The sequence below is a fragment of the Bradyrhizobium sp. UFLA05-153 genome, from assembly GCF_054185185.1.
In genome coordinates, this window is record NZ_JBBIAM010000001.1 from 227,206 (window position 1) to 284,876 (window position 57,671).

Here is a 57,671-nt window from a genome sequence, read left to right on the forward strand (position 1 = left end):
GTGCCGTGCGACTTGCTCGACATCGAGGTCCTGCGCGAGGCGATCGCACGGGTCCATGGTACGCTTGGCGATGCCGCGGTGCTGGTCAACAACGCCGCCAACGACCAGCGCCAGGTGCTGTCAGAGGTGACGCCGGTAGAATTCGACTGGACGATTGGCGTCAACTTCAAGCACGTCTTCTTCGCCGCGCAAGCGGTTGTGCCGCAGATGCAGTCACGCGGTGGCGGTTCCATCATCAACATGTCGTCGGTGGCCTGGATGCGCGGCGGGCCGGCGCTGCCGGTTTACGCCGCGGCCAAAGCGGCGATCGTCGGCTTCACCAACTCGCTCGCGCGGCTGGTCGGCCCCGACCGTATCCGCGTCAATGCGATTGCGCCCGGCATGGTGATCACGGAGCGTCAGCGGCGGCTCTGGTATCCGAACGAGCAGGCGATCGCCGAGCTCCGCACGCGGCAGGCCATTCCCGACGCCGTGACGCCGGACGACGTCGCGCGGATGGCACTGTTTCTAGCGTCCGACGACAGCAAACGCATCACGCGTCAGTGCTTCCTGGTCGACGGGGGCCTCGGCTAGGCAGGCGCGCATTCAGCGCAGGAATTGCCGGAAGCGGCGAAGCGACACGAAGAACAGGATCCCGCCGATCGCCAGCAAGGCCGCGAATTGCGGCCACACGACGGTCAGCCCCGCGCCACGGAACAGGACGGCTTGCGCGAGGATGACGAAATGGGTGTTCGGCGCGGCGAGCATGATGTCCTGGATAATTTGCGGCATGCTCTCTCTTGGCGTTGTCGCGCCCGACAGCATCTGGAGCGGCATCAGCACCAGCATCAGGAGCAGACCGAATTGCGGCATGGTGCCGGCTGATGTGGCGAGGAAGATGCCCATGCTGGTGGTGGCGAAGAGGTAGAGCGCAGTGCCGAACAGGAACAGCGGGACCGAGCCCCCGATCCGGACCGCGAGCAATCCCTGTACGATGAAGATCAGCGCGACGCTGGCGGCGACGAGAACGACGAGCCCCATCGACCAGATCTTGCTCGCCATCACTTCGAACGGCGTCACCGGCATGACCAGGAGATGCTCGATGGTGCCATGCTCGCGCTCACGGATCAGCGCTGCGCCGGTCAGGATGATCGAGAGCATCGTGACCGAGGAGATGACGTTGTTGATGGCGCCGAACCAGCCTTTGTTGAGCTCCGGATTGAAGCGCGCGCGCAGCGCCAGATCGATCGGCAGCGGCGCGGCCGAACGGTAGCGGGACAGGAACTCGCTGACCTCGTCGCTGACGATGGACTGGATGTAGCCGCTGCCCGTGAAAGCCTGGGACATGCGCGTCGCATCCACGTTGAGCTGGATGGCGGGCGATCTCTGCGCCAGCAGGTCACGCTGGAAGTTGGGAGGGATGTTGAGCGCAAAGGTGTCGAGCCCGGCGTCCATGCGGGACATCATCTCCGACTGCGGGATCAGCCGCGGGACCGTGAAATAGGGCGGGCTGAACGCAGTGATGATGCGCGTGGCGGCCGGCGACCTGTCCTCGTCGACGATGGCCAGCGCCGCCTGGTTCAGCGTCTCGGGCTGCGCCCTGGAAGACGTATAGATCGAGACCGTGAAGGCATAAACGATCAGCCCCAGCATCATCGGATCGCGCAACAGGCCGCGCAATTCCTTGACGCCAAGCTGGATGATGTTGCCTGCGCGCATGACTAGTTCGCCTGTTTCTTCAGGAACAGCACGCCGAGCCCGAGCAGCACGGGGATGGTGATCAGCAGCGCGACGAACGGTCCGGTCAGGTCGCCGAAATCCAGCCCCTTCGAGAAGGTGCCGCGCGTGATGGTGACGAAATGGGCCGTCGGATAGATCCGCCCGATGATCGCGCCCGCGCCCTGGAGCGAGGAAACCGGATCGACCAGGCCCGAATATTGCGTGGCCGGAATCATGGTGAGCAGCGCGGTCGCGAAGATCGCCGCAATCTGGCTCGTCATGAAGGAGGAGATCACGAGCCCCATCGCCGTCGTGATGACGACGTAGAGGAGGGCGGCCGCCATGAAGGCCACGAAGCTGCCCCTGAAGGGAACGCCGAATGCAAACACGGCGAAAGCCGTCAGCAGGAAGAAGTTCAGCATGGCGAGAGCGACATAGGGCAGCTGCTTGCCGAGCAGGAACTCGATCCGGGTGACCGGCGTGACGTAGAAGTTGATGATCGAGCCGAGCTCCTTCTCGCGCACGACGCTCAGCGTCGCCAGGATCGCCGGGATGATCAGCAGCAGGATCGGGATCACGGCGGGCGCCATCGCGACGATGCTTCTGATATCGGGGTTGTAGAGGAATCGAACCTCGAGCTGGTAGTCGCCGGTGGTCGCGGCATTGCCCAGGAGCTGCCGGGCCCGCTGCGTCAGCCATGTCGCGTGCATTGCCTGCACGTAGCTGCGTACGGTCTCTGCGCGCGATGGCATCGCGCCGTCGACCCAGGCGCCGATCTGGACCTCGCTGCCGCGCGCAACGTCGCGACCGAAGCCGGGTGGGATTTCGATGGCCAGGCTCAACTCGCCGCTGCGCATGCGGCGGTCGAGGTCGTCATAGTCGGTGATCGGCGCGAGCTCGGTGAAATAGCGGGACCCCGCGATCTGAAGGACGTAGTCGCGGCTGATGGTGGTGTCGTCGCGGTCCATGACGGCGAAGGAGAGATTCTCGACGTCCATATTGATGCCGTAGCCCATCACGAACATCAGGATCAGGCTGCCGAGGATCGCCAGCGTGGCGCGGATCGGATCGCGCCTGAGCTCGAGCGCCTCCCGCTGCGTGTAGGCAAACATGCGTCGGGGATCGAAGAAGCTTAGGGCGTTGTGCATGGCGCCGTGCGCCTTGGCGGCGGCAGGCTCGGGCGTGACATGCGGCGTGGCGCGCGCCTCACGCGCGTCTGTTGCGGCGATCGCGTCCTTCAGATAGGCGACGAAGGCTTCCTCCAGGTTGCCGCCGCCGCGACGCTCCGCGATCCCCGCCGGCGTGTCGCTGATCATCACCTTGCCGGCATGCATCAGCGAGATGCAGTCGCAGCGCTCCGCCTCGTTCATGAAATGGGTGGACACGAAGATCGTGACATTGTCGCGCCGTGACAGGTCGGACAGGATCTGCCAGAAGCCATCGCGAGCGACCGGGTCGACGCCGGAGGTCGGCTCGTCCAGGATCAGGATGTCGGGCGCGTGGATCATGGCGACCGCAAGCGACAGGCGCTGGCGCACACCGAGCGGCAGCGCGTCGGGCAGTGCGTCGATGACATCGGTGAGGTCGAAGTCTTCGACCATCTGGCGGACCCGTCCGTCGATCGTGTCAGGCGCGAGGCGGAACAGGCGCGCGTGCAGCTCCAGGTTCTGGCGGATTGTCAGCTCGGAGTAGAGCGAAAAGGCCTGCGACATGTAGCCGACGCGCCGCCGAACATCCATGTCGTTGGGATCGACTTCGTGCCCGAACAGCCTGGCTTCGCCTTCGCTGGCGGGCAGCAGCCCGGTCAGCACCTTCATCGTCGTGGTCTTGCCGCAGCCGTTCGAGCCGAGGAAGCCAAAGATCTCGCCGCGAGCGATGCGGAAGCTCACATGATCGACCGCCGTGAAGTCGCCGAACCGGACTGTCAGTTGCTCGGCCTCGATCGCGATGTCGTCGTCATGCCCGCTCGCGCGTGGCGGGATCACCACCTCCTTGTAACCCCGTCGCTGCTCCTGAGGCAACAGGGCAATGAAGGCGGCATCGAGATTGTCGGCGCCGGTCTGTCGCAGCAGCTCCGCCGGGGTGCCGGTCGCCAGCACCCGCCCGTCATTCATTGCAACGAGCCAGTCGAAGCGCGCGGCTTCCTCCATATAGGCGGTCGCGACGATGACGCTCATGCCGGGACGATCCTTTCGGATCGTCTCGATCAGCTCCCAGAACTGCCGGCGCGAGAGCGGATCGACGCCGGTGGTCGGCTCGTCGAGGATCAGGAGATCGGGATCGTGAATCAGCGCGCAGCAGAGGCCGAGCTTCTGCTTCATGCCGCCCGACAGCTTACCTGCGGGCCGGTCTATGAACGGGGCGAGGCCAGTGTCCTTGAGGAGTTGCTGTATGCGTTCCTCGCGCTCATGCCGGTCGTGTCCGAACAGACGGCCGAAGAAATCGACATTCTCGAACACGGAGAGGGTCGGGTAGAGGTTCTTGCCCAGGCCCTGCGGCATGTAGGCGATCTGCGGGCAGGTCCGCCGCCGGTGCGCAGCGTCCGCGATGTCGCCGCCGAGCACGTGGACGCGGCCTTCCTGGATCGCGCGAGCCCCGGCGATGAGCGAAAGCAGGCTGGATTTGCCGACACCGTCAGGTCCGATCAATCCAACCATGCGGCCTGCGGGAATGTCGAGCGTGATGCCGTCCAGTGCGCGAGTCCTGTCATAGGACAGCCCGACCGCTTCCAGGCGTATGACCGGCGCCGAAGAAGCTGACTGATCGCCGTTCGACGCGACGTTCATTTGACCAGATGTTCCGTCAGTTGGGCCGGCCACTCGGCGTTCTGGTCGAGCCGGACGAAGGCGCGGCCGGGCAGGCCTGTCTTGACCTGCTCGATGTTTCTTCGCAGCAGGTCCGGCGAGATATGCGCACGGACGCGGAACATCAGCTTCTGGCGCTCCTCCTCGGTCTCGACGGTCTTCGGCGTGAACTGAGCAACGCTGGCGACGAACGTCGCCTTGGCCGGAATGACCCATTGCGGCGCGGCGTCGAGCACGAGGCGGACCTCCGAGCCGATCGCGACGCGGCCGGCCTGCGCCGTCGGCAGGAAGAAGGTCATGTAGACGTCGCCGAGGTCGACGAGATTGAGCACGCGTCCGCCGGCGGAAAGCACCTCGCCGGGCTGGGCGACGCGGAACTGCACGCGCCCGTCGCGCGGGGCGCGCAGCGTCGAGTCGTTGAGGTCGGCCTTTATACTCTCGATGGCTGCCTTCGCCGCCTCGACGGCAGCCTCGGCATCGACGACTTGGGCTTCGGCAGCGCTGATCGCGGCTTCTGAGCCGGCGAGTTGGGCCTCCGACGCGGCCACAGCTGCGCGCGCGCCGTTGGCGGCCGCGCGGTCGTCGTCGAGCACCTGCTGGGACACTGCGTTGGTCCTGATCAATGTTTCGGAACGCTGTAGCCTTCGATCGGCAGCATCGAACTCCGCGCTGCGCTGGCTAATCACGGCGGTCGCCGTCTTCTTCTCGGCCTCGCGCTGGGTCACGAGACTCTTGGCCGTGTCGATCCCGATCGTGGCGCGCCGCAGTTGCGCCTGGGCCTGGCGGTACTGCGCCTCAAGTTGGGCAGTATCCATTTGTGCCAGCGGCTGTCCGGCCGAGACCAGATCACCCTCTCTCACGAGGATGTCCCTGATGCGTCCCGGCGTCTTGGTTGCGATATCGATCTCGACAGCCTCGATGCGGCCGTTGCCGCTGGCAAAGCCGGGCGGAAGGCTGTCGCCCCCCAGCTTCTGCCAGGCAAGGTAGCCCCCCACGCCGAGGGCCACGACAAGGAGGGCGATCAGCCAGCGTTTTCGATTGCGCGTCATAGTCTAGGCCGTTTCATCGACAGGCGGCGTCAGGTGGGTGTTTGATCCAGATTTCGCCTTCGCCCGCTCGCGCAGGCGCTGGAACGTCACGTAGAGCATCGGCACCATGAAGATCCCGATCGAACTGGCGGCGAGCATGCCGGCGAACACGGCGGTGCCGACCGCGCGGCGGCTGAGCTCGGCGGCACCGGTTGCGATGACGAGCGGCAGGAGACCGAGGATGAACGCAACCGATGTCATCATGACCGCGCGAAACCGCATGTGCGCCCCCTGAACCGCGGCATCGGCGAGCGCCACGCCCGCCTCCCGCTGCTCCTTTGCAAATTCGACGATCAGGATGCCGTTCTTGGCGGCGAGCGCGATCAGGACCACGAGGCCGATCTGGCCATAGAGATCGAGATTGAGGCCGGCGATCTTGATACCGACATATGAGCCGAGTACGCCGACGACGACCGACAGCAGCACCGGGATCGGGATCACCGTGCTTTCGTAGAGAGCGACCAGGAACAGATAGGCAAACAATACGGCGAGCATCAGCACGATGCCGGTCTGGCCGGCGGCTTGCTGCTCCTGATAGGCCGTGCCGGTCCATTCGAAACCGTAGCCTGCCGGCAGCACGGTGTTCGAGATCTCCGCCATGGCGGCTATCGCCGTGCCGGACGAGATGCCTGGCGCCGGGCTGCCGTTCACAGTCACCGAGCGATAGTTGTTGTAGCGGGTGATCACCTGCGGTCCGGTCACGATCTTGATGCCGGCCAGCGACCGTATCGGCACCATCTGGCCGGTGTCGTTGCGCAAGTAGATCCGCCAGATGTCGGAGATATCGGCGCGATCGAACGCCTCGCCCTGCACGTTGACCTGCCAGGTGCGGCCGTACAGGTTGAAGTTGTTGACGTAGATGCCGCCGAGCGTCGCCTGCAAGGCGGTAAAGATGTCGCTGACGTTGACGCCGAGCGCCTGCGCCTTGCGACGGTCGATGTCGAGAAAGATCGAAGGATTGGTCGCGGTGAAGGTCGAGAAGACGCGCGCCAGCCGCGGATCGGCGTTGGCGGCGCTGATCAGTGCGCCGGTGACGCTGGAAATCGCCGCGGGGCTCTGTCCTTCCAGCGCCTGGAGCTGGTATTCGAACCCGCCGGAGGTCGAGAGGCCGATGATCGGCGGCATGTTGAAGGGCAGCACGTTTGCCTGCGGGATCTGTGCTCCGGCTGCGAAGGTTTGCGCGATCAATGCCTGTGCAGAATCGGCCGCCGCCTTGCGATCGGCAAAAGGCTTGAGTCGGGTCACGACCAGCGCGCTGTTCGGCTCGGATGCGCCGTCGAGCAGTGAGAAGCCGATGACGGCGAGGACGTGATCAACCGCCGGCATGTTCTTCAGGATGTCCTCGATCTTTTGTGTGACCTCGCTGGTGCGTGCGACCGATGCGCCGTCGGGGAGTTGCACCGACGTGAAGAAGGCGCCCTGGTCTTCCTCGGGGAGGAATCCCGTCGGCGTGATCAGCGACATGCCGAAGATCCCGGCGGCGAAGACGGCAGCGAATAGGAGGGAGAGTACAGCCACACGCAACAGTCGGCGCACGCCGCTGCTGTAGCGGTCACGCAGCCAGTCGATCCCGCCAAGCACGCGCCCGATGATGCCGCGCCTGGGCCCGGTGTGACGCAGGAAAAGCGCGCAGAGCGCCGGCGACAATGTCAGCGCGTTCAATGCCGAAATGATCATCGCGGCGCTGATCGTGACCGCGAACTGGCGAAACAGCGTGCCGGAAATGCCCGGAATGAACGCAATCGGCACGAAGACGGAGAGCAGCACCAGCGTGATCGCGATGATCGGCGCCGTGATCTGCGTCATGGCTTTCTTGCTGGCCTCGACGGCGGACAGCGCCGGCTCTTCCTCCATCACGCGTTCCACGTTCTCGACCACCACGATCGCGTCGTCGACGACGATGCCGATGGCGAGCACCATCGCGAGCAATGACACGGTGTTGGCCGAATAGCCGGCCACCAGCAGCACTGCGAAAGTACCGATCAGGCTTACGGGAACGGCCACGGCCGGGATCACGGTAGCGCGGAGATTGCCAAGGAAGAGGTAGACCACGATCACGACCAGAACGAAGGCCTCGGCAAGCGCCCGCAGGACTTCGGTGATCGTATCCCACACGAAGCTCGTGGAGTCGTATTGTACGAGGTAGCTGAGCCCGGTTGGGAAGCGCTTGGACAGACGTTGCATCGTGGCTGCGACCGCCTTCGCTGTCGTCACGGCATTGGCGCCCGGTGCGAGATAGATCGCGATCGGCACGGCAGAGCGTCCATCGATCCGCGCTTCGCTGTCGAGATTTTGCGCGCCCATCTCGACCCGGGCGACGTCCTTCACCAGGAGCGAGGAGCCGTCCGGATTGGCGCGCAGCACGATGTTGGCGAATTGATCGGTGGTGGCGAGCCGGCCGAGGGTCTGAACATTGAACTGGAATTGCTGGTCATCGCTGATCGGCCGCGCGCCGATGCGGCCGACCGGTGCCTGGACGCTTTGCGCACGGATCGCGGCAATGACGTCCGACGGAGTCAGATTGAGGCTGGTCAGCCGCTGCGTATCGAACCAGATCCGCATCGAGTAGTTCATTTTGGCGAACAGATTGGTCTGGCCGACCCCCGGCGTGCTGGCGAGGGCATCGAGCACGTTGATGATGGCGTAGTTGGTGATGAAAAGCGGATCCTGCTGCCCGTCGGCGCTGTAGAGCGCCAGGAATTGCAGGATCGCCGAGGACCGCTTGCGCACCGTGACGCCCTGTTGCTGGACCTCCGTCGGCAGTTGCGACAGTGCGCTCTGGACGCGATTGTTGACGTTGACCGTATTGATGTCGGGGTTGGTGCCGAGAGCGAAAGAAACGGTAAGCGTATAGGTGCCGTCATTGGCACTGGTCGATTTCATATAGAGGGCGCGGTCCACGCCGATGACCTGCGCCTCCAGTGGCTGGGCGACGCTGCCTTCGACCACCTCCGCGGATGCGCCGGGGAAGGTGGCGGAGACCGAGACCTGCGGCGGCACGATGTCCGGAAACTGCGCCACCGGGATCTGCATCACCGCGAGTGCACCGGCGATGGTGATGATGAATGCGATCACCATCGCCAGTCGCGGGCGATCGATGAAAACCGCTGACATCATCGCTTGGTGCCCACAGCTTCGCCAGAAGTGCCAGTGTCGCTTGTGGCAGCGTTCATGCTCGACAGGATCAGCGGGCTTGCCGGACCGGGCACGACGACCTGGCCGGGGCGGGCCCGCTGCAAGCCCTCGACAATGACCTTGTCGCCGGCGGTGAGCCCGCTGATCACGGCGGCGATGGTCGGCGTCGATTGTCCGAGCTTGACGCGGTGCTGCTCGGCCTTGTTGTCGCCACCGACGGTGAGGACATAATCACCCTGCTGGTCCGAGAGCACGGCGGAGCGGGGGATCGCCAGCACCTCGACGGGCTCGACGCCTTCGAGCACGACGGTGACGAATTCGCCGTCGGTCAGTTCGTGGACGGTCACGCCCGCGGCCGAAGGCGCCCGCAGGATCGGGTTGGCGATTTCGCCGCGCACGGTGACCGTGTCGGTGTTTTGCGCGATGGTGTTGTCGACGAAATTCAGCTTGCCAGCCTGGCCATACATGCGGCCGTCGGGGAGCCGCAACCTGATCACCACGGCTTCCAGGCCGCCTTTCGGACCATACCGTTCGCGCAATTCCAGCCCCTGGCGAAGCGGCACGGGGAAGGTGACGTACATCGGGTCCTGGCTGACGATGGTGGTCAGAACGCCCGAACTCGGACTGACGACGTTGCCCTCGGTGACTGACGTGCGTCCGATCTTGCCGTCGATCGCTGCGCTGATCACGGTGTAGTCGAGATTGATCCGTGATGCATCGACCTGTGACTGAGCAGCCTGTACCTGTGCTTCCAGGCTGCGCTGGTTCGCAATAGCGGCATCGTAGGTCGATTGTTGTCCGGCCGGTCCGCCGAGCAGCGTGCGTGCGCGTTCGGTGGTCAATTTGGCGTTTTCGAGCGTCGCCTGGAGCTGCGCCACCTGTGCCTGCTTTGACTCGAGGTCGGCTTCGAAGGGGCCGCGTTCGAGATGATAGAGCTGATCTCCGGACTTGATTTCCGCGCCTTCCACGAACAACCGCTTTTCCAGAAACGCGGTGACGCGTGCGACGACGTTGACGCGATTGATCGCTTCGATCCGCCCGATGAATTCGCTGGTCTCGGTGATCGGCCGCTTGGCCGCTTCCACGACACCGACCGCGGGAGGACCGGCGGGAGCAGGCTGTGTCAAGGCTGTCCCGCCGGTGATGATCGTCACGAGGCTTGCCATCAGCAGTCTGACCGAGGCTTGTGCAAGGTCCATCGTCCGCTCCTTGCCCCGGCCCTGAAATCAGTGGCGCAGGCCTCACTCATTCCCGCGGCGTGCGGTTGCTGCGAGCAGGCTCGTCGTAGCCCTTGCGACGGCTGTAGAACATCAGCGCGATAAGGCCGCAGCCCGAGACCAGTATGAAGATCGCGGCGACTGCCAGGATGATGTTGCCGTAGAGCGGCATGGGCGTTGCCTGCCACACCGCCACGCAATACCAGGTGGCCACGACGAGAAGGACAGCCAGCACGGCCGCAAGGAGCCATTGGTTCTTCGTGTGCATGGTGTCCTCCATCGTCTGGTTGAGAGCCTGAATTGTCTTCACGACAAACCTGCTGCCGATGGACCGCGTCGGTTTGCGACAGCTCCTAGCGCCACCGCCATCCGCATTGACGACGGCCGCGATGCCACCAGCAGACCCAGCGGCGCCTGCGCCGCGGCGGCGGTGGTGGCGGTCGCCCCCAGCCGGGGCCTTGTCCCCAACCGGGGCCAGTTCCAGGTCCCCAGCCGGGTCCCGGTCCCCATTGCGCTTGCGTCGCGAGATCGGATGGCATCCCCGCCTGCCCGAGATCGGGAGCGATCGGCATTGCTTCCGCGGCCTCGATCAAGCGAACGCCGATGGCGCCGATCGCTGCGGCGGCAACGGCATTCTGGGCAAAGCCGAGGAAAGCACGGCGGGTGGGAGCGTTCATCATCTTCTCCTCTTCCTGTCACACAGTCCGCCGCACGGACTGCAGCGCATAGAGCAGCCACGCCAGGCCATGCGAGATCAGGTCGACGCCCAAAAGGAATCCAAGGGCCCAGACGCTGATCTCGGGGAATCCGAGCAGGATCACGAGACCTGCGAGTGTTGCAAAGGCGCCAGAGATGAGCATCATCCATCCGTTCTGCCGCCAACGCGCGAAACTCAGCACGCAGCGAATGGCGCCCGAGGCGAACAGTATCGCGCCGAGGAAGTAGGTCAGGATGAGAGCGCCTGACACAGGCTGGCTGAGCAGCAGGAAACCGAGCCCCAGATAGAGCACGCCAAGCAGAACCTGCCACAGGAAGCCGCCCCATCCCCTGGTCCAGAAGGCGTGCATGATCTCGAACGCGCCGGCCGCGATCGCAATCACGCCGATCAGCTTGACGCTGATGAGCGTTGCGAACACGACGTCGCCGAGAGCAAAGAGACCGGCGGCGATCAGCACGATGCCCAGGAGCGCGCAGACCCAGAATGGGGGCGGAACGAAACCCTCGATCTCGGTTCGGCTGTCATAGGCTGTCATGCCATGCTCCTCATCGGCAATGGCTCGATCGACACGCCTGAATGCTAGCTTGGAACCCGCAGCGCCGACATCCGACGAAACCCTGAGCAGTGGAGCGGGAATATTCCAATTTGCATGAATGGCGGCGCTGCGATCGCGCGAGAAACGCCGGTGAATTGCTATCGCCGTCCCCTCGGCCCCAGTGTCAGATTGGTGACGCCGGCTGCGAGATTGAGTCCGATTGATCGCTCGATGGAGAGCGGCTGCAGCATCACGCTGCGCCGCGAGCCTCCGATCAGGACGTTGGCGCCGAGGCCGGGCCCCAGCGCTAAATTGCCGCTCGCGCCCACATAGTTGCCGCGCAAGGTGGCGGGGCCGATGCGCGAGTTCTTGGAGAGCACCGCCCAGGAGAGGGTGCCTGCGCTGGTCACACCGATATCAAGGCCAATGCGCCGGATCCGTCCTTCATAGATGTACTGCCGCGGCGGATTTCCCGTGTAGAACACACATCGCAGCGTCTGCGCCGATCCGAGCACCAGCCCGACGCGCGGATTGCTGAAGCACAGGAGCCGGCCGACCCTGAAGGTCTCCGCGCGCGCGGGCAGCGTGAACGTGCATAGCAGCGCCGATACGCCGATCACTGCAACGATCCGTGTCATTCGCATGTCAGTCCTCCATGTGCGTCTTGGTGTCGGCGGGCGCGGTCCTCGGCCGCCGGTCCTGGCGAAGCCAGAAGGTAAGGGCGAGGCCGATGAGGAGCACGGCGCCCAGCAGGAAGAAGAAGAAAGATTGCTTCAGCCAGGATATCGCCGGAACGGCCAAGCCCATCGCAAGGCCGAGGAAGGCAATTTGCAGCGACAGAAGACTGACGCCCGCCAGGAACGTTCCGAGCGCGAGCAACGTCAGCAAGACGAGGCCGGTTGCCGGTGTCGGAAGCAGCTGCTGCACGCCCGACACCAGGATGATGTTCATCGTGACCAGGACGGCGACCCAGTGCAGCGCCTGTGTCCAGATCAACCGCAACTTGGCTTCCTTGCCGTCGACCTCCGGCCATTTGGTGATGACACAGACCACGCCGATGGCGAGTGCCAGGAACTCCCAATAGCCGACCAGGGGCTGGCGCGAGACATTGGTGTAGGCGACGCCCGCGACGGCCAGCACCAGCGCCACGACATAAGGAAGCTGCTGCCACAGGAAATGGGCCATGCCGGAATGAGCTTCGCCGCTCTCCGCCTGTTGTGTATCCATCTCGCGCTCAGTGTCATTCATGGGTCACCCACGCGTGATTTGCCGTTGTTCAGCGCCAGTCTGGGACCATCGCCGAGATAATCCTCGACATAGAATCTGATGATCGCGACCCGGCCGATGGCGACCAGCGGCATCGCCAGCGCAATGCCCATGACGCCGAACAGCGCGCCCAACAGGACGATCGCGACCAGGGTCCAGGCCGGTGGAATTTCCACGGCCTGACGCTGGATCAGTGGGCCGATCACATAGCCTTCGATCGACTGGATGATGGTGTAGACGACGACGGCCCAGATCAGCAGCGAGCCGCCGAGCGGCATCGCGACGAGCGCGATCGGAATGGCGGCAACGATGGGCCCGAGATACGGGATGAAGTTCGACAAGCCTGCCTGGAGTCCAAGCACGAATGGACCGGGCAGCCCGATCAGGTAAAGCGCGACCCAGACGCACAGCGTCATCAGGATGATGCGGATCAGTTGTCCGACGAACCAGAGCCGCATGACGTTGCCCATCTCGTCCATCACCTCGCGCGTCCGTGTCCGATATGACGGCTTCACCAGCATGACCAGGCTTTCACGATGGCTGGTGGGATCGAACGCAAAGAGGATTCCAAGGAACAGGATCACGAGCGTAGCGGTCAGCACGCTCGAGGCGCCTCCCAGCACGAACTGGGCGTGGCTCAGGAGCCGGCCTTGATCGGAGAACAGCCATTGCGCGAAATCCCGGCCCCATTCCGGACCGAGCAGATCGACGCCGTACGACAACAGATGCTCCTGAAGGATGTCGAGCTGGGCATCCATCACCTTGAGCAATATTCGTGTCTGCTCCGGCAGCTTGCGCGCACCCCAAACGAGACCAAGTCCCGACAGGGCGGTGAGGAACAGAAGCACGAGCGTCAATCGCCAGACACGCTTGAGCGGGAGGGCTGGCGCGAGCGCCCGCGCGGCGGCGTCCAGCAAGGCCGCAAACAACACGCCCGCGAAGACGACGAGCAGGCTCGAAACGGATTGCCATGCCAGAAACAGTGCGACGCACGCAGCGAGCAGAGTGAGTCCCGTCGTGAGCAGGCTGCGCCGGCCGTCGCCTCCGGCGGGGTCGGCTTCGTCGCGCCGCGCCACCTCGCGCAGCCTGTCTTGTCCGATCCGGGTGTCGCTCATCGATCGACCAGTTCGCGGGATCTCGGCGGTCTCTTCGTTGCTCTAGGTGCGAACCCGACGGCTGCCATAGTGCGGATGCGTGCCGCCGCGATGGCGCCAGTAGCGATGCTTCGTCGGGTTCATATTGGTATTGGGTGTGGCGGTGGTGCTGGGCGCGGCTGCGCCTGGTTCTTTCGGCGCGGCCACGCCCTTGGTGTCGGACTGCGACAGGGACGGGGTCGAGGGTGCAGTCACCGCCATCAGTCCAAGGATCAGACCGGCGCAGAGGGCCCGGATGTTCATGCTCGCCTCCAATTGACAACCAAACGAATGGTTCAGATCGAGATCGCTCCGACGGTCAGCGCATAGATGCCGGCGCATGCAGCGGCCGCCAGCGCTGCGAATGTGACGGCTTCGAACGGCCGGAACGTCGTCTCCTTGCGCTCGCGCTTGGCGAGGAAGAACAGCACCGTTCCGGGTGCGTACAGGATGGTCGACAGCAGCAGAAATTTTGGCCCGCCCGCATAGATCATGCCGGCGGCATAGAGCGTCGCGACGGCCGAGCGGACCCAGTCGACTCTGCGGGCGCGCTCGCCGGCATCGTAGGTCTCGCCGAGAGAGGCGAGCTTCAGCCCATACGCGGCGACGAAGAAATATGGGATCAGGGTCATCGCGCTTGTCATCTTCAGTGCGAGCGTGAAGGCATATTCCGCAAACCAGGTAACGAGAAGAAATGCCTGGATGACACAGTTGGTGAGCCAGAGCGCGCCCGCCGGCACCTGGTGTGCGTTCACTCTGCCGAGGAACGAGGGCATGGTGCGGTTCATCGCGGCCGAATGCAGGATCTCGGCCGCCAGCAGCGACCATGACAGGTAATTTCCGAGGATCGAGATCAGGAGCCCGACGCTGATGAAGATGCTGCCCCAGCGGCCGACCATCGCTTCCATCACGCCGGCCATCGACGGCGTCGGAAGCGTCGCCAGCGCCTCGCGCGGCAGCACGCCGTAGGACAGGAGCGTGACGAGGACGAGAAGGCTCAAGACGATCAGGAAGCCCATGACGGTCGCAACTCCGATATCGGAGCGGTCCCTGGCGTAGCGGGAGTACACGCTTGCCCCCTCGATCCCGACAAAGACGAAGACGGTGAGCAGCATCGTGCCGCGGACCTGCGCGAAGACGTCCGGAAGGGATGGCTCGTCCGTTCCCCAGAAGCTTTGTGACAAGCGTTCAGCGTCCACGGTGAAGATCGCCACGATGATGAATGCCAGGATCGGGACGATCTTGGCGTAGGTTGCGATCGTATTGAGGGTGGTCGCTCCCTTGATGCCGCGCAACACCAGGACATGCACGCCCCACAGCAGCACGGACGCCGCCGCGATCGCCGTCGGCGTCGTGCCGTCGCCGAACACGGGAAAGAACTGTCCGAGCGTGGCCTTGATCAGGATGAGACAGGTGACGTCGGCGAGACAGCAGCCGATCCAGTAGCCGGCTGCTGAGGCGAAGCCGATGTAATCTCCGAATCCGGCCTTGGCATAGGCGTAGATTCCGGCGTCCAGCTCCGGCTTGCGACGTGCGAGCGCCTGGAACACCAGCGCCAGCATCAGCATACCGGTGCCCGCAATGATCCAGGCGATGATCGCCCCAAGCACCCCGGTGGCGCGGCCGAAGGATGCGGGCAATGCGAAGATGCCCGAACCCACCATCGACCCGATCACGAGCGCGGTGAGCGCGCTGCGTGACAGCGTCTGAGCGGCCTCGTTCGACGAAGGAGCCATGACAGGGAATGGCCTCCCGATCGGAAATGAGCCTGATACGACGGTCCGCGTGGATCGCAGGATGTCGGCCGGCCTCAGATCTGCGACCTTAGAGGCGGCATTCCCGCCCGCACATCAGGGATTCTCTGTAGAGGGCGATGGCCGTAAATTGGCATCGCCGGGCTCCTGGGGAGTGCCGCCTTCAGGCTCCGGCGACCTGCCTGGCCGCGGGCTGGTCGGAACGCGACAGCGAACCGGGTGCCGAGGCCCGCGCCACGAATACGAAGCTCGACCGAAAGAACTCGCCTGTCTTGGCGAGTTCGGCTGCAAGCCGCCTGGCGTGCTCCAGCGCCGCATCCTGGTCGGCGTACTCGCATCCAATCCAGTCGGGGAAGAGGCCATATCTGTCGACGATATGAAAGAAATAGCGCATGCTGCTGCATTAAGCTGGGGCGTGGACGGCTGCCAGTGACAAACCCGTAAGGCACATCCGCCAACGGGATGCCGAGCGGGCCGGCGGATTGCGCTTTCGTAAGGTGGAGGCGGGCGCCCCGGACTAGGGGAATCTTGCCTCGGTTCCTCGGGTGATCAGCCGATGTCCGGGACCTGCGCACCGGAATAGCGTGATCTCATCGCCCCGACGCGCGAGAGGAGGAAAGCGATGTCGAACTATGATCAGAACCTGGCGGGCTCAGGCCAGGCCGGCGGCAGCGCGATCGCGATTGACGCCGGACTGCGCGACTACATGTTGCGGATCTACAATCACATGGCCGCGGGCGTCGGCGTGACCGCGGTTGCGGCCTGGCTGACCTATCAGCTGGTCGATCCCTCCTGGCTGCAAAGCCCGGTGATGTGGGTCTTCATCCTGGCGCCGCTCGCGCTGGTATTCTTCCTGGGATCGCGCATCAATACGCTGTCGGTCTCGACGGCGAGGACGCTGTTTTTTGTCTATGCCGCCCTCGTCGGCATATCGCTCTCGATCCTGCTCCACATCTACACGAGCGCTTCGATCACCCGCGTGTTCTTCATCACCGCTGCGACCTTCGGCGCACTCAGCCTGTTCGGATATACGACGAGGCGCGACCTGTCCGGGGTCGGCACCTTCCTGTTCATGGGCCTGATCGGCATCATCATCGCAAGCCTGGTCAACCTCTTCCTGAGGTCGACCGGGCTCGACTGGCTGATCTCGATCGTGGGCGTCGGCGTCTTTGCAGGCCTCACCGCCTACGACACCCAACGCATCAAGGCGATGTACGACAGCGCGGACGATGAGACGTCGGCAGGCCGCAAGTCCGTGATATCGGCGCTGTCGCTCTACCTCAACTTCATCAACCTGTTCATGATGCTGCTGCGCCTCGCCGGAAGCCGCCGCTGAGCGGCGGAAGGCGGCATCAAGCCGCCGGCCGCTCTGCTGCGCTGGCGAGCGCGTCGCGCAGCATCTTTTCCTTGCTCTCGTCGAGCGAGGTCTTCAGCACGACGCCGCCGGCGTCCTTGATCTCCTTGAGCACCTTGTCCGCCGTCATGTGCTTGATCAGGACGAACAGCGCCGCGTTGCCGGTATGGAGGTTGCCGGACAGCTCCTTCATGAAGGCATCGTCGATGCCGAAATCGGACAACGCGCCGCCGAGCGCGCCGGAGGCCGCTCCGACCGCGACGCCGAGGATCGGGTTCAGGAACAAGACGCCGATCAACAGCCCCCAGAAGCTTCCCGTCATCGCTCCTACGGCGGTCGTGTTGACGAGTTGGTTGAGCTTGATGCCGCCGGTATCGGTTTTGACGGCGATCACGGCGTCGCTGATGGTGATGAGGTATTCCTTCTGCAATTTGAGGAGGCGCTGACGCACTTCCTCGGCTTTTGCCTCGGTCGGGTACACGATCGCGACGAGATCGGACATCGAAACCTCCTTGAGCTTTGTCGGCTGGGCAGGATGCTGATGGTGTGCTCCGGCGTGACGCTAGTCCGCGGGCGCTACGCGCGGCATCGGAGAAAACCCTGGGCTCAAAGGATGAATGTTCTGATGAGCCAAGGGGTACGTGCGCGCGATCGGCGGAGATCCCCGGCGAGGAGGGAAATCCTGATCCACGACTAGGTAATCACCCGATATTCCCTGCGGGTCCGAAGGCGCATCGTCGCAAGCACTGCCAAAAGCCGATTGGCTGCGCGAGGCCTCCATGACCGCGACGTCATCGATCCAGAAGCTTTCACTGTTCGCGCTGACCGCGATGGTGGTCGGGTCGATGGTCGGCTCGGGCATCTTCTCGTTGCCGCGGACCTTCGGCATCGCAACGGGCCCGTTCGGAGCCATCTTTGCCTGGTGCATCGCCGGCGGCGGCATGTACACGCTGGCCCGCGTCTTCCAGTCGCTGGCCGAACGCAAGCCCGATCTCGATGCCGGCGTCTATGCCTATGCGAAGGCAGGATTTGGTGACTATCCAGGGTTCCTCTCGGCGCTCGGCTACTGGTCCGGGAGCTGCATCGGCAACGTATCCTACTGGGTGCTGATCAAGTCGACGCTCGGCGCGTTCTTTCCCGTGTTCGGCGATGGCAATACCGTCACCGCGATCATCGTCGCCTCGATCGGCATCTGGCTGTTCCACTTCATGATCTTGCGCGGCGTACAGCAGGCGACCGCCATCAACACCATCGTCACCATCGCCAAGATCGTGCCGATCCTGGTCTTCATCGCGATCCTGATCTTCGCCTTCAAGGCGGATATGTTCCGCGCCAATTTCTGGGGCGGCGAGGGCATGCCGGACAAGAGTCTGTTCGAGCAGATTCGCGCGACCATGCTGGTCACGGTGTTCGTCTTTCTCGGCATCGAGGGCGCCAGCGTTTATTCGCGCTATGCCAGGGAGCGTGCCCATGTCGGCGCCGCAACGATCCTCGGCTTCGTGATCGTGACGAGCCTGATGGTGTTCGTCACCATGCTGCCCTATGCCGTGCTCCCGCGCGCCGAGATCGCGGACATGCGGCAGCCGTCAATGGCGACTGTGCTGGAGGCGGTCGTCGGGCACTGGGGCGCCGTCTTCGTCAGCATTGGACTTTTGGTTTCGGTGTTGGGCGCCTATCTCGCCTGGTCGCTGATCTGCGCCGAAGTGCTCTCCGCCGCCGGCCGGACCAGAGACATGCCGGCGGTGTTCGGCACGGAGAACGCGAACAAGGTGCCGGCCGCCGCGCTGTGGTTGACGAACGTGGTCGTCCAGCTCTTCGTGATCAGCACCTATTGGTCGCGAGACGCCTTCGCATTCATGCTCAATTTGACGAGCGTCATGAACCTCATTCCATTTTTCCTGGTCGCCGCCTACGGGCTCTTGCTGGTCAGGCGGGGCGAGACCTATGAGAAGCGCCCGGACCAGCGCAGGCGCGACCTGATCTTCACCGGCATCGCCGTCGTCTACACGCTGTTTCTGATCTATGCGGCGGGGATGAAATACCTGCTGCTGGCCGCCATTCTCTACGCGCCCGGTACGGTTTTGTATTTCTGGGCCCGCCTTGAGCAGAAGGCAAAGGTCTTCAAGCCGGTCGAATGGGTCATCTTCATCGTGGCCGTGATCGGCGCCGTGATCGGAGTTCATGGATTGGCCACCGGCTACATCACCATCTAGGCGAGACCATCTAGGCAAGGCAGCTCCCATGGCAAAGCAAGCTTCGGACTCCTCCACTGCTTTCGGCGTGCATTCTGAGGTCGGACAGTTGCGCAAGGTGATGGTCTGCTCGCCGGGCCGTGCCCATCAACGCCTCACGCCCTCCAATTGCGACACGTTGCTGTTCGACGACGTGCTCTGGGTCGACAACGCCAAGCGCGATCATTTCGATTTCGTGCAGAAGATGCGCGACCGCGGCATCGAAGTGGTCGAGATGCATAATCTGCTCACCGAGACCGTCGCGATCCCTGAGGCCAGGAAATGGATCCTCGACAACCAGGTCGTTCCCAACCAGGTCGGGCCAGATATCGTCGATGACCTGCGCGCCTATCTGGAAAGCCTCAAGCCGCGTGACCTGGCCGAAACCTTGATCGGCGGTGTTTCCACCTACGATTTTCCGGACGCCCATGGCGGCGAAACGCTGCGGCTCATTCGCGAGGCAGCCGGCATGACCGAGTATCTGCTGCCGCCGCTGCCCAATACGCTGTACACGCGGGATACGACCTGCTGGATCTATGGCGGCGTCACCCTCAATTCGCTCTATTGGCCGGCACGGCATGAAGAGCCGATCCTCGCCACGGCCATCTACAAGTTCCATCCGGACTTTGCGGGGAAGGTCAACGTCTGGTGGGGTGACCCGACCCAGGATCATGGCCTTGCCACCCTGGAAGGCGGCGACGTGATGCCGATCGGCAAAGGCAACGTCCTGATCGGCCTCAGCGAGCGCACCTCGCGGCAGGCGATCAGCCAGCTTGCAGCTGCCTTGTTCAAGAGGAAGGCGGCCGAGCGCGTGATCGTGGCCGCGATGCCCAAGCTCCGCGCGGCGATGCATCTCGACACCGTCTTCACCTTCGCCGATCGCGATTGCGTGCTGATCTATCCCGACATCGTCGACACCATCAGGGCGTTCTCGTACCGGCCCGCAAACAACGCCACCGGTATCGAGCTGCGCAAGGACGAGAAGCCGTTCGTGCAGGTCGTCGCGGAGGCGCTGGGCCTGAAGAAGCTGCGCGTCGTCGAGACTGGTGGCACCGCCTATATGCGCGAGCGTACGCAGTGGGACAGCGGCGCCAATCTGGTCTGCGCGTCGCCCGGGGTCGTATTCGCCTATGACCGCAACACCTATGCCAACACCTTGCTGCGCAAGGAGGGGATCGAGGTGATCACCATCGTCGGCGCAGAACTCGGCCGCGGCCGGGGTGGCGGTCATTGCATGACCTGTCCGATCACTCGGGACGCGGTGGATTACTAGGGGCGGACGGACTCGAGCGCTTGGGCGTGGTGGCGGATCGCCATCACGGAGCCCGTTGGAAGGCGTTTTAGTCTCTGTTGCAGTGATGTTGAACGTCGGTTCGCGGCGATTTGGCACGAACTGCACAATCACACGCTCCGGACTTCATCTTTCACATATTCGGGATTTCAATCGGCATAGGGTACTACTTGGTAGTGTACCTGACCCAGCGGTGTATAATCCCGCAAGCCCGAGGGCGCGGGTTCTGATCCAGAGATCATCACCTGGCGTGGCGTCGACGGGGCAGGGAGCGACCCTCGCGTTCGGGAACATTGAAGACTCGGCATTGAGCTTCGATGCCAAGGTCGCTCAAAGAGTGAGTGCGTACCGTGAAGCTACATGGCTCCCCCACCTGCGAGTCGAGTCGAACCGGCGTCAGGGAATGGCTGCCAATCGGTCCGGAAGAGCGGCTCGGCGACGTGCCTCCGAACGCCAGCCTGGTGTCCCTTCAGGAGTGCATCCAGCAGCGGATCGCATCCGATCTTCACGATTCAACCTGCCAGTATCTGATCGCAGCGAGCCTCGGCCTGATGCGCCTGCGCACCTGCCTGAACGACCCGGCCGGAGCTGCGCGGCTATGTGACGAGATCGATGCCTCGATCGACGAAGCGCTGCGGGAGATCCGAGCGTTCGCCTATCTGCTGCACCCGCAGAATCTGACGGTCGACGGTCTGAAAGCGACGATCGAACGCTATTCGCGGGGATTTGCCACGCGGACATCCCTGCACGTGACGACCAGGATTTCGTCGGATATCGATCGCTTGTCGCGTGACAAGCAGCATTCGTTGCTCCGGGTCGTCCAGGAGGCCCTGACGAACGTCTTTCGTCATGCGAAGGCGACGGAAGTTAGAATCGTCATCGCCTCGACCGGCAGCCATGTTCAACTGACGGTCAGCGACAACGGGCGAGGCTTTCCGGCTGCCCATGCCAAATCCAGTACGAAGGCTGTAATGGGCGTCGGCATTCCGGCCATGAGGGCCAGATTGCAGCAAATCGGAGGTACGCTTCATATCCAGTCCGGCTCGGCGGCGCGACATTCCGGCACCACATTGCTGGCGGTGTTGCCGCGCGATTTCGTCGAAAGCAAACGCAACAGGAAGACCGCAACAGTCGCGAGGGTCCACGCAGGCACATCGTGAAAGAAGAAAACTGATCACCGGTGGTGGCCGAAATCGTCTATCGCGCCTGGCGTCTGGGGCTGCCACCGTGTCAAAAAACCTGGAGTGCGCTGCCATGAAGCGGTTTCTTATCGCAGATGATCACGAGGCCGTACGGTCGGGCTTGCGAGCCGTGCTCGAGCAGCGGGCGGATTGGGAGGTGGTCGCTGAGGCCAATGACGGCAGCAAGGCTGTTGCCGCTGCAATCGCCAACCAGCCCCACGTCGCCATCGTCGATTTTTCCATGCCGCGCATGACGGGGGTGGAAGTCGCACGGCGGATCAGGGAATACCCGCTTCAGACCGAGGTGCTGATCTTCACGGTGCACAATTCCAGCCTGCTTGCGCAGGAGGCGTTCCAGGCAGGTGCGCGCGCCTTCCTGCTGAAGTCCGACGCCAACAAACTTCTGCTGGCGGCGGTCGAGGCGCTCCTGGCGCACAAGCCGTTCTGTACCAGGAGCTGTCAGAACGAACTGGATCGCGGGCTGAGCTCCAGCATGGACAGTAGGCAGGCGCTCACCCCGCGGGAGCAGCTCGTCGTCAAGCTAGTCGCGGAGGGCTATAGCAACAAAGGCATCAGCTCCATCCTGGACCTCAGCGTCAAGACGACGGAGGCGCACCGGGCGGCCGCGATGCGCAAGCTCGACGTGAATTCGACGGCCGGACTGGTCCGCTACGCGGTGCGGGCCGGGCTGATCGAGGTATGAGGCCTTTGGGTACAATCGCCGAGGGATTTCAGGGTTTTGTGGGATAACCCGCTGGACCGCGACCGGTATGATCGCTCGATCTTCCTGCCGGTCGCCTCCATCGATCGCCCGATGGGCCCGCGGGCCGGCATACGGGAACGACGTCGTGAAGCGCATCGTGATTGCGGATGATCATGAAGTCGTGCGCTCCGGGCTGCGGGCGATCGTCGAAACCCGCTCCAACTGGATCGTCAGCGGAGAGGCGACCAATGGCGAGCAGGCGGTCGCATTGGCGTTGGAGACGCGGCCCGATATCGTGATCGTCGACTATTCGATGCCGCTCATGAACGGGCTGGAGGTCAGCCGTCGTCTGAAGGCGCTGCATGTGCGCACGGAAGTGCTGATCCTGACGATGCACGAGAATGAGGAGCTGCTGACCGAGGCCATCCTGGCAGGAGTTCGCGGGTTCCTGTTCAAGTCGGATGCCAGGAACCACCTGATTTCCGCCATCGAGGCGCTGCTCGACGGCCGGCCTTACTTCACCAGCCTGCTGCTGGAGAAGCTGCTCCACGACTACCAGCTCAACAAGCAGAACAAGTCGGCCATGCTGCTCACGTCGCGCGAGCAGAGCGTGGTTCAGCTCATTGCCGAAGGACATACCAACAGGTCCATCAGCACGATCCTGAAGCTGAGCGTGAAGACGGTCGAGACGCATCGCGCGTCCGCAATGCGCAAGCTCGGGATGTCGTCGACGGCCGAGCTGGTGCGCTATGCCATTCGCAAGCGACTGGTGGCGCCGTGAAGGGGCATTGGCGGGCTGGCGGCTCGCCAATTCGCTCACCGATCGGCTACCGTCTCAGCGAGCAGCCAATCCCGAAAGACGACGAGGGGCGGGTGGGGCGCTCGTTCCGACGGCCACACCAGATAGTATCGTTCGGGGCTCTCCATCGGCAGGTTGAGGGCGCGCACGAGGCGACCGCTGGCCAGCTCGTCCTGGATCAGGAACGTGGGAAGAAGCGCAACGCCCACGCCGACCATCGCCGCCTGGGCAACCGTTGCAAACTGATCGAAATACATCGTCTGGGCGGACGCCCCTGGAACGCCCTGCGCAAGGAACCATTGGTCCCATGCGTTCGGTCGCGTCGAGATGCTGAGCAGCAATGCCTTCCTGATGTCTCCTGCCGAGCGAAAGTGGAATTGCTTCCTGAGCTCGGGACTGCAGGCGGGAACGACTTCCTCCGAGCGCAGGAGGACCATCTCGGCGCCCGGCCAGTCCGGTGATCCGAAATGGATCGCTGCATCCAGCGGCTCGGAACGAAAATCGAAGTAGGACAGGCGGGTTGCAAGATTGACGGTGACGCCCGGATTCTGCGCCAGGAATCTCGGAAGGCGTGGCGCCAGCCAGCGCGTGCCGAACGTCGGCAGGATCGCCAGATTGAGCGTGCCGCCTCTCGGATTGGCGCGCAGGTTGAACGAGGCGGTGCTGATCTTCCGCAGCGCGTCGCGAATCTCGCGCGCATAGGCTTCGCCGGCGGGCGTCAGCCGAATGGTCTGGCGCTCGCGGACGAACAGTTCGACACCGAGTTGCTCTTCCAGCGACTTGATCTGCCGGCTGACAGCCCCCTGGGTCAGGCTGAGCTCCTTGGCTGCCAGCGTCACGCTGCCGGTGCGCGCCGCAGCTTCAAAGGCGGCAAGCAGAGCGGTTGACGGCAGGAAGCGACGGGACGGCTGCATATTATTCCATCTTGGAATGATCTATTGAGCAATCATCGTTTGGTGGTCTTGAAAAGGCAAGAATAGTTCGGGCGCTTCATGCTAATTTTGCATGACTCTCGTGGTGGTCAGGCCCAGTTCCGAGCGGCGGCCTCACGAGAATTAGCCATTGACCAGCGTGCCACTTCAGTTCGATCAAGGGCCGGCGCGCTCAACCAGACGCAACGGCCGCGCCATCCAAATCAACGCCGACTTCGGAAAGCCTGTCATGTCCGTCAAACCCGCCCCTCAGACCCAAGCTCACACCGCCGATCTTGCCGCTGAGGTCGACAGGCTCCTCGCCGACGTCGGCGTGAGCCGTGCGAGCTACACGGAGGGCACGCTCGCCGTGCAGACGCCGATCACCGGCAAGATCGTCGGGAAGGTCAGGGAAGTCGGCGCGGCCGACGCCGCCGCGCTGATTGCGAAGGCACATGCGGCCTTCCAGGTCTGGCGGCTGGTACCGGCACCGAAGCGCGGTGAGCTGGTCCGGCTGTTCGGCGAAGAGCTTCGCGCCAACAAGCAGGCTTTGGGCCGGCTGGTGTCGATCGAGGTCGGCAAGATCGTGTCCGAGGGCCTCGGCGAGGTTCAGGAGATGATCGACATCTGCGACTTCGCCGTCGGGCTGTCCCGCCAACTCTATGGCCTGACCATCGCCACCGAGCGCGGCGAGCATCGGATGATGGAGAGCTGGCATCCGCTCGGCGTGACCGGCATCATCTCCGCCTTCAATTTCCCGGTCGCCGTCTGGGCGTGGAACGCGGCGCTGGCACTCGTTTGCGGCAACAGCATCGTGTGGAAGCCGTCCGAGAAGACCCCGCTGACGGCGCTGGCGACGCAGGCGCTGTTCGACCGCGCGCTGACGCGCTTTACGAAGGAAGGCGGAAGCGCGCCTGCAGGGCTTGCGGCGCTGCTGATTGGCGGCCGCGACCTCGGCGAGCTGCTTGTCGACCATGCGAAGGTCCCGCTGGTGTCGGCCACGGGCTCGACCGCGATGGGCCGCGCCGTGGGGCCGCGGCTCGCCAAGCGTTTCGCGCGCGCAATTCTCGAACTCGGCGGCAACAATGCAGCCATCGTCGCGCCGACGGCCGACCTCGATCTGACGCTGCGCGGCGTTGCCTTTGCCGCGATGGGAACCGCCGGCCAGCGTTGCACGACGCTTCGGCGCCTCTTCGTCCATGAGAGCGTGTATGACAGCTTCGTTCCGCGGCTGAAGCGGGCCTACGCATCCGTGTCCGTCGGCAGTCCCCTGGAAGCCGGCACGCTGGTTGGTCCGTTGATCGACGGCGCGGCCTATCGTGCGATGCAGGGTGCGCTCGAGGCCGCGAAGGCGGCGGGGGCCGCCATTCACGGCGGCGAGCCGATTGCCGTCGAGGACGCGACGGACGCGTACTACGTTCGTCCCGCGCTGGTCGAGATTGCTGCGCAGACGGGGCCTGTCGAGCAGGAGACCTTCGCGCCGATCCTCTACGTGATCAAATACAGCGATTTCGATTCCGTCCTCGAACTGCACAATGCCGTTCCGCAAGGGCTCTCCTCGTCGATCTTCACCAATGATTTGCGCGAAGCCGAGACGTTCCTGTCGGCGCGCGGCTCCGATTGCGGGATCGCCAACGTCAATATCGGTCCGTCCGGCGCGGAGATCGGCGGCGCGTTCGGCGGCGAGAAGGAGACCGGCGGCGGACGCGAGTCCGGGTCCGATGCGTGGAAGGCCTATATGCGCCGGGCCACGAACACCATCAATTATGGCCGAACGCTCCCGCTGGCCCAGGGCGTCAAGTTCGACGTGGTGTGAGGCCTGATGCAGGATGATCCGCGATCGCATGGTCTTTGGGCGCTGACGGCGCCGGCTGCGCCTGAGACCATGACGCTCGTGGGCGAGCTGGATGTCGATGTCGTCGTCATCGGCGGCGGATATACCGGCGTGTCCTCCGCGCTTCATCTCGCCGAGGGAGGCGCGCGCGTCGCCGTGCTTGAAGCTTCCGAGATCGGGTTCGGCGGATCGGGGCGCAATGTCGGTCTCGTCAATGCGGGCATGTGGGTCATGCCCGATGCTCTCACCTCGACGCTGGGTCAGGTCTTTGGCGAGCGCCTGATCGATCTTCTCGGTCACGGACCGGCGAAGGTGTTCGATCTCATCGAAAAGCAGGGCATCGATTGTGAGCCGGAGCGCGCGGGCACGCTGCATTGCGCCGTCGGGCATAAGGGCCTGGCCGAGATCGAGGCCCGTGCCGAGCAATGGCAGCGGCGCGGTGCACGGGTCGAGGTGCTCAACGCCGAAGAGACGCGCGCCAAGATCGGCGGCGGCGACTACGCCGGTGCGCTGCTGGACAAGCGCGCCGGCACCATTCAGCCGCTCGCCTATGTCCGCGGCCTGGCGCGCGTCGCGCTGGCGGCGGGCGCGAAGATCTTTACCCAAAGTCCCGTTCTCGCCGCGCACATGGACGGCTCGCGCTGGAAGATCGACACGAAATCGGGATCGGTCCGCGCGAATTGGGTGATCGTTGCCACCGATGCCTATGCGCAAGGCCCGTGGTCGCAGGTTCGGCAGGAGCAGATTCATCTGCCTTACTTCAATTTTGCGACCGAGCCCCTGTCGGACAATCTGAGGGCGTCGATCCTGCCGGAACGGCAGGGAGCCTGGGACACCAAGCAGGTGCTCTCCTCGTTCCGCTTCGACCGCGCAGGCCGACTGGTGTTTGGCAGCGTCGGTGCGCTCGAGGGAAGCGGTGCCGCGATCCACAGGGCGTGGGCCATTCGTTCGCTGCGAAAATTGTTTCCGCAGCTTGCCGACATCAGGTTCGAGGCTGGCTGGTTCGGGATGATCGGTATGACCTCGGACAATCTGCCGCGTTTTCACAAGCTCGACCGCAACGTCATCGCCTTCAGCGGCTACAACGGCCGGGGTATCGCGCCGGGCACGGTGTTTGGCGGTGTGCTGGCGTCCTACGTGCTCGGCCATGTCGCTGAAAAAGACCTTCCGCTGCCGGTCGCAGCCTGCGAGGAGCCGCGCTTCCGCCTCGCACAGGAGGCTCTCTACCGCGCCGGATCCCAGCTCGTTCATCTGACCGAAGCGCGGCTCTAAAGCGCGATGAGATTGGGATGAATCGTCATCGCGCTTTAGGTTGTTGTTTGAGCATGATCTCCGCGCAAACGCGTTCCGCGTTTGTCGCGAGGGAAAACGGCTTCACACTTTTCCGGGTCATGCTTTAAGCCGTCGAACCATGAAAGAGGATGCCTTGCTGCGCTACTACACCGCTGCTGAGGTCGAGGCCGGCCTTGACTATCTCAGACTGATCGACGCGCTGGCCGAGTCCTTCCGGCGTGGCGGCGAGGCAATGCCGGTTCGGCAGAGTTACGACGTCGGAGCTCCCGACACGCCCGGCCATCTCCTGACCATGCCGGCCTGGGAACGAGGCAAGGCGCTCGGGGTGAAGCTCGTGACGGTATTCCCTGCGAACGCGTCCCGCGGCCTCGGCGCCGTGTCATCGCTCTACACGCTGTTCGACGGCACCACCGGCCAGCCGCGTGCGATGATCGACGGCGAAGCGCTGACCAACCGGCGGACGGCGGCTGCTTCCGCGCTTGCCTCGCGCTATCTGTCGCACCCGGACAGCAAGACGTTGCTCGTCATAGGCACGGGTCGCATCGCGGCCTGTCTGCCGGCCGCGCATCGCGCCACGCGTCCAATCGAGCGCGTGCTCGTTTGGGGCCGCAATCCGCAGCGCGCGGAGGCTTTTGCAGGCGAGATCTCCCGGCAAGGGTTCGGCGCCGAGGCGGTTGTCGATCTGCCCGCGGCATTGGCCGAGGCAGATATCGTCAGTTGCGCGACGACATCGGTCGAGCCCATCGTTCTTGGTCGACACTTAGGAACGGGCACACATCTCGATCTCGTCGGTGCGTTCACGCCCAAGATGCGCGAGAGCGACGACGAGGCCGTCTGCCGCAGCCGCGTTTTTGTCGACACCTATGGTGGTGCGCTCGCGGAAGCCGGCGATCTGCTCCAGCCGATCGCCGCCGGGCGCTGGGACGCCGCCAGGATCTGTGGTGATCTGCATGAGCTGGCCAGCGGTGCGCGGCCCGGTCGTCTCGAGGAGAGTGAGATCACGCTGTTCAAGTCAGTCGGGGCGGCGTCCGAGGATCTCGCGGCCGCGTCACTCCTCGTCGGCGGATGGGATTCCGGGATTGGCGGGGCGGCGTCATAAGGTCAGCGATCGGCGGTCAATTGCTGGCGATACCGTTCGGCGTCCCAGCTCAGCAACGCGTGCTCGTTCTCGGCCGAGAGATAGTGGACCTCGGCGATAAGGGGCACACGGCAGGTCACCAGTCCGAGACAGGTCAGCATGGCTTCGGCACCATTGCTTGCATCCTTGCGAATGACACAGCCGAGGCCGGGAACGAGGAGGGCGACCGGAGGCGGCCGCCTGTCCGTATGGGCTCGCGACGTCAGGACGCGCAGATCCTCGCCATGGTCCAGCACGGGCAGGCCGGGACCGAGAAAGACGACGTGGTCCGGATACAGCGAGCCGCTGGTCGCAATGGCACGGCTGTAGCGGTCGATCGCGATGCTGTGGCAGAGCGGATCTTTTGGCGAACGATAATCGGTGCCGGCGCAGATTGAGCGGAGCGCCTCGTCATCGGCTGGTATGGCACTGCGCTGGGTGAGTGCGAGCCGCCTCTCGACCTCGTCCACCAGCGTCTCGGCCGCCGCGCAGCTGTCAGCGCCGACCACCAGCCCATGGTTGCCGAGGATCAGGATATCCACGGCATCCTCCGCCAGGATATCGCTCACGGCCTTGGCCAGCGGCAGTCCCGGATGATGATAGTCGAGCCAGCGCCAGGACAAGCCGTCGAGGCGCCTGGCAAGCTCCTCGCGCGCGTCGGACCGCACCGCCCAGGCGATCGTATTGACCGAATGAACGTGCAACACGACGGGATGTGGCATGAGCGCGTGGAGCGAGGTCTCGATCGAGGCGCGCAATGTCGAGTTGGTGCCGGGAGCAAGAGGCACCTTTTCGTCGCCTTGCATAAGCGCAGCGCGCGCTGCGCCAAGCGACACCGGCACGAAGATGTCCTTGGCTTCCGCATCCGCAAGCCAGGTGCCGGACGCCTTCACCCAGAGCACATCGCCATCCTTGATCGAGGAGTTGCCGCCGGCACCCTGCACCAGCAGGATGTTGCGGCCGACGCGCGCCGACATATGGCGGAGATCATCGAGTTGTGCAGGCTCGCGCATTGCAGGCCTCACCAGGTCAAGTGGTTCATCAGCCAGTCCGGTATCATCTCCTGCGATCCCGCCAGCATGCGGATCGCCGCCGGCAGATCGGGCGCGCCTGCGAGTGCGTCCCTGTGCACGCCCGCGCCGAGGAACAGGGTCAGCATTCCCTTGGCCCGTGCGCCGGCGACGTCGTGATCGAGGGAATCGCCGATCATCAGGACCCGCTTCGGATCGGGATGGCCGAGTTGCTCCAGTGCCGCCTCGAAGATCGGCGCGTGCGGCTTGCCGACAAATGCCACGGCACCGCCAAACCTCTCGTAGAACCGCGCCAGTGCGCCCGGCGCCGGGACCAATCCGTTCGCGCTGAACATGGTCAAATCAGGGTTGGCGCACAGCATCGGCAACCGCCGCGCTGCCGCCGCGGCGAAGCGTGCGCGCCAGTGCTCGGGCTCAGCGACGTCATCATCGAGCCCGGCCAGCAGGATGAAATCGGCCTTCTCGATCTCGGTCACGATCGAGAGGCCGAGACCGTCGATAACGGAATGATCGCCGCCGCGCGTGATGAGAAAACATGATCGGCCGAGATTGGCGAAAGGGGCGCGTGCGCGTTGAAGCAATCCCGCCCAGGTCACTTCGCCGGAGGTCAGGATGCCGTCATAGGCCGTCGGCGGCAGGCCGAGCCTTGCAAGCCGCTCTTCGTTGCTGCGTGCACGCTTGCCGGAGTTCGACAGCACCAGCACGCGCTTGCCCGCGGTCTTGAGCTTCACCACGCAGTCCCGCGCGGCCGGAAACACGGTGCCGCCTTCATGCAGCGTGCCCCATTGGTCGAGCAGCACGTGATCGAACCGGTCGGCGATCGCGCTCAAAGTATTGATTTCGATTGTGCCGACTCTCATGACGGGCTGCCCTGCAAGGCCAGCAGCGCTGCACCGTAGCTCGCTTCGGTTTGCTCGGCCGTCGTGACGGCAACACCGAGCGCGCGGCGTCTGATCTCGGTCCATGCCGGGTTCTTCGCACCGCCGCCGATGCTGACGACGCGGCGCAGTCGCGGTGCTCCGAGCGCAGCGAGGCGCTGATAGGCGAGGGCTTCGACCGATGCGATGCCTTCGAGCAGCGCCTGGAAGAAGCGATGGTCTTCCGCCGGGCGCGGCGTGATCCGTGCGGCCAAGGACGGATCGGCGATCGGAAAGCGCTCGCCTGGCTTTGGCAAGGGATAGTAGTCGAGCCCGGTCGGCTCCTCCGGTCGCAGTTGCGGCGTCAGCCGTTCCATCTCTGCCGCCGAGAAATGCGCGAGCAGCGCGCCGCCGCCGGAATTGGAGGCGCCGCCGGCGAGCCAGCGCTCGCCGAGCCGGTGCGAATAGACGCCCTGATCGGCGGCGAAGATCGGCTGCGTCGCGAGCAGCTTGACGACCAGCGTCGTCCCGAGCGAGGTCACGGCATCGCCGGGGTTATCGGCGCGCGTCGCGATGAACGCGGCGACGCCGTCGGTGGTGCCGGCCGTGATGCGGGCCGTTTTCGACAGGCCGAGCTCTGAGGCAACCCCTGGATCGATCTCGGCAAACGGCGTCCCCGGCACCAGCACGCGCGGCAAAAGTGTGTGCGGCACGCCGAGCTGATCGAGCCAGGCCGGCCAGCTGCGCGTGACGGGATCGTAGCCGAGCTTGAGGACGTTGTTCTCGTCGCTGACGCCGTGGGTTCCCGCCAGCCGGCCGGCGATCCAATCGGCCTGATGCACGGCAAAGCGCGCGCTTCTTGCGTCGCTTTGGCCCAACAAATGAAGCAGTTTCGCCAATGCGCTGCTGGCGCCGTGAGCGCCGCTTTCCTTCGGCGCAACTGATGCAATGCGCTGGGCTTCCTTTGCCGCGCGGGCGTCGTTGTACATCAGCCCCGGCGTGCAGGGACGGCCGGCCGCGTCGATCAGGAGCAGCGTGCCGGACGTGCCGTCAACGCAAACGTGCTCGACGGCCTGGAGATCGATGCCGCGTCCGAGCTTGCTGATCGCAACGACGCTCGCGTGCCACCAGAATTCGGGGTCCTGATCGATCGCGTTACCGTCCTGTCGCGGTGGGGGCAGGGTGGCGGACTCCATGCCCTGGATGTCGCCGCGCGCATCGACGGCGCAGGCGCGAACGCCGCTGGTTCCGACGTCGATGCCGAGGAACAAGCCCGTCATTGGATCTCACCTCCCTTTGGCACTCTGTCGATTGCGGCGCAGTTCACAATCGCCCCCGCGATTGCACTGCAGCACGTTTGGGGGATTGACGTCCCGGCCGGCCTCTGCAATTTTTTGCAAGGCGTGAAGAAATTTGCAAGCAGGCTTTTTCGCCGTGGTGATGCAACCCGACAGGATGGCGACGATTGACGGCGAAGCGTCGCTCGCGACCCGCGCGGCCTGGCTCTATTTCGCCGCCGGACTGACCCAGTCGGAGGTCGCCGACCGCCTCAACATCCAGAGCACCAAGGCGCACCGGCTGATCGCGCGCGCCAGCCGCGAGGGCATGATCCGCGTCTTCGTGGAAGGGCCGGTCGCCGAATGCGTTGCGCTGGAGAACACGCTGGTCGAGCGCTACGGGCTCTCCTTCTGCCGCGTCGCACCCGATCTCGGCGAGGGCGACCTGCCGCTGAAGGCGCTGGCGCTGGAGGGGGCCAGCTTCCTGCGGCAGATCCTCGAGCGCGGCGAGCACAAGATCATCGGCGTCGGCCATGGCCGCACGCTCGCCGCGATGGTGGAACAACTGCCGCAGACACCTGCACGCGGCGTGCAATTCGTATCGCTGCTTGGCGGACTGACACGGAAATTCGCCGCCAATCCGTTCGACGTCATCCATCGCCTCGCCGAGCGCACCGGCGCGGAAGCCTATCTTCTGCCTGTTCCCGTGTTCGCCAATTCCGTCGCCGACCGCGCGGTGCTGATGCAGCAATACGGCATCGCCGACGTATTCGCGCTCGCCCGCAAGGCCTCGCTGCTGTTCGTCGGCATCGGCCAGATCCACGCCGAGGGCTTCCTGGTCTCGAGCGGCATGATCAGGCCGGACGAGGTCGTGGAACTGAAGCGGGAAGGCGCCTGCGCCGACCTGCTCGGCCATTTCTTCAATGCCGATGGCGAGATGCTCGACATCGATCTGTCGGCGCGCGCCACCTCGATGGAGGCGGCGGATTTGCGGAAACACCGCATCGTCGCCATCGGCGGCGGACTGGCAAAAGTCACGGCGCTGCGCGCGGTTTTGCGCAGCGGCCTCCTGCACGGCCTCATCATCGATGAGGTGACAGCGCAGGCACTCGCTACCGACAGGCCGGAGGCAACATCCGGCAAAACCAAGAACAAGAGTCGGAAGGGTAAGTAAACGCGCACCATGGGAGGTTACAATGCACGACCGCGAGAAGAATCTGTTCGATTCCTACGCCGCCAAACGGATCAGCCGGCGTGATCTACTGGACGGAGCCGCCAAGCTCGGTATCGCCGGCGCGGCGGCCAACGCAACCTTCGCCTCCGCAATGTCGCGGGCGATGGCCGCGGACTTCAACTGGAAGGCCTATAGCGGCAAGTCCGTCAAGCTGCTGCTGAATAAGCATCCCTACGTCGATGCCATGATCGGCGACCTCGAAGCATTCAAGGCGCTGACGGGCATGAATGTCACCTACGACATCTTCCCGGAGGACGTCTATTTCGACAAGGTGACGGCGGCGCTGTCCTCGAAATCGGATCAGTACGACGCCTTCATGACCGGCGCCTACATGACCTGGACCTACGGTCCGGCCGGCTGGATCGAGGACCTCAACAGCTACATCAAGGATCCCGCCAAGACCAACCCGGCCTTCGCCTGGGACGACGTGCTGCCGGGCCTGCGCTCCTCGACCGCATGGGACGGCGTCGCCGGCTCCGAACTCGGCTCGGGCAAGGCCAAGCAGTGGTGCATCCCCTGGGGCTACGAGCTCAACAACATCACATACAACCGCAACATCTTCAGCAAGGTCGGCGTCAAGCCGCCGACGAACCTCGACGAGATGCTCGAGGTGGCCGCGAAGATCACCAAGGACGCCGGCGGGCCTTACGGCGTCGGCGTTCGCGGGTCGCGCTCCTGGGCGACCATCCATCCGGGCTTCCTCTCGGCCTATTCGAACTTCGGCCAGAGGGATTTTGTGATGGAGGGCGGCAAGCTGAAGGCCGCGATGAACACCAAGGCTTCGAAGGATTTCCACGAGAAATGGGTCAAGATGATTCAGACCTCGGGCCCGAAGAACTGGTCGACCTATACCTGGTACCAGGTCGGCACCGACCTCGGCGCTGGCGCCTCCGGCATGATCTTCGACGCCGACATTCTCGGCTACTTCATGAACGGCGGTGACAACAAGGAGAAGGGCAATCTCGGCTACGCGCCCTTCGCCGCGAACCCGGCGGCCAAGGCGCCGACGCCCAACGTCTGGATCTGGTCGCTCGCAATGTCGAGCTTCTCGAAGCAGAAGGATGCGGCCTGGGTGTTCATGCAATGGGCGGCTTCCGTCGAGCACGATCTGTTCGGCGCCCGCAAGATGGACTTCGTCAACCCGGTGCGCGCCTCGGTCTGGAAGGACTCGGAGTTCCGCGACCGCATCGCGAAATCCTATCCCGGCTATCTGGAGCAGCATGACGTATCGGCCCCGGGCGCCAAGATCTACTTCACGGCGCAGCCGCTGTTCTTCGACCTGACCACCGAATGGGCAGCCTCGCTCCAGAAGATGGTCGCCAAGGAGATCAGCGTCGACGAAGGCCTCGACAAGCTCGCTGACAGCATCAACCGTCAGCTCAAGCAGGCAGGACTTGGTTGAACTGCCTCGATTGACGCCTTTCGTGGTGCCTCAATTCCTCCGCGCCACGACAACCCGCCGGTTCGGAACGCCTACGATCCGGGCCGGCGGTGTTGCAGTGAGTATGTGATCCCGTATCATCATGAGCATGGTTCAACTCCTTCAGACCTCTGCGCTTCCGCGCCGCACCACGAGGCTGCGCGGGCGCATGCTGCCTTACCTGCTGAGCCTGCCGGCTCTGCTCGTCTGCATCGCCATCCTCGTGCCGTTCGTGACGGCCGCGGTCTATTCGCTCCAGCGCTACCGTCTGAACCTGCCGTACTTGCGCGGCTTCATCGGTGTCGACAACTACATCGACTTCCTCTCCGATCCCGCGTTCTGGAATACGCTGCGCATCTCGCTCGTCTATACCGCCTTGACGGTGGTGCTCGAGCTTCTGCTCGGCCTTGGTATCGCGCTGCTCCTGCGGCGGCCGACGCGCTTCCACAATGCGGTGTCGATCGTGCTGCTGCTGCCGCTGATGACGGCGCCAGCGATTGCCGCCCTGATGTGGAAGCTGATGACAAACCCGAGCTTCGGCATCCTGTCCTATCTGGTCAGCCTGTTCGGCGTGCACGACTTCAAATGGGCGTCGGACCCGTCGAGTGCGCTGTTTACGGTCGTGCTGGTCGACGTCTGGGTCTACACGCCCTTCATCATGATCCTCTTGTTGGCCGGCCTGCGCTCGCTGCCGCGCCAGCCGTTCGAGGCCGCGGCACTCGACGGCGTTCCGGCAAGCTTCGTATTCTTCCGCATCACGTTGCCGATGCTCGCGCCCTACATCATCACGGCCTCGCTGTTCCGCCTGCTCGATTCCATCCAGCAGTTCGACATCATCTATGCGATGACGCAGGGCGGGCCCGGCGACCGGCTGATGGTGTTCCAGGTCCAGGCCTATCTCGAATTCTTCCAGTACACCAATGTCGGCCGCTCGGCGGCGCTGCTGATGATCCTCTGGCTGATCACCAACATCCTGTCGAACATCTTCATCAAGAACTGGCTGCGGCTGCGCGCACGCGCCCACGGTCACGGGTAAGAGCGAAGGAGGCGAAGATGGATCATTCCAGTCTCGCAGGTCGCATCTTCCGGGGCGTGGCGCTGGCGCTGGTGCTCGTCTTCTTCATGTTCCCGATCGTCTGGATCCTCATGATGTCGTTCCAGACGAATGAACAGATCCTGCGGATCCCGCCGCACATCCTGTTCGAGCCGACGCTTTCCAACTATCAGGCCTTGATCTCGGGCCAGCTCCGCACCACGGCCGGCAATCTCGAGATCCCCTTCATGCGCAACCTCATGAACAGCTTCGTGCTGTCGAGCGCGGCGGTGCTCCTGGCTCTGCTGCTCGGCGTGCCAGCGGCTTACGCGTTCGCGCGGTTCAAGTTCCGGCTCGGCGAAAGCATCGCGTTCACGCTGCTGTCGTTCCGCTTTGCGCCGCCTCTGCTCGTGCTGCTGCCGCTGTCGCTCTACTATCAGCAGCTCGGGCTCAGCGACACGTATTTCGGCATCGTCTGGGTCTATCAGCTCATCGCGCTTCCCCTGATCCTGTGGATCGTGCGCGGCTATTTCGAGGATATCAGCCCGGACATCGAGCACGCCTATCGGCTCGCCGGCCATTCCTGGCGCGAGGCCTTTACCCGCATTGCGGTTCCGCTCGCCGGTCCCGGCATCGCGGCGGCCGGACTGCTGTCCTTCATCTTCTGCTGGAACAATTTCGTCTTCGCGCTGATCCTGGCCTCCGCCGACAAGCAGCCAGTGACCGTGGGTGCGCTCGCTTTCGTCACGGCCTCCGGTATCCAGTACGGCCAGATCGCAGCCGCCATCGTCCTCTCGGTGACGCCGACGCTGCTGCTCGCGCTCTATGCGCAGCGCTACCTGGTCGAGGGTCTCTCGCTCGGCGCGGTGAAAGGCTGACACATGGCGCGTCTCGAACTCAATTCCGTCGGCAAGGCTTTCGGCGCGGTGCGTTGCGCCGACGACCTGTCGCTGGTGGTCGAGCCCGGCGAGATCGTTGCAGTGTTCGGGCCTTCGGGCAGCGGCAAGACCGTGCTGCTCCGCATGATCGCGGGCATGTTCGAGCCCGACGATGGGGACATCCTGGTCGGCGGCCGCTCCATCGTCGGCGCGCCGCCGGAGCGGCGCGGCATCGGCATGGCCTTCCAGAATTTTGCGCTGTTCCCGCATATGAGCGCGCAGGACAATATTGCGAGCGGGCTACGGGCGAAAGCCAAGGGCGGAGAGTTGACCTCGCGGGTCACCTCGATCAGCCGGTTGCTGAAGATCGAGCATGTGCTCGGCCACATGCCGCGCGAATTGTCCAACGGGCAGAAGCAGCGCACGTCGCTCGCGCGTGCGCTGATCGGCAATCCGGAGGTGCTGCTGCTCGACGATCCCTTGCGCAACGTCGATGCGAAACTTCGCTATGAAATGCGGCTCGAGCTGCCGAGCCTGCTGCGCCGCAGCTCCGCTGCGGTGCTCTACGTCACCCAGGACTATCGCGAAGCGATGGCGATCGCCGACCGTATCGCGGTGCTGATCGAGGGCCGTCTCGTCCAGGTCGCAAGGCCCGAGGAGATCTATGCCCGGCCAGCATCCGTTGCCGTTGCGCGCCTGTTCGGCGACCCCAGCATCAATCTTGCCGAGGTCACGCCCCACACCGAACAGGCGGACCTGACGGCCGAAATTGCCGGGACGAAGGTCCGGCTCGATCCAGTGGACCAGCAAGCTGCGGATCATGGTCCATGCTGGCTCGGCGTTCGCCCTGACGATCTCGTCGTCACCCGGACAGCGAGCGAAGACGCGATTCCAGCGCGCATCGTCGCGATCACGCCGATGCATGAGCGGGCCGTGCTGCTGCTGCGTTTTGCCGACGGCTCCGAATGGCTCGCGGCGCTGCCGCCGGATTCACCGATGGCGAGTGCCGACGACGGCGTCTTCGTCCGCTTTGCGCCGGAGGCAGCGCTGTTGTTCGATCGTGCGACGGGGCTCCGGGTTGGTCTGCCGCACCGGCGTCAGGCGGCGTGAGGAGAGCGGACCCATGGCCATGCTCGAAATCAAGAATGTCGACAAGGTCTATAGCAGCCGCGGCAAACCGCCGGTGCATGCCGTGCGCGCGCTCGACATGGCGGTGACGAAAGGCGAGATCGTTGCTCTCCTGGGCTCCTCGGGCTGCGGCAAGACCTCGACGTTGCGGATGATCGCGGGCTTCGAGAGCGTGACCTCGGGCGCGATCGCGCTGTCGCAGCGGCGGATCGACGAGCTGCCGCCGGCGAAGCGCAAAGTGGCGATGGCCTTCGAAGGCTATTCGCTCTACCCACCGCTGACGGTGCGCGAGAACATTGCCTTCGCGCTCAAGGCACAGCAGCTCTCGCGCGGCGAAATATCGCGCCGGGTCGAAGCGATCGCGCGCCTGGTCGAGATCGAGGACATCCTGGACAGCTTTCCGCGCGCCATCTCGGGCGGGCAGCAGCAGCGTGTGTCGCTGGCGCGTGCCTTGGTGCGGGACGCCGACCTCTATCTGCTCGATGAGCCCATGGGCCAGCTCGAGCCGCAACTGCGCGCAGTGCTGCGCGGGCGGATCAAGGGCTTGCTGGCCGAGCGCGGCATGACGGCGATCTTCGTTACCCATGACCAGACCGAGGCGAGCGCGCTCGCCGATCGCATCGCCGTGATGGAGGATGGCGTCCTTCAGCAATTCGCCAGCGAAAGGGAATTGAAGAACCGTCCGGCCAATCTCTTCGTCGCAAGCTTCATCGGCGAACCGCCGATGAATCTGCTGGAGACGGGGGTTGCACCCGCCGACGGCGGCTTCCGCCTGTCGGTCGGTTCTGATATCGCGTTCCAGATTCCGGGCGATACGCTCGATCAGGCCGCGCGTCGGTCCCTTGAACAGGGCAACCGCGTCCGGGTCGGCATCCGCCCGCAGAAGGTCGCGGTCGGGACGGGCGATGTCCGCGTGCGCGTCGTGTCCAATCAGTGGCTCGGCGACCAGTCGCATGTCGCAGGGGAATGCGCTGGCCATCTTCTCATCGCGGTGACGCCGAACCGGATCGCGGCGCGGGCGGGCGACGTCATTCCATTCGCGCTGGAGCCGCGCCACCTCCACATCTTTGGCGCCGACGGCACCTGCATTCGTCATGCGGAGGGGGGCTGACCATGCTGACCTCGCCGCAGCGCGACGTGATCATCGGCATCGATGCCGGCACGTCTCTGATCAAGACCGTGGCGTTCACGCGCGACGGGCGGCAGCTCGGCGATTTCTCTCTGCCCAATACATACACGACCACGCCTGGCGGCCACGTCGAGCAGGACATGTCCCGAACCTGGACCGATACGGTTGCCGCATTGCGCGGACTGGTGGCGGCCGTGCCGGATATCTCCCGGCGCCTCGCGGCCGTCGCGGTCACAGGGCAGGGCGACGGCACCTGGCTCATCGACGATGACGGCCGCCCGGTCGCGCCGGCGCTGCTATGGCTGGATTCCCGTGCCGCCAGTCTCGTCGAAGGAATCCGCGCCAGCGAGCGCAATGCCGCGCTCTATCGGCGCACCGGCTCGGGGCTCAACGCCTGCCAGCAGGGGCCGCAACTCGCCTGGCTGCAAGCGCATGCGCCCGTGACACTGTCCCGGGCCAGCACGGCCTTTCACTGCAAGGATTGGCTCTACTTTCTGCTCACCGGCCAGCGTGCGACCGATCCGTCGGAGTCGACCTTCACCTGTGGTGATTTCCGCAAGCGCCGCTTTGATGCGGAGACAGCGCGGCTGATCGGCATCGCCGATTGCGCGGCCCTGTTTCCCGAGGTGGTCGACGGAGTCACGACGACGCATCCGCTGAGTGCGGCCGCCGCCATCGAGACCGGACTGCCTGAGGGCGTGCCGGTCTCGCTCGGCTATGTCGACGTGGTCTGCAATGCGCTCGGCGCGGGCCTCTACGATCCATCACCCGATGTCGGCTGCACCATCATCGGGTCGACCGGCATGCATATGCGGCTCGCCACCAGTGCCGACGCGGTCACGTTGAACGCGGAGGCGACTGGCTACACCATGCCGTTCCCGGTCGCCGGCCATTACACCCAGATGCAGTCCAACATGGCGGCGACGCTCAACATCGACTGGCTGCTCGATCTCGCGCGGGATCTGCTCGCCGCCGAGGGCGTGGTGCGTTCGCGTGCCGACCTGATCCGCCGCCTGGACGAGAAGGTGCTGGCGGCGAAGGCCGGCGACCTGTTGTTTCATCCCTTCATCTCCGACGCTGGCGAGCGCGGGCCCTTCGTTGCCCATGAGGCTTGCGCCCAACTCATCGGCCTGCGGTCGCGCCACGGCTATTGGGACCTGATGCGTGCCGTGATGGAGGGGCTCGCCTTCGCCGCGCGCGATTGCTATGCCGCGATGGGGGCGTTGCCGGGCGAGGTGCGGATCACGGGCGGCGCAGCGCGCAGCCGCGCTCTCGGGACTATCCTTGGGGCTGTGCTCGAATGCAATGTGCGCGTCTGTAGTCGCGGCGAAGCCGGGGCAGGAGGTGCTGCGATGATCGCAGCCGTCGCAACCGGACTTTATCCGGATATGACGGCCTGCGCGGAGGATTGGGTGAGACCGTATCTGAACGAACCACAGACGCCGGATCCGGCCTTGGCCGTGCGTTACGCGAAGATGTTTCCGGCCTATCTGGAGGCGAGACTCGCGTCGCGGCCGGTCTGGAAGCAGCTTGCGGCGCTGCGTGCAGGAGCCGGTCATGTCTAGCTCCATCGCCATCGTCGGTGACCGCTTCATGCTGCCGTCGGTGTTCGCCGAGAAGATCACGGCTGCCTGCGGCGACGGCGTCGACATCCGCCTTCTGGAGCAGCCCTGGCCGGACGAGCCGATGGAGCACGGCTATGCCGGCTCGAAGCTCGATGGCCTGAAGGAGTTCATGGGCGATCCGGACGAGGTCGCAGAGTTCATCGGCGACGCAGCGCTGCTGGTGACGCATCTCGCACCGATCTCGCGGTCGATGCTGGAGCGCTTGCCGAACCTGAAGTTCATTGCGGTCTCGCGCGGCGGCCCCGTCAATATCGACATGCAGGCCACGCGCGATCACGGCGTGATCGTCGTCAACACCCCCGGGCGCAATGCAAGCGCGGTGGCCGAGTTCACCATCGGCGCCATTCTTGCGGAGACGCGCCTGATCCGCAGCGGGCACGAGTCGTTGCGCGGTGGCGAATGGCGCGGCGATCTCTATCGCGCCGATCGCACCGGTCGCGAGCTCGGCGAGATGACGGTGGGCGTCGTTGGTTATGGCGCGATCGGCACCCGCGTGGTGAAGCTGCTCAAGGCCTTCGGCTGCAAGATCCTGGTCGCCGACCCCTACGTCCAGCTCAGCGCGCAGGACCGCAAGGACGACGTCGAGCACGTCGGCCTCGCGGATCTGCTGGCGCGCGCTGACGTCATCAGCCTGCATGCGCGGGTCACCAGCGAGACGACGGGCTTCATCGATCGCGCGGCGCTCGCGCGGGTCAAACCGGGCGCATTGCTGATCAACACGGCGCGCGGCCCGCTGGTCGACTATCAGGCGCTGTTCGAGGTGTTGTCCTCGGGACGCCTTGGCGGCGCCATGCTCGATACGTTTGCCGTCGAGCCGGTGCCGCCCGACTGGCCGCTGCTGCAATTGCCGAACGTGACGCTGACGCCGCACATCGCCGGCGCTTCCTTGCGCACCGTCACCATTGCTGCCGATCAGGCCGCGGAAGAGGTTCGCCGCTATCTAGCCGGTGAGCCGCCGCTCAACCCGTGCTGAAGACGAAAGGTGTTTCGACATGACCCGCGAGGAGCGACAGTTACGCGAAGCGATCATCGCCAAATGCCGGTGGATGAACGCCTCGGGTCTGAACCAGGGGACGTCAGGCAATATCTCCGCCCGCTGCAAGGACCGGATGCTGATCACGCCGTCGGCGACGCCCTATGACGCGATGAAGCCGGAGATGATTGCTTCGATGCCGCTCGAGGGTGAACACGGCTCCTGGGAAGGACCGCTGCAGCCGTCCACCGAATGGCGCTTTCATCTCGACATCATGCGCGGGCGGCCGGATGTCGGCGGCGTCGTCCACACGCACTCGACTTACGCGACCGTGCTCGCCATCGCCCGCAAGCCGATTCCCGCCTGCCACTACATGATGGCGGCGTTCGGCGGCAACGACATCCGCTGCGCCGGTTATGCGCGCTATGGCACGGCGGAGCTGTCCGAACTCGCCCTACAAGCGCTCGAGGGCCGCAATGGCTGCCTGCTCGCCAATCACGGCATGATCGCCGTCGGCGCCAATCTCGACAAGGCGATGTGGCTTGCCGTCGAGCTCGAGACCATCGCGCGCCAATATTATCTCTCGCTCGCACTCGGCGCGCCGCACATTCTCAGCGAGGCGGAGATCGCCGAAACGGCGAAAGGATTCTCGACTTACGGATTGCAGACGCCCAAGCCCAAGCCCGAATCCAAGGCCAAGTCGGGTCCAAAGCCGGCCAAGGCGCGCGCTGCGAAGGCGGCGGCACGGCAACGGGTTGAGAAAAAGCACAGCGGAAAGCGATGACGGGCGCTGCGCCTGACGCGGGCAGGGATCACGGGCTTGTCGACATCGCCATCATCGGCGGTGGCATCAATGGCGCCGGTATCGCCCGCGATGCGGCGGGGCGCGGGCTGAAAGTCCTGCTGTGCGAGAAGGACGATTTCGCCGAAGGCACCTCGTCGCGCTCCGGCAAGCTCGTCCACGGCGGGCTGCGCTATCTCGAATATTACGAGTTTCGCCTGGTCCGCGAGGCCCTGATCGAGCGCGAGGTGCTGCTCGCATCGGCGCCGCACATCATCTGGCCGATGCGTTTCGTGCTGCCGCACTCGCCGGAGCAGCGGCCGGCCTGGCTGGTCCGCACCGGGCTGTTCCTCTACGACCATCTCGGCGGCCGCAAGCGCTTACCCGCGAGCCGCGGGCTCGACCTCGCGCATGAACCGGAGGGCGCGCCGCTGCGTGCCGAATTCCGCCGTGGCTTTGAATATTCGGATTGCTGGGTCGACGATGCCAGGCTCGTCATCCTCAATTTGATCGATGCTGCGCGAAGCGGCGCAAAAATCCTGCCGCGCACGCGCGCGGTGAGCGCGCGCCGGGAAGGGGACGTCTGGCGTCTGGAGATGCAGAGCGAGGACGGCAGTACGCAGATCGTCCGCGCGCGCGCGCTCGTCAACGCTGCGGGGCCCTGGGTGCAAGATGTCGTGCAAGGCGTCGCGGGCCTCAACTCTTCGCACAATGTCCGGCTGGTCAAGGGAAGCCATGTGGTCGTGCCGAAGTTCTGGAGCGGGCCGCAGGCCTATCTCCTCCAGAATGAGGATCGCCGGGTCATCTTCGTCAACCCTTATGAGGACGATCTCGCGCTGATCGGCACCACGGACATTCCCTACGACGGCCGCGCCGAGGACGTCGCGATCGACCAGGGCGAGATCGACTATCTGCTCAAGGTCCTGAGCCGCTACTTCCGCGCGCCGCCGCGCGCAAGCGAAGTGGTCCATGCCTTCTCCGGCGTACGGCCGCTCTATGACGATAACGCAGACAATCCGTCCGCCGTGACACGGGACTATGTCTTCGAGGTTCACGGCACGCCCGACACGCCGCCGCTGCTGTCGATCTTCGGCGGCAAGATCACGACCTATCGCCGGCTCGCCGAGCATGCACTCGGGCGTCTGGAGAGCTGGTTTCCAAAAATGCAGCCGGCATGGACGGCGGGCGCGCCGCTGCCCGGCGGCGACATCGGCGGCTCCTTCGATAGTTTCGTCGTCAATCTTGCGCGCGACTATCCCGATCTTCCGCGCAAGCTGATCCATCACTATGCGCGCCTTTATGGCACACGTGCCCGTGAGCTTCTGGGCTCGGCCCGCATCTCCGCCGATCTCGGACGTCATTTCGGCGGCGACTTCTATGAACGCGAAGCAGCATATTTGCGCGAGAAAGAATGGGCCAAAACCCCGGCCGACTTCCTGGATCGCCGCACCAAGCACGGCCTGCATCTGACGCCGGCCCAGCGGGTCGGGTTTGAGGGCTACATCTAGGCTTGCTCCCTGGTATGATAGTTCGATAGAAAGATCATACTAGGAAGTGCGGTTGGATGGAGCGGGTCGCGTGACGAAGGGGTCTTGGCAGGGGGGCAAATCCGGTACCCTGTTGCTGTTCGCAGGACTTATCCTCGCCAACGTCGCCGCATGGATCTGGGCTTTCGCGCTGTTTGCCGACCGGCCCGCGGTGATGGCGACCGCGCTGCTCGCCTGGGTGTTCGGCTTGCGCCACGCTGTGGATGCTGATCACATCGCTGCCATCGACAATGTCGTGCGCAAGCTGATGCATGCGGGCGAGGCGCCGAAAAGCGCCGGGCTCTATTTCGCGCTCGGCCATTCCACGGTCGTGGTCGTCGCCACGCTGCTGCTCTGCCTTGGCGTCGTGAGCCTTGGCGGCGACAGCCTGCTCAAGACCGTCGGCGGCGTGATCGGCACATCGGTGTCTGCGCTCTTCTTGCTGCTGATCGCCGTGCTTAATCTTGCGATCTTCGTCGACCTGTGGCGGACACTGCGCGCGGTGCGCGTCCATGGCACCCATGATGCAGAAGGCATCGAGGCGCTGCTGGCCGGCCGCGGCCTCTTGGCGCGGCTGCTCTCGCCGATGTTCCGCATGGTCTCGAAATCCCACCACATGTATCCGCTCGGCTTCCTGTTCGGCCTCGGATTCGATACTGCGACCGAGATCGGGCTCTTGAGCATTTCGGCGACGGAAGCCGCACGCGGCGCGTCGCTGTCGGATGTGCTGGTGTTTCCCGCGCTGTTCGCCGCCGGCATGGCGCTGGTCGACACCGCCGATTCGACGCTGATGGTGAGCGCCTATCGCTGGGCCTTCGTCGATCCCATCCGCAAGCTCTGGTACAACCTCACCATCACCGGCGCCTCCGTGGTGGTCGCACTGTTCATCGGCGGCGTCGAGGCGCTCGGCCTGATCGGCCAGCGCTTTGGCCTCGACGGCGCGTTGTGGACGCTGATTGAAAGCCTCAACGGCTCGCTCGCCAATTTCGGCTTCGCGGTGATCGCCCTGTTCGTGCTCGCCTGGATCGTCTCCATCGTTACCTATCGCGTCGCGTTCGCCCGCGTCGGGCCCGTCGATGCCGTCGAGGTGGCCTGAGAGTCTTGCGCAAGGGCCGGGAACCGCGGAGGCGGCGATCATTGATCTGGGTCAACAGGACTGCGCAAGGCCGATCGATATTTTTGCGAAGGCTGCCTTGAGATGAGAGTCCGCCGTGAAGACGCTCCGTCAGCTCTTGTCCGCAGAAGATATCATCCAGCTCTTGATCCGGCTTGGCCTGCTGGCTTTGCTGATCATGTGGACGTTCGTCATCATCCGTCCCTTCGTGTCGATTTTAACATGGAGCGCGGTGCTTGCAGTCGCGTTCTATCCCGCCTTCAGCTGGCTTGCGAAACTGCTCGGTGGACGTCCCCGGACTGCGGCAGCGATTCTGACGCTCATCGCGCTCGGCATCGTTGTCGGCCCGGCGGCCTGGCTGGGCGTGAGCGCGGTGGAGGGCGTGAAGGATCTGGCAAGCCAGCTCGGCAGCGGTGAACTCGCGCTTCAGCCGGCGCCGGAGCGGGTCAAGACGTGGCCATTGATCGGCCCGCAGCTCTATCAATTCTGGGATCTGGCCTACACCAACGTGCGGGCGGTGTTGCGCGAGGTCGCGCCCTATCTGAAGTCGCTCGCGGGACCGCTGCTGTCCTTTGCAGGCGACGCCGGTCTCGGCACGCTCCAGTTCCTGGTCTCCGTCCTCGTCTCCGGCATTCTCCTTCCTTTCGGGCCGCAACTCGTGGCGGTGACGCGAGGTTTCCTGTTCCGGATCGTGCCGGAGCAGAGCGAGCATTTTCTGGAGCTCGCGGGTGCGACCATCCGTGCGGTGGCGCAGGGCGTGATCGGCGTCGCGATCATTCAGGCCTTGCTGGCCGGTATCGGTTTCAAGCTGGCCGATATTCCAAGCGCAGGCCTGCTGGCTTTCGTCGTCCTGCTGCTGTCGATCGTGCAGATCGGCCCCCTCATCGTCCTGCTGCCCGTGGTCATCTGGATCTGGATGGACAAGGACGTGACGACGGCGTTGCTTTTGACGGTGTTCCTCGTCCTTGTCGGCTTCCTCGACAACATCCTGAAGCCGCTCGTGATGGGGCGGGGCCTGACCACGCCGACGCTCGTCATCCTCATCGGCGTGATCGGAGGAACGCTCGCGCACGGGATCATCGGCCTTTTCATCGGGCCGATCATCCTGTCGGTGGCCTGGGAACTCGCCGCGGCGTGGATACGCATCGACAGCGGCACGCCAGTGGAAAAAGCGACGAGCGGCTGAGGTTTAGCCGAACTCGAGGACCAGATGGACCGTCTGCGGGTCACGGCGCGCGGTGGGCTTGAAGCCGGACCTTTCGAACACTTTCAGCATGCCCGTGTTCTCGGGAAGGACTTCCGCCGTCAACTGCTGCAATCCGCTGTCGCGCGCAATCTGGATCAGGTGCCGCATCAGGAGCGAGCCGAGTCCGCGTCCCTGGAAAGCATCGATCACGACGAAGGCCATTTCTGCGACCCCTGGCTCGAACACGATGAATCGGCCGCCTCCGACAATCATCTGTTCGTCGCCCTCTCGGACGAGTGCTGCAAGCGCGACGTGATTCTTGAAATCGACCTGCATGAAGAAGACCCGTTCCTTGTCCGAGAAGTGGCGCTTCATGGCAAAGAAGCGACGTTGCAGAGATTGCGGGCTCGTCCGCTCGATCGCGGCCAGCATCTCCGCCTCGTCCGCGGGCCGCAGCGCCCTGATCTCGACTGGGCTCCCGTCCTTCAGAAACTCCTCGGCTGAATAGTTCGCTGCCTCTGCCATTTTGGGGTCCCAATACCGCCGCGGCCGTGATCGCTGCCGAGCGCCATATTTCGACATCGCTTTAAGGCCTTCCGACGTTGACCTAGATCAACGCTCGTCAGGAGCACGCAACTTGAATGACGCAGCGCGACAGCGAGGTCGGAACATGTCCATGGACAAAGCACAGCAGCTGGACACACCACAACTGGACAAACCACAACTCCCCGGCGGCCCCATGTCTGGGCTGGTTGCGTCGGCGGTCGAATATCTAGTGGATGCGGGCCAGCGCAGCGTCCTGTTCCTGGACATCATGCGACAGCGCGGTGACCAGTACCGGGAACATGTCGCGCAGACCGCGCCGCATGTCCTGCAATATGCCGCCGAATTGATCATGGACGGGCGCAAGCTGGACGAGCCGGTCAACTATGCGCTCGTTCGCATCATTCCGCCCAAGGGCGTCGACATCGATATGAAGCGGCGGCCATTCATCGTGGTCGATCCCCGCGCGGGCCATGGGCCGGGCATTGGCGGTTTCAAGGCCGACAGCGAGATCGGCGTTGCCATGAAGGCGGGACATCCCTGCTATTTCATCGGCTTCCTTCCGGAACCGATGCCGGGACAGACGATCGAACGCATCGCGCGCGCCGAAGCGCTGTTCATCGAGAAGGTGATCAGTCGCCATCCTGAGGCGGACGGCAAGCCGTGCGTGATCGGCAATTGCCAGGCCGGATGGGCGGTCATGATCCTGGCCTCGCTGCGGCCGGAACTTTTCGGGCCGCTCGTCATCGCCGGTGCGCCGCTCGCCTATTGGGCAGGCGTGCACGGCAAGTACCCGATGCGCTATTCCGGCGGTCTGCTCGGCGGAAGCTGGCTCACGGCGCTTGCGAGTGATCTCGGCGGTGGCAAGTTCGATGGCGCCTGGCTGGTTCAAAACTTCGAGAACCAGAATCCTTCGAACACGCTCTGGACCAAGCAATATAACGTCTATTCCAAGGTCGACACCGAGGCCGATCGCTACCTCGAATTCGAGCGCTGGTGGGGCGGGCACGTCAACCTCAATGCCGAGGAGATCCAGTTCATCGTCGACGAGTTGTTCGTCGGCAACAATCTCGCGGCCGGCAAGATCGAGATGTCCGACGGCAAGAAGGTGGATCTGCGCAATATCCGCTCGCCGATCGTGGTGTTCTGCTCCAAGGGCGACAACATCACGCCGCCACAGCAGGCATTGCACTGGATCCTCGAATGCTATGCCGACGTCGATGAGATCAGGGCCTATGGGCAGACGATCGTCTATACCGTGCATGAAAGTGTCGGCCATCTCGGCATCTTCGTGTCCGGCGGTGTCGCCAAGAAGGAGCACGCGGAATTCTCGAGCAATATCGATCTGATCGACGTACTGCCGCCGGGGCTCTACGAGGCGACGTTCGAGGCGAGGGGCTCCGATACCGTCAATGCCGATCTCGCGACCGGCCAGTGGATCATGCGCTGTGAGGCGCGGACGCTCGACGATATCCGCGCCATGGGCGGCAATTCGCCCGAGGACGAGCGGCGGTTTGCCGCCGCCAAGCGCGTCTCGGAGCTCAACCTCGCGGCCTATCAGAAATACGTACAGCCCTGGATCAAGGGCATGGTGACCCCGCAGATGGCGGAGTTGGCGCGCAACATGCATCCGCTGCGGCTGCAATATGAGGCCTTCAGCAGCCAGAATCCCTGGATGTCGGTAGTGAAATCGGCGGCCGACGCGGTCGAGGACAAGCGTAAGCCGGCCTCGAAGGACAATCCGTTCCTGGCGTTCCAGGAACAGATGTCCAAGCAGATCGTTCACGCGCTGGATAGCTGGCGGGATTCGCAGGAGGCGCTGAGCGAAGCCATCTTCCTCAATGTCTATGGTTCGCCGGCCTTGCAGACGGCGGTCGGAGTCGACCCGAACGCCGCGCCATCCGGCCGGCGGGAGATGACGGTCGAACACCGCGCGATGCTTCAGAAGCGGATCGCCGAGCTGAAGTCGAAGATCGGCGAAGGCGGTCTTCGCGAGGCGGCCATTCGTGCGCTGCTCTACGTCGGATCGGCGCGAGGCATGGTTGACGAGCGAAGCATCGAGGCGTTGCGCCAGGTGCGGCGCGAACATACCGGAACCCGGTTGACGCTGGCTGAGTTCAAGATGCTGGTTCGCGAGCAATTCTTCATGTTGCTGCTCGATCGGGACGGAGCCCTGGCTGCGATCCCGAAGATGTTGCCCGACGACGTCAATCAGCGGCGCGGAGCCTTCGCGGCCATGCGCGAAGTGCTGTCCGCGAGCGAGGACATCACCGGCGAGCGGGCAAGGCGCTTGAAGCAGGTTGCCGGGCTCTTCGGTGTCGGTGAGGAAGGCGACTCGAACGTCGCCCCTTTCGATCCCAGAGCAAAAGCGTCGTAGCGCAGATTGGCAGAATTGGGAGCAGCACCATGTCGGCCGACACGACGCAAACGCGAGCGGGCAACAAATACGACCGTCTGATCGCGGCCGCCAAGGCCGTGCCATCCACGCCAACCATCGTGGTCCACCCCTGCGACGAGACATCGCTGCGTGGCGCCGTCGACAGCGCGAGCGCCGGGATCATCCGGCCCGTGCTCGTCGGTCCGGAGCGGAAGATCAGGGAGACAGCGAGCAGGTTTGGTCTCGACATCGCCGGGTATGAGATCGTGGACGCGCCGCACAGCGACGCGGCAGCAGCCAAGGGCGTCGAGTTGATTCACGAGGCCCGCGGCGAGTTGCTGATGAAGGGCAGCCTGCACACCGACGAACTGATGCGCGCGGTGACCGCGAAGGTCGGCGGCCTGCGCACCGACCGGCGCATCAGCCACGTCTTCGTCATGGACGTGCCGGCCTATGCCGAGACCATTTTCGTCACCGACGCGGCCATCAACATCTTTCCCGATCTCGATGCCAAGCGCGACATCATCCAGAACGCGATTGACCTCTACAACCTTGCCGGCTTCGGCAAGACGCCGCGGGTGGCGATCCTGTCGGCAGTCGAGACTGTCACGTCGAAGATTCCGTCCACGATCGAGGCTGCCGCGCTCTGCAAGATGGCCGATCGCGGCCAGATTACCGGCGGCCTGCTCGACGGTCCGCTGGCCTTCGACAACGCCATCGATGTCGACGCCGCGAGGATCAAGGGCATCAAGTCAGAGGTGGCGGGCCGGGCACAGATTCTGGTCGTGCCTGATCTCGAGGCCGGCAACATGCTGGCGAAGAATCTCGCCTACTTCGCCAAGGCGGATAGCGCCGGCATCGTGCTCGGCGCCCGGGTGCCTGTTGTCCTGACGTCGCGGGCGGACAGCCCGCGGGCGCGGATGGCGTCGTGCGCCGTGGCCGCGCTGTACGCCCATGCACGGCGCCAGAAGGCGCCGACAGTTGCCGCGTGACTGCCATGGATACGATCCTCGTCATCAATGCGGGCTCCTCGAGCGTCAAGTTCCAGGTCTTCTCGGTCGAGGGCGAGGGCACGCTTCGCCGGCAGATCAAGGGGCAGATGGACGGTATCGGGAGCCGGCCGCGCCTGCGGGCGAGCGGAGCGGGTGGCGATCCCCTGGCCGATCGCGCCTATCCGATCGAGGCGATCCCGGACGTTCCGGCCGCGATGGAGGTCGCGGGCGAGTGGCTAAGAAACGAGGCTCGCATTCAACCGTTGGCTGTTGGACATCGCGTCGTCCATGGCGGGCCGGAATACGAGCGACCCGTCCTCATCGACCACGGAGTGGTGGCGCATCTGGAACGCTTTATCCCGCTGGCGCCGCTGCATCAGCCGCATAATCTCGCGCCAATCCGCTCGATCCTTGCCAACGTTCCTTCGCTTCCGCAGGTCGCCTGCTTCGACACCGCGTTTCACCGCAGCCATGGGCCGCTTGCCGATCATTACGCGATCCCGCATCAACTGCATGCCGAAGGCGTGCGGCGCTATGGCTTTCATGGCCTGTCCTACGAATACATCTCGAAGACCTTGCCGCAGATCGCGCCCGACATCGCCAGGCGGCGGGTGATCGTTGCGCATCTCGGCAGCGGCGCTTCGATGTGCGCGATGAAGGGCGGGCAGAGCGTCGAGAGCACCATGGGTTTTACGGCGCTGGACGGTCTGCCGATGGGCACGCGTCCCGGTCAGCTCGATCCCGGCGTGGTGCTCTATCTGATCTCCGAGAAGGGCATGTCACCCGCGAAAGTGCAGGACTTCCTCTACCGCGATTGCGGATTGAAGGGCCTGTCCGGCGTCAGCAACGATATGCGCGAGCTGGAAGCGAGCGCGGACCCGCGCGCAAAGCTCGCGATCGACTACTTCGTCTATCGGATCGGCCTCGCCACCGGGATGCTCGCGGCGGCCTTGCAGGGCCTCGACGCCTTCGTCTTCACCGCCGGCATCGGTGAGAACTCCGCCAGCATTCGAGCTCGCGTTGCGGAGCAACTCGGCTGGCTGGGCGTCGCGCTCGATGCTGCCGAGAACGCGCGTCACTCGCGGCTGGTTTCGCGACCGAACAGCCTCATTCCCGTCTACGTCGTGCCGACGGACGAGGAGTTGATGATCGCGCAGCACACGTTGGCGCTGTTGATGAACGGAAAATCGCAAAACGCCAGATCTATGAGGGTGTCATGATTCCCGTGTATCCGGAGACGAAGGTTGCGCTGAAGGGGAAGAAGGGTCTCGTCGTCGGCATCGCCAACGATCAGTCGATCGCCTGGGGCTGCGCACGGGCGTTTCGCGCGCTCGGCGCCGAGCTCGCCGTGACCTATCTGAACGATCGCGCCAAGAAGCATGTCGAGCCGTTGGCGCAGGCGCTCGAGGCGCCGATCTTCATGCCGATGGACGTGATGGTCGAAGGCCAGATCGAGCAGGTGTTCGAGCGCATTCAGAAGGAATGGGGCCAGCTCGATTTCCTGCTGCATTCCATCGCCTTCTCGCCGAAGGAAGCGCTGCACGGACGCGTCGTCGACGTCGGCCGCGAGGGCTTTCTCAAGACCATGGAGGTTTCCTGCTGGTCCTTCCTGCGCATGGCTCATCTGGCGGAGCCGCTGATGAAGAATGGCGGTACCATGTTCACCATGACGTATTACGGCAGTCAGATGGTCGTGGAGAACTACAACATCATGGGCGTAGCGAAAGCGGCGCTGGAATCGGCCGTTCGCTATGCCGCAGCGGAGCTCGGGCCGAAGGGCATCCGCGTCCACGCGATCTCGCCGGGACCGCTGGCGACGCGCGCGGCATCAGGCATTCCGGAGTTTGACGAGCTCATGGACAAGGCGCAGTCGAAAGCGCCGGCACGGAGCCTCGTCAGCATCGACGACGTCGGCCATGCCACGGCGTTCCTGGCGCTCGACGGCGCCAAGCTGATGACCGGCAGTGTTCTCTACATCGACGGTGGCTATCACATCATCGATTGAGGAGAGGCGGCGGTACCAGGCCGCGGGAGGCAACCGCCCCGCATCGGCTCTCTCATGCCGCCAGCATTGGCCGCCGCATTCAGCGGAAACGGTCTCGTCTAGCTAGAGAAGGGTGAATTGAAAGACTGCGCCACAAGGCTCATTCGCGGCCACCCATATCCGTCCCCCATGCGCTTCGACGATTGAACGGCAAATTGATAATCCCATGCCCATGCCACCGGACTTGGTCGTGTAGAATGCGTTGAAGATGTGCTCAATATTCGCCGGATCCAGTCCCGGACCCGAATCCCGCAGGCTGACGAGCACGCCATTCAACCCATCTCTGCCGGTGCTGATCAGCAACTCCCGCGCCCCTTCGCCGACGCCGCTCATTGCTTCGACGGCGTTGACGATCAAGTTGATGACCACTTGTTGCAATTGGACCCGATCTGCTTGAATGAGCGGCAATCCCTTCGCGAGTTCCGTCCGCACCGAGACACCGTTCTTCACGACTTCGGCACGAGTCAGGGCTATGACCTCAAGCACCGCCTCGTTGATGTCCAGGACCTCCTTTCGCGGCGGCGTCTTCTTCATAAGGGCCCGGATCCGGCTGATGACGTCGTCGGCTCGCATGCCGTCGCTGACGATCCAACCAAGCGTCTTTCGGACCTCCTCCAGATTCGGCGGTTGAGCAGCGAGCCAGTTCATCCCGGCCTGTGCGTTGGTGACAGTCGCAGCAATCGGTTGTCTGATTTCATGGGCAATCGAGGCCATAAGCTGCCCCATCGTCGCGACGCGGCTAGCGTGGGCCAGCTCCGCCTGCACCTCGCGATAGCGGCGCTCGCTGTCTCGTGCTTCGGCTTCCGCCTGCTTGCGTTCGGTAATATCCTTGAAAAGGATTCCAACGCGTCTGCGCCTGGGGTCTTCGACCCGGAAGGCGTAAACGTCATACCAGCGTCCGAGTTGTTTGGCTTCATTTTCAAAGCGCACCGGCTCGCCCGTCAGGGCGATCCTGCCGTAAATCTCGAACCAATGTTCTTCGTGCTGTGGCGCGATTTCGCGCATCCGTCTGCCGGCTGCATTCTTGATTCCCGTGTGCCGTTCAAACGACGGGCTGGTTTGCAAAAACCGATAATCGACCGGCTTTTCGTTCTGGTCGAACAAGACCTCAATCGTGCAAAAACCCTCGTCGATCGAGTCGAACAACGTGCGGTAATTCTGCTCCGAATCGCGCAATTCCGTCTCGGCGCGCTTGCGCTCGATGAACTGACCGATCTGGCTGCCGACGGTCGCCAGCATATTGAGCAGCTCCTGATCGGGCTGCCTGATCTCGCGGCTGAAGAACTCGATCACGCCAAAGAGTTCCCCCCCGAGCAGGACAGGAAAGCCAACGGCCGCGTGCAGTCCTTCGCGTTGGGCGATCAGTCCGCGCGGAAAGTTTTGATCAGGAACGACATCGGGAACGTATTCGGGCTTGAGGCTGGACCATATCCGGCCCGGTAGTCCCAACCCTGGAACGAAGGTGAACTCCCAAGCGACTCTTTCAAATTCCGAGACTTCTATCGACGCTTGATGCCAAAGCTCGACACAGCGCAGCACCCCGGCCTCTCGGTCCACGCACCAGAGCGCGCCCACGTCCCATCCCAGACAGTCGCCCATGGCCCGCAATATTCTCGGAGTGGCCTCTTCGATCGTGACCGCTTCCGCCAAGATCTGCGCGACCATGTGCTGCACGCGAAGGCGTTCCTCTGCGCGCTTGCGCTCGGTCAAATTGAGCACGAAAGCGACGCCTTGGTTCCCGCTTTCTAAGGTCGCCACGCCGATCAGTACAGGAACGCGGCCGCGGTCTTTCCGAAAATACTCCTTCTCGAACGGCTGCAAGCTTCCGGTCCTCTTCAACTCGGGTACCCAGCGTTGTTCGTCGCGGTCGAGCCATTCCGGCGGCGTCAGCTCCGTCCAGCGTACGCGGCCCGAGAGGAGATCCTCTCGGTCGTAGTCTACCATGCGGAGAAATGCGTCATTGGCTTCGATGATCCGACCGTCGAAATCCCAGATGAAGATCCCGATGATATTGGCATCGACCAGGCGCCGGATCTTCGCTTCGCGCTCAGCGAGATCACGGTACAAACGGTTATTCTCCAGCGCGATCGCCGCCTGCGAGGCCAGCAACTTCAGCACCGAGATGCGGGCCGGCGCGAAGGCGCGAGGAGTCAGGTTGTTCTCCAGATAGAGCACCCCGATGAGCTTGGCCCGGTTGAGTAAAGGTAGGCAGAGGATCGAACGAGCACGGTGCTGATGGATGTACGGATCCGCGGAGAATGGATTCTGGGTCGCGGCATCATCGAGGATCACACTCTCTTGCGTGCGCAAGGCGCAATGCAGAACCGACTCCGGCAACATGGCTGCAGTTACGGTCTCCTCGCGCAGTTGCACGATGACCGCGTCGCCGCTGGTCGTGGCTTCTGCCGCGGTCCGTTGCTCAAGCCCTTGCGAAAGAATCAACAGGCCGCGCTCGGCGCCCGCCTGAGTGATCGCGGTGCGTATGAGTGTGTCGATCAGCTTATCCAGTACGATCTCGCCCGAGACGGACTGAGACACCTTGATCACGGTCGCGAGGTCGAGATGTTCGACTGGGGTGCCGATCGTACCCGTCGCAGCGGGCGCCGTTACTTCCTTACGAAGGTGCGGATACATCTCATCGAGCTGTTGCACCTTGCCAAGGGCACCCCAACGGAGATAGCCATCGCGCGCGCTTGTTAGATACACGCGCGCGAACTCTTCGAACCCGCGCGCCGCGTAGAAGCGCGCGGCAAGCTCGTATGCAAGCGCCTCGTTGTGAACAAAGCCGTTTGCGCGCGCCGAGTGGATCGCTTTCTCGTATAGACGCGTGGCCTCGAGCTCCAGGCCTTCGATCCGCGCGATCTCGGCCCCTACGAGCGCGGCGCGGTTCTCGAAGTTTTCCGGGCAATTCGCTGCCCAGATCTCGAGCTGTCGGTGGTGCGCGGCCAGGGGCTCCAAATGCTGCTGCCGCTCGCCGGCCGCTGCGATGTCCCACGATGAGGCGCGCGACAGTGCGCCATAGAAGTGATACTCCGCCGTTTCCGGGTGTGTCAGCGATGGCCAAGGCAGCGGTTGCGCCCTCGACGAAGCATCGACAGCAGCCGTATAGTCGCCGGAAAGAAAGCGTGCCTGCAGCTTTCGTATCCAGTACCCGCATTCGGGAAGCCTCAATGCCGGGTGGTTCGACAGATGGCGCTCGAACGCGCATTCATCGAACTGCCCATCGTCAAAGGCACCGAATTTCGCCGTCAGGCCACGCAACGTCCGGATCAGGGCGAGCTGCCCGGTAATCCAACCAACGACAAGACCAAACCCGAATTTCTGTGCAAATTCGAGCCCCCTTTCTGCTTCGCTTTGCGCTTCCACGAGCGGATCGCCTGCCATGAGAAGATTGGTGTTCAGCTGGGCACAGCTGTATCCCGCATATGTGAGATCGCCGACACGGTTTGCGATTTCAAACGCGCGACGGAGGAAATCACGGCCGGTCCGGACATGTCTCGTCCAGGGCACGACGAACCCGAAAATCTCGAGCGTCCTGCCCTGGAAGCGCTTCAGCTCCGGTTTTTCGACGAGCTCACAGCCGAGGCGGCCAAATCGAAATCCGGCATCGTAGTTGCCGAAATACGGCCCGGCCAACATGGCAAGCAGCTCATAGGCGGGACACGAGGCGTCGCTGTGGCCGTGCTCGAGACTGAGGTTGACGGCTCTACAGGTTGCCAGGGTTCCCAAATGGGATGACGCAAAGAAGGCGGGCAGTGCGATCCTTATCAGGACGTCGACGGTCGCGAGCGATTCCGGATCGCTCATCAAGGGCAACTCGACAAGGCCCTCGATCGTGCGGTTCCCGAGCTGCGACCAGATGCGCTCGTATTCGCGGTGTGCCTCCTCTTCTGTCGGATGCGAGGACCAGTCGATGCCCAGGTGCTGGAGGTAGTCCAGCCCGACTGCTATGGCGCGGTCGCTCTGATCGATGGTCATATACAGATCCACGCGCAAACACGCCACGGTTGCTCGCTGGACCGTCGTTGCGGTGCGCGGAGCAAGCGCAGCCAGGCGCTCGTCCGCTTCCGTCAGAGCACCCGTCACGAACTCGCATTCGGCCCGGTGCAGCTCCAGCTCGAAAGTCAGTTCATGCCGGCGCTCCCACCGGTCTTCCGGCAGCAGTGCCGCGCCGGCGGCGAGATAGGTGAGCGCCGAGGCATAGGCGGTAGAGGCCTTGGAGCGCTTGCCCGCGATCAGGTTGAGCTCGGCCAGCCGCTCGCGCTCCTCCGGTGCCGTGATCAGCGTGGCGCCGCGGTTGAGGTGATTGACAATGTCGAAGATCGCTTCCTCGCGTTTCTCGGGAGGGATGTGCGCCGCGAGCAGTCTCCCGATTCGAAGGTGCGCTTCGCCGCGCAGCGCCTCCGGGATCAGCGAATATGCGGCTTCCTGAACGCGATCGTGGACGAACAGGTAGCTGCCGGCCAGGCGCTCGACAAATTCCTGGCGGACGGCCGGCTGCAGGGCCGCGTGGATGTGCTCCTCCGACGTCCCGTGGACGAGGGAAAGGGTCTTGATCTCGGCGATGTTTCCGAGGCAGGCCAGGCGCCGCAATGCGTTCTGCGTTTCGATCGGCAGGCGGGCAAACTTGCCGACCACAAGGTCCACGACGTTGTCGGTATATCGTTTGGATTGAATGCGGTCGAGATCCCAGGACCAGCTCGCAGCATCATGATCGAAGGCGAGCATTCCCTCTTCGGCCAGCGAAGAAATGAACTGAACGGCAAAAAACGGATTACCACCGGTCTTCTCGTGCACCAGTTGCGCGAGCGGCGCGGCGCTCTCCGGCTCGCAGCGCAGAGCGTCCGCCAAGAGCTGCCCAAGGTGCTCACGAGCGAGCGGTGCAAGCGTGATCTCCGCCACCTTTCCGCCAGTCGTCTTGATGGCGTCGAGCTTCCGCATCAATGGATGGGCGGCAGTGACTTCGTTGTTGCGATAGGCACCGATCAGCATGAGGTGCTGCAGATCCGACCGGGTCAACAGATCCTCGAGCAGATCGAGCGTCGCCGCGTCGAGCCATTGCAAGTCGTCGAGAAAGAGTGCCAGGGGATGTTCCGGCCGTGCGAAGACACCGATAAGTCGCCGAAACACCAGCTGGAAGCGCCGTTGCGCGTCCTGTGCCGCAAGCTCAGGGACGGGTGGCTGTTCTCCGATGATGAGCTTCAACTCGGGGACGACGTCGATCATGAGCCGTCCGTTCGGGCCCAGCGCCTCCTGCAGGGCGTCGCGCCAACCGTTTAGCTCGGCGTCGCTTTTGCCGAGAAGAGGCCGGACGAGGCTCTGAAAAGCCTGAGCGAGCGTCATATATGGGATGTCACGCCTGTACTGGTCGAATTTGCCGGACGCAAACAGGCCGTGTCGCGGCACGAGCACCTTGTGCAGCTCATGGACGACCGAGGACTTGCCGATGCCGGAATATCCCGAGACCAGGACCAGCTCCGGCGAGCCGCTCTTGACGATGCGATCGAAGGCGGCGAGCAACGTCTCGACCTCGCGTCCTCTCCCGTACAGCTTCTCGGGGATCAACAGCCGGTCCGGCGCGTCGTGGTCGCCGAGCGCAAACGGGTCGATGCGCCCCTGACGCTTCCATTCGGCCAGACAGTGCCGAAGATCACTCTCGACGCCGGCGGCGGTCTGGTAACGCTCCTCAGCGGCCTTGGCGAGCAGCTTCATAATGATCTGGGAGAGCGTGGCCGGGACATTCTCCAACCGCTCGCTCGGTGCAACCGGCCTTCTGGCGACATGGCAGTGCACCCATTCCATGGGATCGGACGCGGTGAACGGCAGTGAGCCCGTGAGCATCTGGTACAACGTGACACCGAGCGCGTAGAGGTCGCTGCGGGAATCGATCGAGCGGTTCATGCGTCCGGTCTGCTCGGGCGCCATGTAGGCGAGCGTCCCCGCAATCGACTCGGGCGGATCGGGCGCCTGTCGCTCGCGCGGCAGGCGCGAGGCGAGGCCGAAGCCGGTGAGCCGCACCTCGCCGTCCGCGCCGTTCACCATGATGTGGGCCGGCTTGAGGTCCTTGTGGGCAAGACCACGCTGGTGGAGCTGACCCAGGGCCGAAGAGATGCCGATGGCGAGGCGCAGGAACCGTCCCACCTCCATGGGGGCGCCGAGCAGCGCGGCGAGCGGCTCGCCGCCGGGGTCCTCGAGCACCAGCATGGTCCGCCGGCCATCGCGCCTGAGGTCCAGCGGCCGCACCGCCCAGGCACCGTCCAGCTCGTCCTTCAATCCGAATTCGTGGCCAAGGCGATCGAGGCTGGCGGGCGTTGGGTGCTCGGCGGCGGGCCGCACGGCCAGCACGGCCTTGCGCTGGCCATCGGCGCCCAGCGTCCATTCCCGGCAGACGACGCGTTCGCTGTCCTGCCACAACACCCGGAGGCCGCCGTCCCCACCAGCGCCGAACTTGGATGATGGGT

47 protein-coding genes (2 of these 47 only partly in view) are annotated in these 57,671 nt (G+C 64.1%); 26 read left to right on the forward strand and 21 right to left on the reverse strand.

All coding sequences use genetic code 11. The annotated features are described in order from the left end of the window. Positions 1-573, forward strand: partial view of an SDR family NAD(P)-dependent oxidoreductase gene (locus Q2941_RS01055; protein ID WP_458191301.1) — the 3' portion only. It extends 195 nt beyond the left edge of the window; the window shows 573 of its 768 coding nt (coding positions 196-768); its start codon lies beyond the left edge, outside the window; it ends in the stop codon at positions 571-573. A gap of 12 nt (positions 574-585) precedes the next feature. Here Q2941_RS01055 and Q2941_RS01060 read toward each other — a convergent pair whose 3' ends face one another. The 14 genes from Q2941_RS01060 to Q2941_RS01125 form a co-directional block, all read right to left on the reverse strand. Continuing rightward, positions 586-1,698, reverse strand: coding sequence for an ABC transporter permease (locus Q2941_RS01060; protein ID WP_458191302.1), 1,113 nt, complete (start codon positions 1,696-1,698; stop codon positions 586-588). 2 nt (positions 1,699-1,700) lie between these two features. Next, a complete protein-coding gene (gene rbbA, locus Q2941_RS01065) occupies positions 1,701-4,484 on the reverse strand; it encodes a ribosome-associated ATPase/putative transporter RbbA (protein ID WP_458191303.1) in 2,784 nt (927 codons plus the stop codon). Beyond that, on the reverse strand, positions 4,481-5,551 hold the full coding sequence (locus Q2941_RS01070) for an HlyD family secretion protein (RefSeq protein WP_027521066.1): 1,071 nt from the start codon (positions 5,549-5,551) through the stop codon (positions 4,481-4,483). The genes rbbA and Q2941_RS01070 overlap by 4 nt, the downstream gene beginning before the upstream one ends. Positions 5,552-5,554: 3 nt before the next feature. Beyond that, positions 5,555-8,707 (reverse strand): efflux RND transporter permease subunit, encoded by a 3,153-nt coding sequence (locus Q2941_RS01075; protein WP_458191304.1) that lies wholly within the window; start codon positions 8,705-8,707, stop codon positions 5,555-5,557. Beyond that, a complete protein-coding gene (locus Q2941_RS01080; protein ID WP_035661079.1) occupies positions 8,704-9,924 on the reverse strand; it encodes an efflux RND transporter periplasmic adaptor subunit in 1,221 nt (406 codons plus the stop codon). The genes Q2941_RS01075 and Q2941_RS01080 overlap by 4 nt, the downstream gene beginning before the upstream one ends. Positions 9,925-9,970: 46 nt before the next feature. Next, complete coding sequence (locus Q2941_RS01085) at positions 9,971-10,252, reverse strand: hypothetical protein (RefSeq protein ID WP_245287936.1); 282 nt, start codon at positions 10,250-10,252, stop codon at positions 9,971-9,973. A gap of 43 nt (positions 10,253-10,295) precedes the next feature. Further along, positions 10,296-10,619 (reverse strand): twin-arginine translocation signal domain-containing protein, encoded by a 324-nt coding sequence (locus Q2941_RS01090; protein WP_458191305.1) that lies wholly within the window; start codon positions 10,617-10,619, stop codon positions 10,296-10,298. Between the two features lie 18 nt (positions 10,620-10,637). Then, the gene (locus Q2941_RS01095) at positions 10,638-11,195 is read right to left on the reverse strand and encodes an HdeD family acid-resistance protein (protein ID WP_458191306.1); all 558 of its coding nucleotides are present in this window, start codon (positions 11,193-11,195) and stop codon (positions 10,638-10,640) included. A gap of 158 nt (positions 11,196-11,353) precedes the next feature. Beyond that, positions 11,354-11,839: a DUF992 domain-containing protein gene (locus Q2941_RS01100; protein WP_458191307.1), complete on the reverse strand. Its 486-nt coding sequence runs from the start codon at positions 11,837-11,839 to the stop codon at positions 11,354-11,356. Between the two features lies 1 nt (position 11,840). Beyond that, entirely contained in the window at positions 11,841-12,443 is a 603-nt protein-coding gene (locus Q2941_RS01105) for a hypothetical protein (RefSeq protein ID WP_458191308.1), read from the reverse strand. Continuing rightward, entirely contained in the window at positions 12,440-13,576 is a 1,137-nt protein-coding gene (locus tag Q2941_RS01110; RefSeq protein WP_458191309.1) for an AI-2E family transporter, read from the reverse strand. Before Q2941_RS01110 ends, Q2941_RS01105 begins: the two co-directional genes overlap by 4 nt. A gap of 42 nt (positions 13,577-13,618) precedes the next feature. Further along, a complete protein-coding gene (locus Q2941_RS01115) occupies positions 13,619-13,858 on the reverse strand; it encodes a hypothetical protein (RefSeq protein ID WP_254113163.1) in 240 nt (79 codons plus the stop codon). 32 nt (positions 13,859-13,890) lie between these two features. Further along, the gene (locus Q2941_RS01120; RefSeq protein ID WP_458191310.1) at positions 13,891-15,330 is read right to left on the reverse strand and encodes a basic amino acid/polyamine antiporter; all 1,440 of its coding nucleotides are present in this window, start codon (positions 15,328-15,330) and stop codon (positions 13,891-13,893) included. A gap of 181 nt (positions 15,331-15,511) precedes the next feature. Further along, positions 15,512-15,742 carry a DUF6894 family protein gene (locus Q2941_RS01125; RefSeq protein WP_027521057.1) on the reverse strand — a complete coding sequence of 77 codons (231 nt, stop codon included), beginning with the start codon at positions 15,740-15,742 and terminating at the stop codon, positions 15,512-15,514. A 228-nt stretch (positions 15,743-15,970) separates the two neighbouring features. On the opposite strand from Q2941_RS01125, the gene Q2941_RS01130 reads away from it, so the two are divergent. Further along, complete coding sequence (locus Q2941_RS01130; RefSeq protein ID WP_027521056.1) at positions 15,971-16,684, forward strand: Bax inhibitor-1/YccA family protein; 714 nt, start codon at positions 15,971-15,973, stop codon at positions 16,682-16,684. A gap of 16 nt (positions 16,685-16,700) precedes the next feature. On the opposite strand, the gene Q2941_RS01135 is transcribed toward Q2941_RS01130, so the two are convergent. Next, positions 16,701-17,204 carry a DUF1269 domain-containing protein gene (locus tag Q2941_RS01135; protein ID WP_254113161.1) on the reverse strand — a complete coding sequence of 168 codons (504 nt, stop codon included), beginning with the start codon at positions 17,202-17,204 and terminating at the stop codon, positions 16,701-16,703. Between the two features lie 277 nt (positions 17,205-17,481). Here Q2941_RS01135 and Q2941_RS01140 point away from each other — a divergent pair, with 277 nt between their 5' ends. The 5 genes from Q2941_RS01140 to Q2941_RS01160 all read left to right on the forward strand — a co-directional run bounded on the left by Q2941_RS01140 (position 17,482) and on the right by Q2941_RS01160 (position 22,889). Then, a complete protein-coding gene (locus Q2941_RS01140) occupies positions 17,482-18,915 on the forward strand; it encodes a basic amino acid/polyamine antiporter (protein WP_458191311.1) in 1,434 nt (477 codons plus the stop codon). A gap of 28 nt (positions 18,916-18,943) precedes the next feature. Next, complete coding sequence (gene arcA, locus Q2941_RS01145) at positions 18,944-20,206, forward strand: arginine deiminase (RefSeq protein WP_027521053.1); 1,263 nt, start codon at positions 18,944-18,946, stop codon at positions 20,204-20,206. Positions 20,207-20,574: 368 nt separating this feature from the next. Beyond that, on the forward strand, positions 20,575-21,384 hold the full coding sequence (locus Q2941_RS01150; protein WP_458191312.1) for a sensor histidine kinase: 810 nt from the start codon (positions 20,575-20,577) through the stop codon (positions 21,382-21,384). 94 nt (positions 21,385-21,478) lie between these two features. Beyond that, positions 21,479-22,108, forward strand: a complete 630-nt coding sequence (locus Q2941_RS01155; protein ID WP_254113158.1) for a response regulator — start codon at positions 21,479-21,481, stop codon at positions 22,106-22,108. 145 nt (positions 22,109-22,253) lie between these two features. Further along, on the forward strand, positions 22,254-22,889 hold the full coding sequence (locus Q2941_RS01160; RefSeq protein ID WP_027521051.1) for a response regulator transcription factor: 636 nt from the start codon (positions 22,254-22,256) through the stop codon (positions 22,887-22,889). A 35-nt stretch (positions 22,890-22,924) separates the two neighbouring features. Here the strand turns inward: Q2941_RS01160 and Q2941_RS01165 are convergent, their stop codons facing one another. Beyond that, on the reverse strand, positions 22,925-23,821 hold the full coding sequence (locus tag Q2941_RS01165) for a LysR family transcriptional regulator (RefSeq protein WP_027521050.1): 897 nt from the start codon (positions 23,819-23,821) through the stop codon (positions 22,925-22,927). A gap of 247 nt (positions 23,822-24,068) precedes the next feature. Here Q2941_RS01165 and amaB point away from each other — a divergent pair, with 247 nt between their 5' ends. The 3 genes from amaB (at position 24,069) to lhpI (ending at position 28,044) form a co-directional block, all read left to right on the forward strand. Further along, positions 24,069-25,634, forward strand: coding sequence for an L-piperidine-6-carboxylate dehydrogenase (gene amaB / locus Q2941_RS01170; RefSeq protein WP_027521049.1), 1,566 nt, complete (start codon positions 24,069-24,071; stop codon positions 25,632-25,634). Between the two features lie 6 nt (positions 25,635-25,640). Next, positions 25,641-26,924, forward strand: coding sequence for an NAD(P)/FAD-dependent oxidoreductase (locus Q2941_RS01175; protein WP_458191313.1), 1,284 nt, complete (start codon positions 25,641-25,643; stop codon positions 26,922-26,924). A gap of 139 nt (positions 26,925-27,063) precedes the next feature. Then, positions 27,064-28,044 (forward strand): bifunctional Delta(1)-pyrroline-2-carboxylate/Delta(1)-piperideine-2-carboxylate reductase, encoded by a 981-nt coding sequence (lhpI, locus tag Q2941_RS01180; protein WP_458191314.1) that lies wholly within the window; start codon positions 27,064-27,066, stop codon positions 28,042-28,044. A 2-nt stretch (positions 28,045-28,046) separates the two neighbouring features. On the opposite strand, the gene Q2941_RS01185 is transcribed toward lhpI, so the two are convergent. Genes Q2941_RS01185 through Q2941_RS01195 form a run of 3 tightly spaced genes read right to left on the reverse strand, consistent with a single transcriptional unit; the run spans position 28,047 to position 31,230 of the window. Continuing rightward, positions 28,047-29,075: a class II aldolase/adducin family protein gene (locus Q2941_RS01185; protein WP_027521046.1), complete on the reverse strand. Its 1,029-nt coding sequence runs from the start codon at positions 29,073-29,075 to the stop codon at positions 28,047-28,049. Positions 29,076-29,083: 8 nt separating this feature from the next. Next, positions 29,084-29,953: a TIGR01459 family HAD-type hydrolase gene (locus Q2941_RS01190; RefSeq protein WP_027521045.1), complete on the reverse strand. Its 870-nt coding sequence runs from the start codon at positions 29,951-29,953 to the stop codon at positions 29,084-29,086. Continuing rightward, on the reverse strand, positions 29,950-31,230 hold the full coding sequence (locus Q2941_RS01195; RefSeq protein ID WP_458191315.1) for an FGGY-family carbohydrate kinase: 1,281 nt from the start codon (positions 31,228-31,230) through the stop codon (positions 29,950-29,952). Before Q2941_RS01195 ends, Q2941_RS01190 begins: the two co-directional genes overlap by 4 nt. A gap of 175 nt (positions 31,231-31,405) precedes the next feature. On the opposite strand from Q2941_RS01195, the gene Q2941_RS01200 reads away from it, so the two are divergent. The 12 genes from Q2941_RS01200 (at position 31,406) to Q2941_RS01255 (ending at position 45,254) form a co-directional block, all read left to right on the forward strand. After that, positions 31,406-32,401 carry a sugar-binding transcriptional regulator gene (locus Q2941_RS01200; protein WP_156944068.1) on the forward strand — a complete coding sequence of 332 codons (996 nt, stop codon included), beginning with the start codon at positions 31,406-31,408 and terminating at the stop codon, positions 32,399-32,401. Positions 32,402-32,423: 22 nt separating this feature from the next. Next, entirely contained in the window at positions 32,424-33,863 is a 1,440-nt protein-coding gene (locus Q2941_RS01205; protein WP_027521042.1) for an extracellular solute-binding protein, read from the forward strand. A gap of 127 nt (positions 33,864-33,990) precedes the next feature. After that, a complete protein-coding gene (locus Q2941_RS01210) occupies positions 33,991-34,917 on the forward strand; it encodes a carbohydrate ABC transporter permease (RefSeq protein ID WP_181411702.1) in 927 nt (308 codons plus the stop codon). A gap of 17 nt (positions 34,918-34,934) precedes the next feature. Beyond that, positions 34,935-35,792 (forward strand): carbohydrate ABC transporter permease, encoded by an 858-nt coding sequence (locus Q2941_RS01215; RefSeq protein WP_027521040.1) that lies wholly within the window; start codon positions 34,935-34,937, stop codon positions 35,790-35,792. A gap of 3 nt (positions 35,793-35,795) precedes the next feature. Next, the gene (locus Q2941_RS01220; RefSeq protein WP_458191316.1) at positions 35,796-36,902 is read left to right on the forward strand and encodes an ABC transporter ATP-binding protein; all 1,107 of its coding nucleotides are present in this window, start codon (positions 35,796-35,798) and stop codon (positions 36,900-36,902) included. Positions 36,903-36,921: 19 nt separating this feature from the next. Next, on the forward strand, positions 36,922-38,031 hold the full coding sequence (locus tag Q2941_RS01225; RefSeq protein WP_027521038.1) for an ABC transporter ATP-binding protein: 1,110 nt from the start codon (positions 36,922-36,924) through the stop codon (positions 38,029-38,031). A 2-nt stretch (positions 38,032-38,033) separates the two neighbouring features. Next, positions 38,034-39,614 carry an FGGY-family carbohydrate kinase gene (locus Q2941_RS01230; protein ID WP_027521037.1) on the forward strand — a complete coding sequence of 527 codons (1,581 nt, stop codon included), beginning with the start codon at positions 38,034-38,036 and terminating at the stop codon, positions 39,612-39,614. After that, positions 39,607-40,647, forward strand: a complete 1,041-nt coding sequence (locus Q2941_RS01235) for a 2-hydroxyacid dehydrogenase (RefSeq protein ID WP_254113152.1) — start codon at positions 39,607-39,609, stop codon at positions 40,645-40,647. The genes Q2941_RS01230 and Q2941_RS01235 overlap by 8 nt, the downstream gene beginning before the upstream one ends. Before the next feature lie 19 nt (positions 40,648-40,666). Continuing rightward, positions 40,667-41,431: a class II aldolase/adducin family protein gene (locus Q2941_RS01240; protein ID WP_027521035.1), complete on the forward strand. Its 765-nt coding sequence runs from the start codon at positions 40,667-40,669 to the stop codon at positions 41,429-41,431. Continuing rightward, a complete protein-coding gene (locus tag Q2941_RS01245; protein WP_027521034.1) occupies positions 41,428-42,936 on the forward strand; it encodes a glycerol-3-phosphate dehydrogenase in 1,509 nt (502 codons plus the stop codon). The genes Q2941_RS01240 and Q2941_RS01245 overlap by 4 nt, the downstream gene beginning before the upstream one ends. Before the next feature lie 70 nt (positions 42,937-43,006). Further along, positions 43,007-44,050 (forward strand): HoxN/HupN/NixA family nickel/cobalt transporter, encoded by a 1,044-nt coding sequence (locus Q2941_RS01250; protein ID WP_084801318.1) that lies wholly within the window; start codon positions 43,007-43,009, stop codon positions 44,048-44,050. A 115-nt stretch (positions 44,051-44,165) separates the two neighbouring features. Further along, the gene (locus tag Q2941_RS01255; protein WP_035661070.1) at positions 44,166-45,254 is read left to right on the forward strand and encodes an AI-2E family transporter; all 1,089 of its coding nucleotides are present in this window, start codon (positions 44,166-44,168) and stop codon (positions 45,252-45,254) included. A gap of 3 nt (positions 45,255-45,257) precedes the next feature. Here Q2941_RS01255 and Q2941_RS01260 read toward each other — a convergent pair whose 3' ends face one another. Beyond that, entirely contained in the window at positions 45,258-45,779 is a 522-nt protein-coding gene (locus Q2941_RS01260; RefSeq protein WP_458191317.1) for a GNAT family N-acetyltransferase, read from the reverse strand. A gap of 214 nt (positions 45,780-45,993) precedes the next feature. Here Q2941_RS01260 and Q2941_RS01265 point away from each other — a divergent pair, with 214 nt between their 5' ends. The 4 genes from Q2941_RS01265 to fabI are packed head-to-tail and all read left to right on the forward strand — an operon-like array spanning position 45,994 to position 51,171. Next, positions 45,994-48,174, forward strand: a complete 2,181-nt coding sequence (locus tag Q2941_RS01265; protein WP_458191318.1) for a DUF3141 domain-containing protein — start codon at positions 45,994-45,996, stop codon at positions 48,172-48,174. 29 nt (positions 48,175-48,203) lie between these two features. Next, the gene (locus Q2941_RS01270) at positions 48,204-49,166 is read left to right on the forward strand and encodes a phosphate acetyltransferase (protein ID WP_027521030.1); all 963 of its coding nucleotides are present in this window, start codon (positions 48,204-48,206) and stop codon (positions 49,164-49,166) included. Positions 49,167-49,171: 5 nt separating this feature from the next. Then, a complete protein-coding gene (locus Q2941_RS01275; RefSeq protein WP_027521029.1) occupies positions 49,172-50,386 on the forward strand; it encodes an acetate/propionate family kinase in 1,215 nt (404 codons plus the stop codon). After that, positions 50,383-51,171 (forward strand): enoyl-ACP reductase FabI, encoded by a 789-nt coding sequence (fabI, locus tag Q2941_RS01280; protein ID WP_027521028.1) that lies wholly within the window; start codon positions 50,383-50,385, stop codon positions 51,169-51,171. The genes Q2941_RS01275 and fabI overlap by 4 nt, the downstream gene beginning before the upstream one ends. A 102-nt stretch (positions 51,172-51,273) precedes the next feature. Here fabI and Q2941_RS01285 read toward each other — a convergent pair whose 3' ends face one another. Then, positions 51,274-57,671, reverse strand: partial view of an AAA family ATPase gene (locus tag Q2941_RS01285; RefSeq protein ID WP_458191319.1) — the 3' portion only. The gene runs 4 nt beyond the window's last position; the window shows 6,398 of its 6,402 coding nt (coding positions 5-6,402); its start codon lies off the right edge, out of view; its stop codon occupies positions 51,274-51,276.

Excerpts from the sequence above, each read along its gene's own strand:
- Q2941_RS01060 (WP_458191302.1), bottom strand. The coding sequence starts at position 1,698 with ATGCGCGCAGGCAACATCATCCAGCTTGGCGTCAAGGAATTGCGCGGC.
- rbbA (WP_458191303.1), bottom strand. The coding sequence starts at position 4,484 with ATGAACGTCGCGTCGAACGGCGATCAGTCAGCTTCTTCGGCGCCGGTC.
- Q2941_RS01070 (WP_027521066.1), bottom strand. The coding sequence starts at position 5,551 with ATGACGCGCAATCGAAAACGCTGGCTGATCGCCCTCCTTGTCGTGGCC.
- Q2941_RS01075 (WP_458191304.1), bottom strand. The coding sequence starts at position 8,707 with ATGATGTCAGCGGTTTTCATCGATCGCCCGCGACTGGCGATGGTGATC.
- Q2941_RS01080 (WP_035661079.1), bottom strand. The coding sequence starts at position 9,924 with ATGGACCTTGCACAAGCCTCGGTCAGACTGCTGATGGCAAGCCTCGTG.
- Q2941_RS01090 (WP_458191305.1), bottom strand. The coding sequence starts at position 10,619 with ATGAACGCTCCCACCCGCCGTGCTTTCCTCGGCTTTGCCCAGAATGCC.
- Q2941_RS01095 (WP_458191306.1), bottom strand. The coding sequence starts at position 11,195 with ATGACAGCCTATGACAGCCGAACCGAGATCGAGGGTTTCGTTCCGCCC.
- Q2941_RS01100 (WP_458191307.1), bottom strand. The coding sequence starts at position 11,839 with ATGCGAATGACACGGATCGTTGCAGTGATCGGCGTATCGGCGCTGCTA.
- Q2941_RS01105 (WP_458191308.1), bottom strand. The coding sequence starts at position 12,443 with ATGAATGACACTGAGCGCGAGATGGATACACAACAGGCGGAGAGCGGC.
- Q2941_RS01110 (WP_458191309.1), bottom strand. The coding sequence starts at position 13,576 with ATGAGCGACACCCGGATCGGACAAGACAGGCTGCGCGAGGTGGCGCGG.
- Q2941_RS01115 (WP_254113163.1), bottom strand. The coding sequence starts at position 13,858 with ATGAACATCCGGGCCCTCTGCGCCGGTCTGATCCTTGGACTGATGGCG.
- Q2941_RS01120 (WP_458191310.1), bottom strand. The coding sequence starts at position 15,330 with ATGGCTCCTTCGTCGAACGAGGCCGCTCAGACGCTGTCACGCAGCGCG.
- Q2941_RS01125 (WP_027521057.1), bottom strand. The coding sequence starts at position 15,742 with ATGCGCTATTTCTTTCATATCGTCGACAGATATGGCCTCTTCCCCGAC.
- Q2941_RS01130 (WP_027521056.1), top strand. The coding sequence starts at position 15,971 with ATGTCGAACTATGATCAGAACCTGGCGGGCTCAGGCCAGGCCGGCGGC.
- Q2941_RS01135 (WP_254113161.1), bottom strand. The coding sequence starts at position 17,204 with ATGTCCGATCTCGTCGCGATCGTGTACCCGACCGAGGCAAAAGCCGAG.
- Q2941_RS01140 (WP_458191311.1), top strand. The coding sequence starts at position 17,482 with ATGACCGCGACGTCATCGATCCAGAAGCTTTCACTGTTCGCGCTGACC.
- arcA (WP_027521053.1), top strand. The coding sequence starts at position 18,944 with ATGGCAAAGCAAGCTTCGGACTCCTCCACTGCTTTCGGCGTGCATTCT.
- Q2941_RS01155 (WP_254113158.1), top strand. The coding sequence starts at position 21,479 with ATGAAGCGGTTTCTTATCGCAGATGATCACGAGGCCGTACGGTCGGGC.
- Q2941_RS01165 (WP_027521050.1), bottom strand. The coding sequence starts at position 23,821 with ATGCAGCCGTCCCGTCGCTTCCTGCCGTCAACCGCTCTGCTTGCCGCC.
- amaB (WP_027521049.1), top strand. The coding sequence starts at position 24,069 with ATGTCCGTCAAACCCGCCCCTCAGACCCAAGCTCACACCGCCGATCTT.
- Q2941_RS01175 (WP_458191313.1), top strand. The coding sequence starts at position 25,641 with ATGCAGGATGATCCGCGATCGCATGGTCTTTGGGCGCTGACGGCGCCG.
- lhpI (WP_458191314.1), top strand. The coding sequence starts at position 27,064 with ATGAAAGAGGATGCCTTGCTGCGCTACTACACCGCTGCTGAGGTCGAG.
- Q2941_RS01185 (WP_027521046.1), bottom strand. The coding sequence starts at position 29,075 with ATGCGCGAGCCTGCACAACTCGATGATCTCCGCCATATGTCGGCGCGC.
- Q2941_RS01190 (WP_027521045.1), bottom strand. The coding sequence starts at position 29,953 with ATGAGAGTCGGCACAATCGAAATCAATACTTTGAGCGCGATCGCCGAC.
- Q2941_RS01195 (WP_458191315.1), bottom strand. The coding sequence starts at position 31,230 with ATGACGGGCTTGTTCCTCGGCATCGACGTCGGAACCAGCGGCGTTCGC.
- Q2941_RS01200 (WP_156944068.1), top strand. The coding sequence starts at position 31,406 with ATGGCGACGATTGACGGCGAAGCGTCGCTCGCGACCCGCGCGGCCTGG.
- Q2941_RS01205 (WP_027521042.1), top strand. The coding sequence starts at position 32,424 with ATGCACGACCGCGAGAAGAATCTGTTCGATTCCTACGCCGCCAAACGG.
- Q2941_RS01210 (WP_181411702.1), top strand. The coding sequence starts at position 33,991 with ATGGTTCAACTCCTTCAGACCTCTGCGCTTCCGCGCCGCACCACGAGG.
- Q2941_RS01215 (WP_027521040.1), top strand. The coding sequence starts at position 34,935 with ATGGATCATTCCAGTCTCGCAGGTCGCATCTTCCGGGGCGTGGCGCTG.
- Q2941_RS01220 (WP_458191316.1), top strand. The coding sequence starts at position 35,796 with ATGGCGCGTCTCGAACTCAATTCCGTCGGCAAGGCTTTCGGCGCGGTG.
- Q2941_RS01225 (WP_027521038.1), top strand. The coding sequence starts at position 36,922 with ATGCTCGAAATCAAGAATGTCGACAAGGTCTATAGCAGCCGCGGCAAA.
- Q2941_RS01230 (WP_027521037.1), top strand. The coding sequence starts at position 38,034 with ATGCTGACCTCGCCGCAGCGCGACGTGATCATCGGCATCGATGCCGGC.
- Q2941_RS01235 (WP_254113152.1), top strand. The coding sequence starts at position 39,607 with ATGTCTAGCTCCATCGCCATCGTCGGTGACCGCTTCATGCTGCCGTCG.
- Q2941_RS01240 (WP_027521035.1), top strand. The coding sequence starts at position 40,667 with ATGACCCGCGAGGAGCGACAGTTACGCGAAGCGATCATCGCCAAATGC.
- Q2941_RS01245 (WP_027521034.1), top strand. The coding sequence starts at position 41,428 with ATGACGGGCGCTGCGCCTGACGCGGGCAGGGATCACGGGCTTGTCGAC.
- Q2941_RS01260 (WP_458191317.1), bottom strand. The coding sequence starts at position 45,779 with ATGGCAGAGGCAGCGAACTATTCAGCCGAGGAGTTTCTGAAGGACGGG.
- Q2941_RS01265 (WP_458191318.1), top strand. The coding sequence starts at position 45,994 with ATGTCTGGGCTGGTTGCGTCGGCGGTCGAATATCTAGTGGATGCGGGC.
- Q2941_RS01270 (WP_027521030.1), top strand. The coding sequence starts at position 48,204 with ATGTCGGCCGACACGACGCAAACGCGAGCGGGCAACAAATACGACCGT.
- Q2941_RS01275 (WP_027521029.1), top strand. The coding sequence starts at position 49,172 with ATGGATACGATCCTCGTCATCAATGCGGGCTCCTCGAGCGTCAAGTTC.
- fabI (WP_027521028.1), top strand. The coding sequence starts at position 50,383 with ATGATTCCCGTGTATCCGGAGACGAAGGTTGCGCTGAAGGGGAAGAAG.